The organism is Streptomyces sp. NPDC093261 (assembly GCF_044753645.1).
Lineage (GTDB): Bacteria > Actinomycetota > Actinomycetes > Streptomycetales > Streptomycetaceae > Streptomyces.
In genome coordinates, this window is the sequence record NZ_JBIVNO010000018.1 from 1 (window position 1) to 56,561 (window position 56,561).

Below are 56,561 nucleotides of genomic sequence, written 5' to 3' on the forward strand. Positions count from 1 at the left end.
CAGTGGGCCCGCGCCGTGCGGCCCATGGTCATGGTCTTCACCCTGATCGCCTTCCTCGTCACCTGGATCTTCGACGCCAACGTCGACGCCCAGGGTGGCGCCTACGCCACCGGTGTGCTGGTGCTGATCAGCTCCGCCGCGATCGCCGTGACCATCGCCGCCCGCAAGGCCGGCCAGCGCAACTGGACCATCGCGTTCGCGGTGATATCGGCGGTGTTCCTCTACACCACCGTCGTCAACGTCATCGAGCGGCCCGACGGTGTGAAGATCGGTGCCTGCTTCATCGCCGGGATCATCCTCGTCTCGCTGCTGTCGCGCCTCGCCCGGGCCTTCGAGCTGCGGGTGACCAGCATGACCCTGGACGACCTGGCGGAACGATTCGTCCGGGACATCGCCAGCCGGAAGATCCGGTTCATCGCCAATGAGCCCGACAACCGCGATGCCGCGGAGTACCGCGACAAGATCGAGCAGATGCGCGCCGACAACGACATCACCCCCCAGGACGACTTCGTCTTCGTGGAGGTGACGGTCGGCGATCCTTCGGAGTTCGAGGCCGGCCTGACGGTACGCGGCGAGGTCCTGCACGGCCGCTACCGCGTGCTCACTCTGGAGTCGTCCTCCATCCCCAACGCCCTCGCCGCGCTGATGCTCCACGTCCGCGACACCACCGGCTGCATCCCGCACATCTACTTCGAGTGGACCGAGGGCAATCCGTTCGCCAACTTCCTGCGCTTCTTCCTCTTCGGCCAGGGAGAGGTCGCCCCCGTCACCCGGGAGGTGCTGCGCGAGGCGGAACCCGACCGCAGGCGGCGACCGCGGGTTCACGTCGGCTGAACCGGGCGCGGCGGGGAGGCGGCGTACGTGTCCGGCAGCTGAGGCGGCGAGAGCCGGGAATCACCCGTCTCCCCCGGTGTTGAAGCCCTTGTGAGCCCCGTGATCGCAGAAGCCCGTTTCTCCGTACTCGACCGTTCGCGCACCCGCGAGGGGCACGACGGCACCGAGGCCCTGCGGGACACCGTGCGACTGGCCCAGGAGGTCGAGGGGCTCGGGTACCACCGGTTCTGGGTCTCGGAGCACCATGGTGTGCCCGGCGTCGCCGGATCCGCGCCGACCGTGCTGGCCGCGGCCGTCGCGGCGGCCACCCGGACCATCCGGGTGGGGACGGGCGGCGTGATGCTGCCCAACCACCGGCCGCTGGTCGTGGCCGAGCAGTTCGGCGTGCTGGAGGCCCTCTTCCCCGGCCGGATCGACATGGGTCTCGGCCGTTCCGTCGGCTTCACCGACGGGGTGCGCAGGGCACTGGGTCGCGACAAGGACGACGCCGACGACTTCGCCGGCCAACTCGCCGAACTCCTGGGGTGGTTCCGCGGCACCTCCCCCACCGGCGTCCATGCGCGCCCCTCCCAGGGTCTGACCGTGCCGCCGTTTGTGCTGGCCCTGGGCGAGGGCGCGGCGATCGCCGCACAGGCCGGGCTGCCCATGGTCATCGGGGACCTGCGGAACCGGGAGAAGATGCTCCGGGGAATCGAGCGCTACCGGGAGACGTTCCGGCCCTCCCCCTGGGCAAGCGAGCCGTATGTCGTGGTCTCGGGCACGGTGGCGGTCGCCGCCACACCCGAGGACGCCCGCCGCATCCTGCTCCCGGAGGCGTGGTCGATGGCGTATGCGCGGACCCGCGGCACATTTCCGCCCCTGCCACCCGCGGAGCACGTGGAGTCCCTCACGATGAACGCCAAGGAGCGCGGCTTCTACGAGGCCGGGCTCGCCGGTCACATCGCCGGCACCGAGGAACAGGTCGCCCGGGAGCTGGAGAACCTGATCAAGGAGACCGGGGCGCGGGAGGTGCTCGTCACGACGAGCACCTACGACCGCACGGCGCTCGTGGACTCCTACCGGAGACTGGCCCGAATCGCCGGACTGGGTGCCTAGGCCGTCGCCTCTCCCAACGGCCCCGGGGCGGCGGCAGCCGGCCGTGCGGGCGGTCAGAGTCCCAGGTCGCCGAGGCCCGGGTGGTCGTCGGGCCGGCGTCCGAGCGGCCAGTGGTACAGACGCTCCGACTCCTTGATGGGCAGGTCGTTGATGCAGGCGTAGCGCTTGCGCATCAGGCCGTTGTCGTCGAACTCCCAGTTCTCGTTGCCGTAGGAGCGGAACCAGTTGTCCGAGTCGTCATGGCATTCGTAGGCGAAGCGCACGGCGATGCGGTTGCCGTCGAAGGCCCACAGCTCCTTGATGAGGCGGTACTCCAGTTCCCGCCCCCACTTGCGGGTGAGGAAGGCGATGATCTCGTCGCGGCCGTCGACGAACTCCGCGCGGTTTCGCCAGCGGGAGTCGACCGTGTAGGCGAGGGCGACCTTCTCGGGGTCGCGGGAGTTCCAGCCGTCCTCCGCCTGCCGCACCTTCTCCACGGCGGTCTCCCGTGTGAAGGGCGGGAACGGAGGGCGTGCCGCGTCTGCCATGTCGTCTCCATCGAATGAGGGCGTCCCGGCGACGCCGGCCGGAGAACGCTCGTTCTCCCCTGACATCCACCGTATGAGAACGTCCATTCTCCCGCAAGGGCGGGGGCCGGGCGCGCCCCCGGTCCGAAGCAGCAGTCATGACGCGGTTCACCCGCCGTTCCAAGCTCTACGGCGCCGCCCTGGCCCCCGTCGCCGGTCTGGCCCACGGTGACCCTCGCGGCCACCGCCGGTGCCGCTCCCGCGACCGCCTCGGCCGGCAGCACCGCGCACAGGAGGCCGACCGTGGCGCTCGTCCACGGCGCCTTCGCCGATGCCTCGAGCCGGAACGGCGTCGTCAAGCTCCTGGGGCACGACGGCTGTCCGGTGACCGCTCCCGCCAACCCACCGCGCGGACTGAACAGCGACTCCGCCTGCCTCTTCCCGTCGGCGGGGTGTCACACCAGAGGGATGGTCACCTCGTCCTCGACCGGCGGGTCCAGTTCCTGGCGCAGATTGCCGGTCGCCGCGAAGCAGCGCAGCCGGACCGCCTGGGGGGTGACGTCCAGGCGCAGGAAGTTCTTGAAGAACGGCGGGCTGTAGGTGGCCGAACTCGGGGAGAAGAGCCGGGTGTAGACCTTGCGCACCGGCAGCCGGAACCGTGAGGTGCGATCGGGGCGGCCCCCGGCCCCCAGCAGCGAGGCCACGAGCCGGATGCGCAGGGTGACCCGGACGGGTGTGCCCGGGGTGCGGGTCGGGGCGATGCCGAGGCGCCGGGCCATGACGGCGGTCGCCTCCGCCTCGGTGAGGGTGAAGAAGCGCCGCAGCCGGAGCCTGCGCCCGTAGAGCCGGCTGTAGAAGGCGAGGGAGTCGCCGCGCAGCGGGTAGCAGCGGAACTCCCGCTCGGTGACGTTCGCCACCGACACCCGTGGGATGGTGTGGGTGGCGTGCATGAAGGCGCCGCCGCCGCCGGAGACCACGTACTGGATGGTGCGGCCGTCCACATCCACCGGATAGCGCTGGTAGTTGTGGATGTCACCGCCGATCGCGGCGACATAGTGGTGGTCCGGGTCGCGGACCACGTCGTCGACCGTGCCGCCGCCCTCGATGGGACAGGGATGGTGTTCGCCGTCCACGTACAGCGGGGAGCCGGTGACGAGGATCTTGGGCCGGGGACCGCGCGAGACCTCGCGCAGCCATCCGCCCTGTTCGGCGTCGAGGGTGCCCAGCAGGCCGGTGTCGATGCCGACGATGCGGACGGGACCGGCGTCGATCGCCCAGTACGGCCCGGGCTGGCGGGCCTGCTGAGGGGGAGCCGGACGCAGCGCCCGCGCCTCCGCCAGGCGTTGTTCGTCGGGGGAGCCCGGCCGGTGCCACAGCAGGGAGCGCAACCAGGCCCGGCTCGGCGGGCGGGGCGCGGGCTCCGGGGCGGGCGGCTGCGCGTCGCAGAAGACGCGCATGAACCCGTGCAGGTCCTCGTACCAGTCGTGGTTGCCGGGTATCGCGTAGATCGGCGCCTGGTAGTCCCGGTAGGGACGGAAGAACTTGGTGCCGTAGTCGGCGGTGGCCCCGACCGGATAGATGACATCGCTGGCCACCACGGTGAAGCGGGTTTCCTGACTCATTCTCAGGAAACCGGGCACCACCGCGTACTGTGGGTCGTCGCCCTCGCCGGTGTCTCCGATGACCATGAAGGAGAAGCGGTCCGGATCGTCGCGCCGGATCACCTTGTCGGCGGGCGCGCCCGCCGCCTGCTGCTGCTCGGCCCAGCGAGCGCGGGTGTGTCCCGTGGGGTCGCCGAACCAGGAGGCGAGCACCCCGTTGCGGGCCGCCCAGAGGGTCTTCGGGTCGAGCCAGGAGAGTTTCTCGACCTGACGGGGCATCAATTCGTGGTAGCTGCCGCGTTCCGCGGCTCCCCAGCCGGCACCCTCGGCCGTATCGCGTGAAGATTCGGACACCCCAGCACCGTAGCAATGATCTCCATGGCGGAGAGAGGGGAGGCCCGGGAGGTCACGGGTGGTACCGGAGCGGTCCCGGCGGTCCGGCCGCCGTCGAACGGGACGACGGCCGGACCCGCTGGACTTGGGTGACCGCGTGTCAGCTCCGGGTGGAAGGAGCGGTGTGCCCGTCCCCCGGGAGGTCCAAGGCCCGTTCGGCGTCCAGGGCGAGGGCGCGCCGGTCGGTCCCGGGACCCGGTGCCAGCACCGGCACGACCCGGACCTCCGCGACAAGCCGGCGCGCCGATACCACCCGCCACAGCGACGACAGCAGGGAGTCGCTGCCCACGAACGCCGGCGCGGTGCTCGCCGGACCGCCGTCGTGCCGGTAGTGGAGCCGCACCGGCTGAACGGGGACGCCCGCGTCCAGTGCGGCCTGGAAGGCCGCCCGCCGGAAGTACCCCTGCGATCGGCCGCACCAGGTGCTGCCCTCGGGGAAGACCACGACCGCCGACCCGGCACGCAGGCCGTCCGCGATCCGGGCGACCGTGCCGGGCAGCGCCCGCAGCCGGTCGCGGTCGATGAAGAGCGCGCCGCTGCGCGCGGTCAGCGCACCGGCCACCGGCCACTGCCCGACCTCGACCTTGGCGAGCATCCGGCCGGGGCGGACGGCGGCGAGCAGCGGGATGTCCAGCCAGGAGATGTGGTTGGCGACCATCAGCAGACCGCCGTGGGACGGGGCGGCGCCGGTGATCCGCACCCGGACGCCGGCCGCGCGCACCACCGTCCGGCACCAGGCCCTGATGATCCGCTCACGGCCCTGGACGGGAAGCCGGCACACGAGCGGGGAGAGGACGGTCCCGGCGACCACCAGGGTCAGCAGGGCCGCGAGCCGCAGGACTGCGCGCGGTGCCGCGGCAGCCGACGCCCTGTCGTCCACGCACGAGCGCGGGGTGCAGGGGGCGCTGGGCAGCCACGCGCTCACGGGAGCGGCGGCCGGGGGGTTCGCCTCGGAGTGCCGCGGCCCGGGCACCGCCGTGCGCGCGCCGGGGCTCGCGGGCGCCGGAGTCCCGCGCCGTGGACGCAGACCCGGCCAGGGACGGGAGACGGCCTGCGCACCGGTCCTGGACACGGTCGTCACGCCGGCACAAGGGAGAGGAAGTGCCGCAGATAGCGCGGGTTGACCCGGCGCATCGACAGCAGGACACAGAGGTCGGCAACGCCGAAGTCGGGGTCGTGCGCGGGCTCCCCGCAGACCCAGGCGCCGAGCCGGAGGTAGCCGCGCAGCAGCGGGGGCAGCTCGGCGTGCCCGCCCGGGGCCGGGGTGTCCGGCCGCCAGGGCAGCAGCGGACGTACGCGGTACTCCTCGGGGGCCATGTGCTTGGCCTTGACCCGCTCCCAGGTGCCCGCGGCCAGCGCACCGCCGTCGGCGAGCGGCAGGGAGCAGCAGCCGGCAAGCCACTCGTGACCACCGTCGATCATGTAGCGGGCTATCCCCGCCCAGATCAGTCCGATGACCGTGCCGTCGCGGTGGTCGGGGTGGACGCAGGAGCGGCCGACCTCGACGAGCCCGGAGCGGATCCCGGCCAGCGGGTCGAGGTCGAACTCGCCCTCCGAGTACAGCCGCCCGGCGATCGCGGCCCGCTCGGGCGGCAGCAGCCGGTAGGTGCCGACGGCCTGGCCGGTCACCGTATCCCGGACGATCAGGTGGTCGCAGTAGGCGTCGAAGGCGTCGACGTCGAGGCCGGGCTGCGGGGTGGACAGGAGGGCGCCCATCTCCCCGGCGAAGACGTCGTGGCGCAGCCGCTGGGCGTCCCGGACATCAGCCTCGTCACGGGCGAGGGAGACGGTGTAGCGGGTCGGTGCCACGGGCGGTGGGGGGCTGGCGAGGGCGGTAACGCCGGTCATGGCTCACTCCTGGTCACGGGCCGATTCGGCGGGGCGGCTGCAGACCGGGCTGTGCGGTCTGTGCGCTCCTGTTCTTCCGATGCCGGTTGGCCTGTGCGTGACCGCTGCCAGGAGGGCGGATGTGGGAATGTTGAATGCCAGGGGCGGCCGATGGCGCCGGGCGGCGGACCGGCGGGCTCGGGAAGCGCACCGAGCTGCCGGCGGGACCGGGGTTGAGCACCACGCCCGGTCCCGCCCGTCCGCACCCTGCCGGCGAACGTGATACGGCCGGCGACGCCCGTCCCAAGCGGCGCCGGCCCGTCCTCGTGGCGGCGAGCCGCCGTCGTACCTCGTAGCGGCGAGCCGCCCTCGTAGCGCCGGCCCGTCCCCGTAACGTCGGCCCGTCCCCGTGAGCCGGCCCGTCCTGGCCGCGTCCTAGCGGCGGCCCGCCTTGCGGGTGGCCCGCAGCCACTCCTTGTTCATGCTCGTGATGGAGACCAGCGGAATGCCCTTGGGGCAGGCGGTGGCGCACTCGCCGGTGAGGGTGCAGCCGCCGAAGCCCTCCTCGTCCATCTGCGCCACCATGTCCAGCACCCGGGTCTCGCGCTCTGGCGCGCCCTGCGGCAGCACATTGAGGTGGTTGATCTTCGCCGAGGTGAACAGCATCGCCGCGCCGTTCGGGCAGGCCGCCACGCAGGCCCCGCAGCCGATGCACTCGGCGTGCTCGAACGCGAAGTCGGCGTCCGCCTTGGGGACGGGTGTGGCGTGGGCCTCGGGCGCGGAGCCCGTCGGGGCCGTGATGTAGCCGCCGGCCTGGATGATCCGGTCGAAGGCCGAGCGGTCGACCACCAGGTCCTTGATCACCGGGAAGGCCGAGGCCCGCCACGGCTCGATGTCGATCGTGTCGCCGTCCTTGAAGGACCGCATGTGGAGCTGGCAGGTGGTGGTGCGCTCCGGGCCGTGCGCGTCGCCGTTGATGACGAGCGAGCACGCCCCGCAGATGCCCTCGCGGCAGTCGTGGTCGAAGGCGACCGGGTCCTCGCCCTTGAGGATGAGTTCCTCGTTGAGGGTGTCCAGCATCTCCAGGAAGGACATGTCGGACGAGACGCCGTCCACCTCGTAGGTGGACATGGCTCCTTCTGCGTCGGCGTTCTTCTGCCGCCAGACGCGCAGGGTGAGCTTCATGCGTAGCTCCGCTGGGTGGGATGGACGTACTCGAAGACCAGGTCTTCCTTGTGCAGGGTGGGTGCCGTGCCGGTGCCGGTGAACTCCCAGGCGGCCGCGTAGGCGAACTCCTCGTCCTTGCGTGCCGCCTCGCCGTCCGGGGTCTGGGACTCCTCGCGGAAGTGCCCGCCGCAGGACTCGGCGCGGTGCAGCGCGTCGAGGCACATCAGCTCGGCGAGCTCCAGGTAGTCGACGATGCGGTTGGCCTTCTCCAGCGACTGGTTGAACTCCTCACCGGTGCCCGGGACCTTGAGGCGCCGCCAGAACTCCTCCCGGATCTGAGGGATGCGCTCCAGGGCCTTGCGCAGGCCCGCGTCCGTACGCGCCATGCCGCAGAACTCCCACATCAGTTCGCCGAGTTCGCGGTGGAAGGAGTCCGGGGTGCGGTCGCCGTCGACGGACAGCAGCAGGTTCAGCCGGTCCCCGGTCTCGGCCAGCACCTCCTGGACCGCGGGGTGGTCGGGCGTGACCTCGTCGTGGTGCGGATTGCGAGCGAGGTAGTCGTTGATCGTGGACGGCAGGACGAAATAGCCGTCCGCGAGGCCCTGCATCAGCGCGGACGCGCCGAGACGGTTCGCGCCGTGGTCGGAGAAGTTCGCCTCGCCGACCGCGAACAGGCCCGGGATCGTCGTCTGCAGGTCGTAGTCGACCCACAGGCCGCCCATCGTGTAGTGCACGGCGGGATAGATCCGCATCGGCACCTCGTACGGGTTCTCCGCGGTGATCCGCTCGTACATGTCGAAGAGGTTGCCGTACTTCTCCTCGACCTTCCGGCGGCCCATGCGCTTGATCGCGTCCGCGAAGTCGAGGTACACGCCCTGGCCGCCGGGGCCGACCCCGCGGCCCTCGTCGCAGACGTTCTTGGCGGCGCGGGAGGCGATGTCGCGGGGGACCAGATTGCCGAAGGAGGGGTAGATGCGCTCCAGGTAGTAGTCGCGCTCACCCTCGGGGATCTCGTTCGGCGGCCGATTGTCGCCCTTGGCCTTCGGCACCCAGATCCGCCCGTCGTTGCGCAGTGACTCGCTCATCAGGGTGAGCTTGGACTGGTGGTCGCCGGTGCGCGGGATGCAGGTCGGGTGGATCTGTGTGAAGCAGGGGTTGGCGAAGTAGGCGCCGCGCCGGTGCGCCCGCCAGATGGCGGTCGCGTTGGAGTTCATGGCGTTGGTCGACAGATAGAAGACGTTGCCGTAGCCACCGGAGGCGAGGACGACGGCGTCCGCGAAGTATGTGTCGATCTTGCCGGTGACCAGGTCCCGGGCGACGATGCCGCGTGCCCGCCCGTCGACGACGATCAGGTCGAGCATCTCGGTACGCGGATGCAGCTCCACATTGCCGGCGGCGATCTGCCGGGAGAGCGCCTGGTAGGCGCCGAGGAGAAGCTGCTGGCCCGTCTGGCCACGGGCGTAGAAGGTGCGGGAGACCTGGACGCCGCCGAAGGAGCGGGTGTCGAGCAGGCCGCCGTACTCGCGGGCGAACGGCACGCCCTGCGCCACGCACTGGTCGATGATCTCGACGGAGATCTGGGCGAGGCGGTGGACGTTGGACTCACGGGCCCGGAAGTCGCCGCCCTTGACGGTGTCGTAGAAGAGGCGGTGGATCGAGTCGCCGTCGTTGCGGTAGTTCTTCGCGGCGTTGATGCCGCCCTGCGCGGCGATGGAGTGGGCGCGGCGCGGGGAGTCCTGGTAGCAGAACTGGACGACGTGGTAGCCCTGTTCGGCGAGGGTGGCGCCCGCGGAGCCACCTGCGAGGCCGGTGCCGACGACGATGATCGTGTGCTTGCGCCGGTTGGCCGGGTTGACCAGCTTGGCCTCGAAACGGCGGGTGTCCCAGCGCTCGTTGATCGGGCCCTTCGGCGCCTTGGTGTCGGTGACCGGTTCGCCGGTCGCGTAGTCGGTGTATTCGGCGGAAGCAGTCATGTCAGCTCACCACTCCGGTCATGACGCCCACGGGTACGGCGATGAAACCCGCCGTGAGCAGCAGCGCAAGGACATTGGCGATGGTCTTCAGGGCACGGTCGCGGGTGCGGCTGCCGATGCCGAGGGTCTGGGCGGCGCTCCAGAAGCCGTGCCGGATGTGCAGGCCGAGAGCGAGCATCGCGACGATGTAGATGATGTCGCCGTACCAGGTGGAGAAGGTGTCCACGACGTTCTGGTACGGGTGGCCCTCCTGGAAGCCGCCGGAGTGCACGGTGCCGGTCGTCAGGTCGAGCAGGTGCCAGACGAGGAACAGACCGAGGATGATGCCGCCCCAGCGCATGGTGCGGGTGGCATAGCCGGCCCGCGGCCTGCGGTGCACGTACTTGCTCGGGCGCGCCCTGATGTCCCGGCGGCTGAGCTGGTAGGCGGAGACGGCGTGGGCGACGACGGCGATGATCAGCACGACGCGGATCAGCCAGAGCGTCCACTCGTAGTGCATGAAGGGTTCGCCGACGGTACGCAGCCAGTGGGCGTAGTGGTCGAACTCGCCCGCCCCGAAGAAGATCTTCAGGTTCCCGATCACGTGGGCGATCAGGTACAGCAGCATGATCAGGCCGCTGACCGCCATGACTGTCTTCTTGCCGACGGTCGAGTCCCACACGGTGCGGGCCATGGACGGCCGTCGGTCCGTCCGCGTTGCCAGAGCCATGGCAAGAACGCTAGGGCCGAAGATACCCATCGGTCCAAGAGATGGTCCGGCTTGTTTCGATAGGCTAGGCCTATCCTTGCCGCATGCAGTTCCAGCAACTCCAGTACTTCGTGGCGGTCGCCGAGACCCGGCACTTCACCCGGGCCGCCGATCTGGTCCATGTCGCCCAGCCGTCGCTGTCGCAGCAGATCAAGGCGCTGGAACGGGAGCTGGGGGCGGATCTGTTCCTGCGGGCACGGGGCAACATCACGCTCACGGACGCGGGCGAGGCGCTGCTGCCGCTGGCCCGCCGGATCCTCGCCGACGCGGACACGGCCCGGCATGAGGTGCAGGAGCTGGCGCAGCTGCGCCGGGGCCGGGTACGCCTCGGCGCGACGCCGAGTCTGTGCACGGGCCTGCTGCCGGATGTGCTGCGCGCCTTCCACGACCGCTATCCCGGCATCCGGCTGCTGATCGAGGAGGGCGGCTCGCACGATCTCGTACGGGAACTGGCGCGCGGCGCCCTCGACCTGGCTCTGGTCGTGCTCCCGCTGCCCTCCACGGGGCCCGCGCTGACCACGGTGGAGCTGCTGCGCGAGGACCTGGTGGTGGTGTCCTCGCCGGACGCCCCGAGGCCCGGCGGCGGCCGCCGCACGGTCCGCGTCCCGGACCTGGAGGGCGAGCGCCTGGTCATGTTCCGCCACGGCTACGACCTGCGGGAGCTGACCGTGGCCGCCTGCCGCGCCGCGGGCTTCGAGCCGGACTTCGCGGTGGAGGGCGGCGAGATGGACGCGGTGCTCGGCTTCGTACGGGCCGGGCTCGGGGTGGCGGTCGTACCGCGCATGGTCGCCACGCGCTCCGGGCGCGGCCTGCGGGTCACCCCGCTGGCCCGCCCGGGGCTCCACCGTACGATCGCGCTGGCCCACCGCAGCGATGTGGCGCCGCCGCGGGCGGCGAGGGAGCTTCAGCGGATGCTGCTGGAGCGGTGAGGAAGCCGCCCGCCGGCCGTGCGCTCGGGCCACGACCCCGGCCATGCGCTCGGGCCAGGGACCGCCGGCCTGAGCACGTCCTCGCACCACTGCCGGAAGCCGGTGGGCGCGGTCCGCGAGCCGTTCGACCGCACCGGCCTCGACAGCCAGACGCCGGCCGTCGAGCCGCGCGTCGCCGTGCTCGCCGCCGGCCACCCGCCGGCCGCCCGGGAGCGCGTCCTGCTCGCCGACCTCGGCCTGGGCGCCGGCGACGTGCACCGGTTCCTCGACGAGATCGCGAGCGTGGTCCGCGACCTCGCCCAGAGATGCTCACCCTTGTGGCGCTGGGCGACCTGGTCAGCCTGCTGCCCGCCTCGGTCGCCGCCCGTTACCTGCGCCCGGGTGTCGTCGACCGCCCCGTCCCGGACGCACCCCCCGCGGTGCTGGTGATCGCCTGGCCGCGGCAGTCCCGTTCGACGGCCATGGCGGCGCTCGTCCGTACGGCCGCCCACGTGGCCGAGGTCGTACGCGAACGGACCGAGCCCGAGTCGTGCGCACCGCCCGCGCAGTCCCTGCGACCGTGGGGGGTCAGCCCCTCGCGTCCACCAGGGCCAGTTCGTGCAGCCGCTCCGGCGGGCCCGGGCGGGCGTAGTACCAGCCCTGGGCCGTGTCGCAGCCCAGGATGCGCAACTGCTCGGCCTGGGCCCCGGTTTCCACGCCCTCGACCGTGACCGCGAGGTCCAGGCTGTGGGCGAGGGAGACGATCCCCTCGACGATCTTCAGATCGACGGGGTCCGCCGGGCACTGCTGCATGCTCTGGGTGAAGGAACGGTCCAGTTTCAGGATCCGCACCGGAAGCCGGCGCAGATTGGCGAGGTTGGAGTACCCCGTGCCGAAGTCGTCGAGGGCGATGTCCACCCCCATCTCGGCCAGGCACCGCAGGGGTTTGAGCAGGTCGTCGTCCGCACCGATGAGTGCCGACTCCGTGACCTCCAGGCAGAGCGCGTCGGGTTCCAGACCCGCCTGCTGCAGGATGTCCACCGTGTCGGAGACCAGCCCGGGATGGGTGAGCTGGCACGGCGACAGATTGACGTTGATCCGCAGCGGGCCCTTCTGGTCGTGCTTCTTCTGCCACGCCCGGGCCTGCCGCACCGCCTCCTGAAGGACCCACCGGCCCAGGGGCACGATCAGCCCGGTCCGCTCGGCGAGCGGGATGAACCGGTCGGGGCCGAGCACGCCGTGCTGCGGATGCAGCCAGCGCACCAGGGCCTCGGCGCCGTGCACGGTGCCGTCGCCGAGATGGACCAGCGGCTGGTACTCGATGAAGAACTCGCCCCGGTCCAGCGCGGTGGGCAGCGCCGTGGTCAGCCCGTGCCGGGTGATGGCGCGGGCGTCGGCCTCGGGGTCGGCGAGCTCGAAGCGGTTGCCGCCCGCCGACTTGGCCCGGTACATGGTGATGTCCGCGCTGCGCAGCACCTCCGCGGGGCCACGCTCCTCCACGGGTCCCTCGACGATGCCGATGCTGCCGCGCACGGTCAGCTCCCGCCCGTCGATGCTGATCGGAGTGACCAGCGCGTTCATGATCCGCCCGACGAGTTCATCGACCCCGCGTTCGGTGTCCGGTCCGGTGGTGAGCGCCACGAACTCGTCGCCGCCGAGCCGCGCCACCATCTCACCGGGCGCGGTGGCGCACGCCTGGAGCCGGTCGGCGACCTCGACGAGCAGCCGGTCGCCGGCCGCGTGCCCGAGGCTGTCGTTGATGGCCTTGAAGCCGTCGAGGTCGAGGTAGCAGAGGCCGAACCGCTGCCCCTCGCCCGCGGCGAGCGCCTTCTCCAGGCGCTCGAAGAACAGGGTGCGGTTGGGCAGGCCGGTGAGCGCGTCGTGGGTGGCCTCGTAGCGCAGCCGCAGGTTCAGCAGGCGCCGCTCGGTGGTGTCCTCCATCAGCGCGAGCTGGTACTGCGGGTTGCCGTCCGCGTCCCGCAGCAGGGACACTGTCAGATTGGTCCACAGAACCGTGCCATCGGGCCGGCAGAAGGCCTTTTCGACGTGGTAGTGGTCGCGCTCGCCCCGGACCAGTTCGTCGTACAGGCGCCAGACCTGCGGCGCGTCGTCCGGGTGGGTCCACTCGGAGACGTTGCGCCCGCGCACCAGGTGCTCGGAGCCGCCGAACATGCGCAGCAGCGCGCCGTTGACCTCCAGGACGTTGCCGTCCAGGTCGGCGATCCCGATGCCTATGGCCGCGCCCTCGAACACCGCGCGGAAGCGGGCCTCACTGGAGTGGAGCGCCTGCGCCACCACGCCCTGGGCGGTGAGCGCGGCCTGCGCGATGACCTCCTGCTCGGCGAGCGTGCGCTCCTTCAGGGCCGCCGCGAAGCCGGCGGCGATCGCGTGCTGCAACCGCGAGGAGCGGGTCCGCAGCGCCTCCTGCACCTCCGGGGAAGCGTCCGGATCGCCGCAGTAGAGCACCAGATAGGCGTCGACGCAGTCGAGCGTGCGGCTGAGGGCCTCCGGGTCCGTGCAGTGCGCCTCCGTGAGCGCCGCACCGATCGCCCTGGCCGTAGGCGCGTCGAACGACCGGGCCCGCAGCGCGTCACGCAGCCGCCGGGCCAGCGGCAGCAGTTGCTCCTCGAACTCCGGCCGGGTCAGCGAGGTCGAGGTCACCGGGAAGACGGCCCGGCTCCAGATCGTCGCGAACCTGCGCAGTCTGTCCTCCGGCCCGCCCGGCTCCCCGCTCACGCGACGCGCCCCACGCCGCCGAATCCGGAGAAGGCGTAAGGATCCTCGTCCTCGGGTGCCGTGTCGGGCCGCCACTTCGGCATCGGCACCAGTCCGGGTTCCACCATGTCGTACCCCTCGAAGAACCGCGCGATCTCCTCGCGCGAGCGCATGATCAGCGGATTGCGGATGTTCTTGTACACATCGACCGCGCCCTCGGCGCGTTCCTGCGGCAGCGGGATCCCCTCGTACGAGGCATGCGTGAGGATGAGCAGGCTGCCCGGCGCGAGGGCGTCGCGCAGCTCGGCCACCGCACTGTACGGGTCGTCCGTGTCCTCCACGAAGTGCAGTATGGCAACGAGAAGCAGGGCGACCGGCCGGTTCCGGTCGATCAGTCGCTCCGTTTGAGGGTTCGACAGGATCTCCCGGGGCTTTCGGAGATCGGCCGCTACGACGTCCGCGTCGTCGTTCCCCTCGAGTACCGCCTGGCTGTGCGCCACGGCGACCGGGTCGTGGTCGACGTACACCACACGCGCGCCCGGGTGTGCCGCCTGGGCCACTTCGTGGACGCTGCCGAAGGTCGGGATGCCGGAACCGATGTCGAGGAACTGGGTGATGCCCTCGTCGACGGCGAACCGCACCGCGCGGCGCATGAATGCCCGGTTGGCCTGCATGATCTTGGGCAGTCCCGGCATGAACTCCAGCGCCCTGCGCGCCGCCTCGCGGTCGACCTCGAAGTTGTGCGACCCGCCCAGGTAGAAGTCGTACATGCGGGACACACTCGGCACGGAGATGTCGATGCTCCGTGGCGCCCAGGCAGGACGCTCCATGTGGTTCTCCAAGGCGTAGGCGACGGCGGAGGCGATCCGGTGTTCGAGCAGAGGCTACTGATCGTCTGCCAACGGAGCGAGCGGAAACGGAAATTGACCATCCGTTCCCGGTCACTGCCGGTGGCACGTGCCGTCGATGCCGAACGATGCCGTCGCGGGCGGAGGGTTCGTCCGCCACGAGACGCGCCCACGCCGAGGGACCCACACATAGGCACCCAGGCAAGGGGACCCATACAAAAGCGCCCGCACAAACGCGGCCCCGAAAAGAGGCCGTACAAAGGGATCCGCCCCCTCCGTGCGGTGGAGAGGGGGCGGATCCGGTCGCGCGCGTCTGTGTCCCGTTCGTCCGGCTTCTGTGTCTCACTCCCTTCCGCGATCTGGCTGACTGGGGCGAGGCGATCGATCGACCCTGGGGAGGTGATCTCTACTTGGACGCGCCGACCGGCTTTCCGTCGGGCGAGACGGCGTACCACGTGCCGCCCACGCCCTGACCGTTGGTCTCTCCGGGCGCCTTGTCACCGGAGAAGGTGTAGATCGGCCAGCAGTTGATGGTCATCTGCTTGGCGCCGTCGGGGCGGGTGAAGCCCATGAGGCCCTTCTTCTTGACGCCCTTGGTGTCCTCCGCCGAGACCGGCGCGACGACGGGCCACTTCTCCAGGCAGGCGCCCGTGCAGTTGGACACCGGCTCGGGCCAGGCCTTGTCCTTCAGGAAGCGGTAGACCGTCATGCCGTTCTTGTCGACGACGATCGGGCCGAGCTTGGCGTCGTTGCGGACCGACAGGCCGGGCAGGTCGGAGACGGCGGCCTTCTTGCCGGTGGGCGCGGTCGCGAACCAGGCGCCCTTCACGCCCTCGCCGTTGACGTCACCGGCCTTGGTGTCCTTGGCGAAGCGGTACATCGGCCAGCCGGCGATCGTCAGCTGCTTGGTGCCGTCGGACCGGGTGACCTCGCCGAGCAGGGACTTGTCGATGCCGGAGGCGACCGAGGCGCCCTCGGCGGGAACCGGCGGCCACGTCTTCGCGCAGTCGCCGTCACAGGAGGACTTCGGCGGTTCGGCCGTGTCCTGGTCGAAGCGGTAGAGGGTGAAGCCCGCGCTGTCGGTGACGATCTTGCCGAGCTTCGCGTTCTCGGCGACGGCCAGCGCACCTGCGGACTGGCCGTTCGCGGAGGCGCTCGGGGCGGTCGTGGAGTCGGCGCCGTAGCCGTTCCCGGGGGTGGTCGCGACGGAACCGAACGCGCCCGGGGCGGCGGTGGATCCGACATTCTGGCTGCCCGCCGACTGGGCGCCGTTTTCCTGACCGCACGCCGTCGTGAGCGCCAGCACGGCCGTAGCTGTCGCCACGAGGGAGGCGCTCCGCCAGGATGTCTTCATTTCCAACTCCCGCTGTCCGCTTGGGTGTTGCAGCGCTCTCTGAGCGCCGCGTATGGCCCTAGGTACGGATGGCGGCGTCCGGTGCGTTCAAGCGGGCCGCAAAATTCTTTCCGGAGGCTGTGACGCTTCTCGGCCACTCGCCGGCAGGCGCGGTACACCCTCGTACAAAGGTGCTGAACTCCCGCCGGACCCGGCACTGTTGACGAAACCGCCCGAAGCCGGATCTCCCCCCTTCGAGCCAATTCGCCCTCGCTGGGGCGTGTGCGGGGGCGGACCGGCCCATGATCTCCGTCGTGCATCGACCCGAACGGACCCGGTCCGCCCTCGTCAGGGGGGCATTGGCCGTGGTGACGGTGGCGTGGGCCCTGGTGGGCACGTCTGTCCATACGGCCTCGGCCGACGCGTGCGCGTACGCCTCGACGGGCCCGGACGGCACGGAAGCGGTGGCGGTCGCGGGCGGCGGCCACCGGCCCTTCCCCTCGCTCTTCGCGCAGGGGACGCTCCCACCGCTGCCGTGCCTGCCCCCGAGTCCGAGCCCCACGCCCACGCCCACTCCTACGCCCACGCCCGAGCCCCCACCGCCTCCCGAACCGCCGCCCCCGCCGCCACCCAAGCCCACCCCGCCTCCACGGCCGCGCCCCGTGCCGCCGTCCCCGCCACCGCACACGGTGGCGCCGCGCCCCCGTCCGGCACCGGTCCTCGCTCCCCCACCCCTGCCCAAGCCGGCCCCGCCCCCGCACCGGCCGACCCCGCGCCCCTCGGCGCCGCCGGTGCGCTACCCGGCGTACCACGCGGTGTCCCACCCGCGACCGCCGCACGACGGACCGTCGCCGCTCGTGTTCACCCTGCTCATCGCCGCGCCCGCGGTGTTCGCCATCGCCGCGCTGCGTCCGCGCTGACCCCCTGGAGGGACCCCTTGTCGGAATGGCTTGTTCTCACCCTCGCGATGGCGGCCGCCTGTGCCGTCGTGATCGTGGTGACCCTGGTACGGCAGCGCACGGCCGCCGCGGACGAGGATCCGTCCGAGACGCCCGATGTGATCGAGTACATGACGATGTGGATCGGCGTGGTGTACGCCATCGTGCTGGGTCTGGCCATCGCCGGCGTCTGGGAGGCCCGCAGTGCCGCCCAGGACCATGTCCAGGCCGAGGCCCAGGCACTGCACGAGATCTCGGAGCGGGTCCGCGTCTATCCGCCCGATGTCCGCGACCGCATCCGCGCGGACGTCAACGCCTATGTCGGCCAGGTCGTCGGCCCCGAGTGGAAGGCCATGACCGACCACGCCAAGCTGACGGCGCACGGCGGGGAACTGATCCAGCGGATCCGCCAGGACGTCACCGACTACAAGCCGGGGTCGGACTTCGAGGCGCAGGCCTACCAGCCGCTCCTCGACCAGGTGACCGCGGCCGACACGGCACGGACCGCCCGTGCCGACTCCACCGGCTCCACCATGCCGCCGGTGGTGTGGTTCGGGCTGATCTCCGGCGCGGTGATCACGATCGGAATGGTGTTCGCGCTGCAGATCCGGCGCACGCCCCGGGAACTGGTCCTCGCCGGGCTCTTCTCCGCGCTGATCGCCTTTCTGCTCTTCCTGATCTGGGACTTCGACGCGCCCTACAGCCGGGGCATCACGGCCTCCCCGGAACCGTTCCTGGCCCTGTTCCCTCATCTGCACGGGTGACGTGATCGCATCGGCACCGGCCGGGGTGGCGGGGACGGAATCACGCGCGTCCGTTCCGCCGCCCCGGCCGCGGTCGTCCGGTGTGCGAGGCCGTCACCCGGCCTACGGGTGTGCCCCATTCGCACGACTCCAATCGCGCCCCGACCTCATCTTTCCTAGCGTTTCGATCACCGGGGTGCATTTCTGGCGCAAGCGGAAAAGGTCCGCAGCACGGCTCCTCGGGGACCTGGAGGCTCACCATGCGCGCGATACGCGTCGCTTCGGTCGCACTGCTCGGCGTCACCGCCCTGGCCTGCACCGCACCGGGGTCGGCCATCGGAGGGGGTGGCAACGTCTCGTCGTTCGGCTACGACCTGCAGCCGACGAGAATCGGCCCCGGCGAGCGGGTCAATCTGCCCATACGGGGCTGTGAGGACAACGCCACCGTGTTCTCCGACGCCTTCGACACCGTCACCATTCCCAAGGGCCGGTCCAATGCCACGGCCACGGTCAACAGAAACGCCCGGCCCGGTGCCGACTACGACGTCACCTTCCAGTGCGGCCGCCGGTCCGGGCACAAGCGGCTCGCCATCGCGGCCGGAAGCAAGAACGCCGGTGGAGGCGGAGGGGGCGGAGGCGGCAACTCGTACGGCGGGGGCGGAGGCGGGGGCGGCAACTCTTACGGCGGGGGCGGGGGCGGGGGCGGCGGGGGCGGGGGCGGGGGCGGCGACTACGGGGGTGGCAGAGGCGGCGGTGGGGGCGAGGGCGGCGGGGGCTCCTACGGCCAGCACGGGGTGCGCGCCGGGGTCGGGGGCAGTATCGGCGGCTTCGACCTGAAGGAGATCGGGCTCGGCGCGGCGCTCATCACCGGGTCGCTCGGCACCGCCTGGCATCTGTCCCGTCGTCGTACCGCCCATGACCAGTAAGGCGCGGTGACGGCCGCGTCGAGAGGTGAGGGAGCATGTCCGGGTCCGAGCAGGCCCAGGAGGGGCGGCGCACCAAGCGCGCCCCCTGGGGAGTGATCGCGCTCGCCCTCGTGACGGGCCTCGCCTTCGTCCGGCACGGTTCGGGAGAGTTCGCCGTGGGCCCGCCCCAGCCCGCTTCGGCGGTGGCCCCCGACTCCTCCGGCGGTGCGAGCCCCGACTACACCGGTCCCGACGCCCTGCCCTACTCCGCGGCGGTCCGCATCGGCATCCCGGCGCTGCATGTCGACGCCCCCGTCATCCCGGTCGCCCTGGACGCCACCGGCTGGGTGGACGCGCCGCCGCCCGACGACCCGAACCTCGCGGGCTGGTTCACCGGCGCGCCCACGCCCGGCGAGAAGGGCACCGCCGTGGTCGTGGGCCATGTCGACAACGACCAGGGGCCGGCCGTCTTCTACGGACTGGGCACGCTGAAGAAGGGCGACCGCGTCGAGGTCCGGCGCGAGGACGGCAGGACCGCCGTGTTCGAGGTCTACGGCGTCGAGGTCTTCAGCAAGGCGAACTTCCCCGGGGACCGGGTCTACGGCAGCAAGGGTGTCCCGGAGTTGCGCGTCATCACCTGCGGAGGGGCCTTCTCCGAGGGGAACGGGTACGCGGGCAACGTGGTGGTCTTCGCCCGGCTGGCCGCGGTGCGCTGACCGCCGCGCCGCGGGCGGGCGCTCAGGTGGACGGCCGTCGGGGCACCGTGAGGTGGTAGCCGGAGTCCAGCAGGTGCGGCAGATACTCCCGCAGCGCGGCCACGCTCTGCGAGCGGTCGCCGCCCGCGTCGTGGGAGAGCACGATGACCCCCGGGGCGGCGGCGGCCTCCACCCGCCGGACGATGGTGGGGGTGCCCGGGGTCGTCCAGTCCAGCGAGTCCACCGTCCAGGCGAACGGCTCCATGCCCAGCTCGGCGCCGAGCTGGAAGGCGGCCCCGTTCCAGGCCCCGTACGGCGCGCGGAACCACAGCGGCGCCTCGCCGTACGCGTCCGCGATGACCTCACAGGTGCGTTCCATCTCGGAGCGGATCTCCGGCCGGGACAGCCGGGTGAGCAGGGGGTGCGTCCAGGTGTGGTTGCCGACGACATGGCCGTCGTCGGCCATCTCGCGCAGCAGGTCCTTGTGGTCGGCTGCCGTCTGCCCGCAGACGAAGAACACCGCGCGCACGTCGTACGCCCGCAGTGTCCGCAGGATGTGGGGGGTGTAGCGGGGGTCGGGGCCGTCGTCGAAGGTCAGCACCATCCGGGTGCCGCGTCCCCGCATCCGCAGGATCGGCTCGCGGCGGACGGGGGTCCGCGCCGGCCGGCCGCGCGGCGGTCCGTAGCCGGTCATGGGCCGCGCGCGGAGGGCGGAGGGCTTCAGGGGGGTGCGCGCCTGTGGGCTCCCGGCCGCGGGGGCGGTCCGGACCGGGTGCGCCGGGTCGTCCTCGGTGAGCCACCGGGCCGTACCGGCCGCCCCCGCCGCGCCCAGGAGGGCGGCGCCGGTGAGCAACGCCCGGCGCCGGGTGAGCAGCTGATCCTTTTTCATGGCTTATCAGTCGCGCGAAGGGGGCCGGGGGGCGGCGGCGCAACACCGGCACGGACAGGGAAAGCACTCGATGGGATCAGCCTATTTACCGACCTTCGGTCTTCCGGCCGTCCCGCGCCCCCGGCCGGTTTACGCCGACGTACATTCGTCCGATGGCCGGGCGGTTCCGGACCAGCGGATTCCGATAGCCTCGCCGTGTGACGGAACAGCACTCGCACCAGTTCGAGCGGGGCACGGACGGGCCCAAGGTCATCCTCGTCGGGGTGGACGGCTCCGACTCCTCGCTCCGGGCGGCGGCGTACGCCGGAGGTCTGGCGCGGCGGCAGCACGCGCTGCTCGCGGTCGTGTACGTGCAGCCCGTGATGGCGGCGGGCGCGGCGCTCGGAGTGCCGGTGGCCGAGACCACGGACGAGATCGCGGAAGACCTCGTCACCTACATCCGTGAGGCCACCGACCGCCTCAAGGGCATATTCGAGGTGCGCTGGGAGTTCCACACCTTCCGCGGCGACCCCTACAACGGCCTGGTGAAGGCGGCCGACGAACTCAAGGCGGACGCGGTCGTGGTCGGCGCGTCCGAGCAGGCCGGCCACCGGATCATCGGCTCGGTGGCGATCCGGCTGGTGAAGGCGGGGCGCTGGCCGGTCACCGTCGTACCGTAGGGGAACCGTTCCCGCCCGCCGCACGGGCCGCCGCCCCGGGTGGGCGTGCGGCAAGGGAGCGCGGGTCACCGCGACGCCGTGCGCGTGGTCTTCCCTCCCCGTCGGCCCTGCGCCATCATGATCCGCGGTCAGCCGATTGCCGCCCGCGAAGAGGTGAGGCCCATGGCCAGGCTCCGTATGGGCGAGGGGATTCTCCGCCGCAAACCCATCGAACACATCGAGGAGACGGAGACCGGCGCGGGCACCGGGCTGGAGCGCTCGCTCGGCCTGGGGCAGCTCACCGCGATCGGCGTCGGCGGAATCATCGGCGCCGGCATCTTCACCCTCGCCGGGACCGTCGCGAACGGCACGGCCGGGCCCGCGGTCCTCATGTCCTTCCTGATCGCGGGCGTGGCGAGCGCGGCCGCCGCGCTGTCATACGCCGAGTTCGCGGGGCTCATCCCGAAGGCGGGCTCGGCGTACACCTACGGCTACGCCGTGCTCGGCGAGTACGCCGGCTGGTTCATCGGCTGGGACCTGCTGCTGGAGTACACGGCGATCGTGGCCGTGGTCGCCATCGGCATCTCCGGCTACTTCGGCTTTCTGGTCGGCGAGACGGGAGCCCATCTGCCGGCGTGGATGCTGGGCGCGCCCGGCACGGGGGCCGGCCACCGCGTCGACCTGTTCGCCGTCGTGCTGTGTCTGCTGATCGCGTATCTGCTGAACCTCGGCATCCGCAACGCGGCCCGCTTCGAGACGTTCGTGGTGGCCCTGAAGGTCCTCGTCGTCCTGCTGGTGATCGGCGTCGGCGTGTTCCACATCGACAGCGCCCACTACAGCCCGTTCTTCCCGTACGGCGTCGGCGGCGCCTTCACCGGTGCCGCCACCGTCTTCTTCGCGGTGTTCGGCTACGACGCCATGTCGACCGCGGCCGAGGAGTCCAAGGACGCGCAGCGCCATATGCCGAGGGCGATCATCTACTCGCTGGCGATCTCCATGGTCCTGTACGTCGCGGCCTGCCTGGTCCTCACGGGCATGCAGAGCTACCGGGACATCGACAAGGAGAGCGGCTTCGCCACCGCGTTCAAGGCGGTCGGCCTGAGCGGTCTCGCCGATGTGATCGCGGTCGGCGCGATCATCGGCATCCTCACCGTGATGTTCACGTTCATGCTCGGGGTCACCCGGGTGTGGTTCTCGATGTCCCGGGACGGACTGCTGCCGCGGTGGTTCGCGAAGACGCATCCGACCCGCCATGTCCCGACCCGCGTGACCTGGATCGTCGGGGCCGCGTCGGCCGCCATCGCCGGATTCCTGCCGATCGGCGAGGCGGCCGAACTCACCAACATCGGGATCCTGTTGGCGTTCGTGGTCGTGTGCACGGCGGTGATCGTGCTGCGCTACCGGCGACCGGATCTGCCGCGCACCTTCCGCACCCCGTGGATGCCGTTCGTGCCGGCCCTCGGGGTGGTCTTCTCCGTCTGGCTGATCACGTTCCTGCAATGGCAGACCTGGGTGCGGTTCGCAGTGTGGTTCGCGGTCGGCCAGGCCGTCTACTTCGGGTACGCGTACAAACGCTCGGCGCTGGCCGGGCCGCGCAACACCTCCTGACCGCTCGCCGCACCGTTCAGCTCGCGGTGCGGGAGGCTGTGAAGACACTCACTCCCGAGCACAGGGATGTCCTGGTGCAGGTGTACTTCCGCGGGGCGAGTGTGGCGGAGGCCGCCCGGGCCCTGGGGATTGCGCCCGGTACGGTGAAGTCCCGCGCATACTACGCGCCACGCGCTCTGCGCCGAGTTCTTCCGGGATACGCGACCGACCTGCGGTGAAACCGGGGGCCGGGTCAAACCTCCGTAAAGCGCCTTGCTGCGGACCATGGTTGAGCAATCAGCTTGCCTCATCCGTGTTCCGGACCGGGGCCCGGGATCGGGCGACGCGCACGTACCGGAGGAAGGCAGGAAGGGATGCTGCACAGAGGCCAAGAGAGCACGGACGGCACCGGCGGCGGTGACCTGGCCGTCCCCATGGCGTGGCTGTACGCCGAGTACATCGCGGACGAGCTGCTGCGGACCGGCGACCTCATGCCGCCCACGTCCTTCGAGTTCCGCGCCGGGCGCGACGCCCTGGCACTGACCATCTTCCTGTCCGACACGGGCGGCGAGCTGCCCGGCATCCGGGTCGTCTCCCAGCTGGAGACCTGGCTTTCGCTGACGGCGTACGACCAGCCGTGGGAGGACTGGGTGCGCGAGCGGATGGCGCAGCTGGCCGCCGAGGCCGCCCGGTCGCGGGGCCCGGCACCGGACCTGGACCTCGCCTCGGCGGCCTGGCGCTGGCTGGAGGAGACCGAGCTGCTGGCCCCTGACCTGGACGCGGTGCCCGGCGCCATGGCGACCGGTGAGGACGACGGCCCCCAGGTCTGGACGCCCGCCTGGCAGCTCGGACTCCCCCTGGGACATCTGGCCATCCATCTTTTTTGAGGAAGGGACCAATCCGCGCGGCCGATGGCTCCGAATGTCCTGGCCGCGATTCGGTAACGGCCTTGAGTGATTCGGGCGCCTGGTCCGTACCGGTGGGCAACAGCAGCAACACTCCCCGCACCGCTCACCGGCATGAGGATTTGGTATGAGGTCCCTGGAAAGCCATCGCGACGTCGGCGCCTACGCGCTCGGCGTGCTGGACGAGGCGGAAGCCTTCCGCTTCGAGGACCACCTCATGGAATGCCCGAGTTGTACGGCGCATGTGACCGAGTTCCGTCCCGCCGCACGGCAGTTGATGCTGTACCGACGGGCGACCCCGCGGTCGGTGCACCCTTCGGCGGCCCCCGGGCCGCGGCTGCTCGAGCGGCTGCTGGAGGAGGTGACGACCAAGCACCGCAGCCGGCGCAGGCGGTGGCTGTACGCGCTCGCGGCGTCCGTGGTGTTCGCGGTCGGCGGGTCCTCCGTGGGGATGGTCGCCGGCCGGCACAACGCGCCCACGGCCGCCACGGCCATGACCGCGACCGATCCGAGCACGGGGGTATGGGCGCAGCTCGACGCGCAGGACCGGGTCTGGGGCAGCCAGATCGCGGTGACGGTCAAGGACAAGTCCGGGCCGCACCCCTGCCGGCTCGTCGCGGTGGCCAAGGACGGCTCGGAGCAGACGGTGACGAGCTGGATGGTGCCCTCGGGCGACGGCGCGGCGACTCAGGTGGAGGGGGGCGCGGCCCTCACCTCGGGGCAGATCGACCACTACGAGGTGCGGACCAGGGACGGGCAGCACCTGGTCACGCTGAAGGCCCGCTGACGCGCCGGTCCGCCCGCGCCTACTGCCGGTCCGCCCGTGCCTACTTCAGCAGCCGTGACATCCTGCGGTCCGCGAGCGGCTTTCCGCCGGTCTGGCACGTCGGGCAGTACTGGAGCGAGGAGTCGCTGAAGGACACCTCGCGGATGGTGTCGCCGCACACCGGGCAGGGCTCTCCCACGCGGCCGTGAACCCTGAGCCCGCTCTTCTTCTCCGCCTTCAGACGCCCGGCGGCCAGACCGCGTGAGCGCTCGACCGCCTCCGTGAGCGTGGTGCGCAGGGCCTCGTACAGGCGTCGGGTCTCCTCGGGCGACAGCGACGACGCCAGCTTGAACGGGGACATCCGGGCCGCGTGCAGGATCTCGTCGCTGTAGGCGTTTCCGACGCCCGCGATCAGGCTCTGGTCGCGCAGCGCGCCCTTGATCTGCCGGCGCTCGCCCTGGAGGAGCCCCGCGAGGCGCTGCTCGTCGAAGTCGTCGGCCAGCGGATCCGGTCCCAGGCGAGCCACCCCGGGGACCTCCTGAGGATCCCGGACCACGTACACCGCGAGCCGCTTCTGGGTGCCGGCCTCCGTCAGGTCGAAGCCCGCGCCCGTCTCCAGCGCGACCCGCAGGGCGAGCGGGCCCTTGCCGGGGCGGGGCGGGCCGTCGGGCAGGCGGTCCCGCCACTGGAGCCAGCCCGCGCGGGCCAGATGGGTGACGAAGTGCAGGCCGTCGGCCTGAAGGTCCAGGAACTTGCCGTACCGGCGCACGGACGTGATCTCGTGGCCCTCGACGGCGGTGACCGGCGGGTCGTAGGTCTTGAGGACACTGATCGCGACGGGCAGCACCCGGACGACCGCGTGGCCGACGACATGGTCGGTCAGGAAGTCCTTGAGGGCCTCGACCTCGGGCAGTTCCGGCATGTGTCCAGGGTGCCACCTGGCGCCCGCAACACCCCTCGCCCGGGTCAGCGGCGCGGCGCGACCCTGAACTCGGCCCAGACCACCTTGCCGCCGCCGCGCGACTCCACACCCCACCCGTCCGTGAGCCGGTCGACGAGCAGCAGGCCCCGGCCGGAGGTGTCCAAGGGGCCGGAGTCGCGGCGGCGGGGCAGGGCGCTGGAGGGGTCCTCGACCTCCACCCGGAGCCTGCGGTCGTGGCCGGTGATGATCCGCAGGGTGACGATCGCCGAGCCGTCGGTGTGGATGAGGACGTTGGTGATCAGTTCGTCGGCGACGAGTTCGATCTCGTCGGACCGCTCACCGGCGCCCCAGGACCGGACGGTGGCGCGGATCATGCGGCGGGCCCCGGCGAGGGCCTCCGGGTCGCCCGGCGCGACATGCTGCCGGCGCCGGCCCCCGGAGCGCTGGGTGAGGCCCCCGCGCCGCAGCAGCAACAGGGCCATGTCGTCCTCTCCGTTGCGTTCCGCGGCCGCGTCGATGAGCAGGTCGGCGAGGTCCTGCACGTCGTCCGGCCCGGCGCAGACCAGGTTTTGCAGGGTCTGTACGCCCTCGGAGAGGTCGGTGCCCGGTTTTTCGACCAGACCGTCGGTGCACAGCAACAGGGTCTCGCCCGGTTCCAGCTCGATGGTGGTGACGGGGTAGGCGAGCCGGCCGAACTCCGCGGAGAGCCCGAGGGGCAGCCCGCCCTCGACGGGCAGCGGCCGGCAGGATCCCCGGGCCGCTCGCAGCATCGGGTCGATATGGCCGGCGCGGACCAGCTGCACCACCCCGGTGGACAGATCGGCCTCGGCATAGAGGCAGGTCGCGAAGCGGTGGGTGTCGAGTTCCTCGAGGAAGACCGAGGCGCGCGCCATCACGGTGGCCGGGGTGTGGCCCTCGGCGGCGTAGGCGCGCAGCACGATCCGCAGCTGGCCCATGACGGCGGCCGCGTGTGTGTCATGGCCCTGGACGTCGCCGATGACGGCGCCGACCCGGCCGCCCGGCAACCCGATCAGGTCGTACCAGTCACCGCCGATGTCCCGGCCGAGCGAGGCCGAACGGTAGCGGACGGCCACGTCGGCGCCGGGCACGCTGGGGATGGAGCGCGGCAGCATCGCCTGCTGGAGGCCCTGCGCGAGGTCCTTCTCCTGCTCGTAGAACATGGCGCGCTGGAGGCTCTGCGCGATGCTGCTGCCGAGCGCGAGGAGGATGTTGCGCTCCTCCGGGGTGAAGCCGCGCCGGTCGTCGTAGAGCAGTCCCATGGCGCCGATGGGGCGGGCATGCACGATCAGCGGCAGATAGGCGGCCGAGGTGATGCGCAGGCCCGTGAGGTGCGGCCACAGGATCGGGTAGTGCTCGGCGAACTCCTGCGGTGACTCGATGAACCGGGGGCTGAGGGTGCGGACCACCTCGCTCATCGGGTACGGCTCGTCGATGCGGGTGACCCCGGTGCCCGGTACGGAGGCGCTCACGGGGCCCTCGGCGACCAGCCGGATGCGGCCGGCCTCCACGAGGCCCACGACCAGACTGGTGGCGCCCAGGTGAAGGAGTCCGTGGCAGTCCTTGAGGATGTCGATGACGTCCTGGACGGTGCGGGCGTGGGCGAGCGCCGCGGTGGTGGTCTGGACGACGTTCGTCTGCTGGCGCAGGGCCTCGTCCTGCAGGGCCTGGTCGGCGCGCGCCCGGCCGTCGCGCAGCTCCTGGGTGGCGTCGCGGACGATGCCGACGATACGGCGCGGCCGTCCCGTCCCGTCCCGCCGTATGTACCCCTGGGTGTGGGTCCAGCGCAGGGTGCCGTCGCGGCGGCGGAGGCGGAAGTAGGCGCCGTAGTTCGCGCTGCCGTCCTTGATGGCCTGGGCGATCAGGGCGTCGAGGCGCCGGCTCTCATGGCGCGGGACCCGTTGCGTCAGGGTGGTGACACGGCCGTCGAACTCCTCCGGGCGCGTCTCGAAGATCTCGTGGGCCTGGGCGTCCATGTGGATGAGTCCGGCGTCGAGGTCCCAGTCGAAGCTGCCCATGCGATTGAGCGCCAGGATCGGGTCCGGGTGGACCGGCCAGTTCTCCGGGAGTGCCAGGGCGCTCGCTCCCCGCTCAGCCATGGGGCCACCATGCCAGGCTTTGCCCGATTCTTCGAGTTCTGTCCGGTTCCGTAGGCGGGTCGGGCGAGGGATGCGCCGGGGCCGCCCGCGCGCCGTGCGGGTCCCACCGGCCCGGGCGGGGTACCGGGGTCACACTGGAGAGAGAGGACGGTCGCCGTGGACTGGTTCGTCGCACCGGAGTACTGGCTGAGCCGGCTGGTCTTCCAGCGGGCTCTGGCGGTCGTGTACCTGACGGCGTTCCTGACCGCGGCCCTCCAGTTCCGTGCGCTGATCGGGGAGCGCGGGATGCTGCCGGTGCCGCGTTTTCTCGCCCGGGTCTCCTTCCGGCAGGCGCCCAGCGTCTTCCACTTCCACTACTCGGACCGCTTCTTCGCCGCGTGGTCGTGGGCGGGGTGCGCGGTGTCGGCGGCGCTGGTCGCCGGGCTGGACTCCCTGGTGCCGCTCTGGGCCGCGATGGTGCTGTGGCTGATCCCCTGGGCGCTGTATCTGTCGATCGTCAACGTCGGCCAGACGTGGTACTCGTTCGGCTGGGAGTCACTGCTGCTGGAGGTGGGCTTCCTGGCGGTCTTCCTGGGCAACGACAAGATCGCCCCGCCGGTCGTCGTGCTGTTCCTGCTGCGCTGGATCCTGTTCAGGGTGGAGTTCGGCGCCGGGCTCATCAAGATCCGTGGAGACGCCTGCTGGCGGCGGCTGACCTGCCTGGACTATCACCACGAGACCCAGCCCATGCCGGGCCCGCTGAGCTGGTTCTTCCACCATCTGCCGAAGCCGCTGCACCGGGCGGAGGTGGCGGCCAACCATGTCACCCAGCTGATCGTCCCGGTGCTGCTGTTCACCCCGCAGCCGATCGCGACGGCCGCCGCGTCCCTGATGATCGTGACCCAGCTGTGGCTGGTGCTGTCCGGCAACTTCGCCTGGCTGAACTGGATCACGATCGTGCTGGCCCTGTCGGCGGTCCGGTACCCCGGCAGCGCCCCGGCGGTGTCCGGGCCGCCACTGTGGTACGCGGTCCTGGTGCTGGTGGTGGCCGCGGGCCTGGTCTGCCTCAGCTACCACCCCGTACGCAACATGATCTCCCGCGCCCAGATCATGAACCGCTCCTTCGACCCGCTGCACCTCGTCAACACCTACGGAGCGTTCGGCAGCGTGAGCCGGACACGCTACGAGGTGGTGGTCGAGGGCACGGCGGACGATGTGCCGCGCGAGGACTCCGACTGGCGGGAGTACGAGTTCAAGGGCAAGCCGGGCGATCCGCGTCGCTGGCCGCGCCAGTACGCCCCCTACCATCTGCGGCTCGACTGGCTGATGTGGTTCGCCGCGCTCTCCCCCGCGTACGCGGGGTCCTGGTTCGGCGGCCTGGTCGAACGTCTCCTGGAGAACGACCGGGACACACTGCGACTGCTGCGCCGCTCTCCGTTCCCCCCGGACGCGCCGCCGCGCTATGTACGGGCGAGTCTGTACCGCTACCGGTACACCACCTGGCGCGAACTGCGCGAGACGGGGGCGTGCTGGCACCGGACGTACGTGCGTGAGTATCTGCCGCCGACACGGCTGGCCGCCCCGGTGGCTCAGAGGCGGTAGACGCGCCGGGCGGTGCTCTCGAAGACCTGGGTGCGCCGGCGCCCAGGTCCGAGGTGAGGCGCTCGGCGGTGCGGAGCACCTCCTCGTGGGAGGCGGCCAGGGTGCACACCGGCCAGTCGGAGCCGAACATGATCCGTTCAGGGCCGAAGGCGTCCAGCACGGTGCCGGCGTAGGGCCACAGGTCGGCCGGTGTCCATGTGCTCCAGCCGGCCTCCGTGACCATCCCGGAGAGCTTGCACACCATGTTGGGCAGGGCGGCGAGGGCCCGCACCCGCGACGCCCAGGGTTCGAGGGCCCCGGAGGCGATCGGCGGCCTGCCCAGATGATCGAGGACGAAGGTCAGCCCGGGATGGGCGGCGGCCGCCCGGGCGCAGGCCGGCAACTGATGGGGCAGGACCACCAGGTCGTAGACCAGTCCCGCGTCGGCGACGGCGGCCAGGCCCCGTCGTACGTCGGCGCGCAGCAGCCACTCGGGGTCCGGCTCCCCCTGGACCTGATGGCGGATCCCGCGCAGATACGCGCCGCCCGGCAGTTCGCGCAGCCGGGCCAGCGTCTCGGCCACCCCGGGCTCCGTCAGGTCCGTCCAGCCGACGACCCCGGCGACGAGTGCCGACGGCGACGGCCCTCGCGGCCGCCCGGATCACGGACGACCGACTCGCCGAGGTGGAGAGGCACCTGACGGCGATGAACGCGACGGACGACCCGGAGGAGATCCTCGCCCACGACCTCGCCTTCCACCGGGAGATCGCGGCCGCCGCGGGCAACGAGACGATGGCGGCCATGCTGGAGGGCCTGTCCTCCCGAACCTTCCGCGCCCGCGTCTGGCGCGGCTACCAGGAGGAGGGGGCCTTCGCCCGCACCCGCCGCGAGCACGCGGCGATCCACCGCGCCCTGGTCGCCCACGACCCGGAGGCGGCCCGGGCGGCGGCGGCCGCGCACGTGGGCGAGGTGGAGGAGTGGCTGCGGAGCCGGCTGCGCGCCTAGCCGGGGAGCCGGCAGAGGGTCCGAGGTCAGATCCGGACCCAAGGCACGGAGCCGTCCATGCCGGGGAGGATCCTTCTGCGCCGGCACCACCTCTGTCCCGCCGGCAGCCGTGACGCCCGCGCAGCTCCGGACCCCGCCGGCCGGCCGGGCGTTCTCGGCCGGGGGCTCCACGGGCTGAGCCCCTGGCGCCCCCGCGCGCGATCAGGCCCGCTTCAGCCGCAGGGTCACCAGCTCGAACGGGCGCAGCCGCAGCATGACCCGGTTCCCCTCACGGTCCGGTGCGGGCGCCCCGGCCAGCGGGCGTTCCAGCAGGTCCGTCGCGGTCACCGCCGCCATGTCGAAGTCCGCCGTGAGCGTGGCGCGCGTACGTCCGCCGCGGGATTCGTGGAAGCGTACGACGATGTCACCGCTGCCGTCATCGGCCAGCTTGACCGCCGTCAGCACCACCGCGTCCTCCGCCACACGCACCAGCGGCGCCACCGCGCGCCCACCGCTCAGCCGCCGTTCCGGCAGATTGATCCGCCAGCCCTCGCGGACCGCGTCACCGATCGTCGCGCCCGGTACCAGGGCGTGCCGGAAGCGGTGGACGCCCTGGTCGGTCTCCGGATCCGGGAAGCGCGGCGCGCGCAGCAGGGACACCCGGACGGTGGTGGTCGTGCCGGAATCCGTCTCCCGCACCGTGCGCGTCACATCGTGGCCGTAGGTCGAGTCGTTCACCACGGCCACCCCCCAGCCGGGCTCCTCCAGATGGACGAAGCGGTGGTTGCACGCCTCGAACTTCGCCGCCTCCCACGAGGTGTTGGTGTGCGTCGGCCGGAAGAAGTGCCCGAACTGGGTCTCGGACGCATACCGTTCGGCGTGCACGTCCAGCGGGAACGCCAGCTTCAGGAACTTCTCCGTCTCGTGCCAGTCCACCTCCGTGTCGATCTCCAGCCGCCGCTCCCCCGGCGCCAGCGACAGCACCTGGGTGACACGCGACGCGCCGAAGGACCGTGCGATCCGGACCGACCGTCCGTCCTCGCCGGGCCCGACCTCCTCGGCGTCCAGCAGGTCGGTGACCGTGTTCCGGTAGAACGCGTCCACGTCCCAGGCGTCCCACATGGTGGGGAAGTCGGGGTGGAGCTGGAGGAGATTCGCGGCGCTCCCCGGCGCGACGCTCTCGCGGCCGGTTTCGATGTCGTACGCGGACACCACCAGCCCCCGGCCGTCGATCTCCACCCGCAGCAGCCCGTTGTCGAGGACGAAGCCACCGCCCGGCCGCGGCTCGGACAACACCTCGCCCGCGTCGGTGGCGGTGTCCGCGCCGCCCGCGGGGATCCCGGAACGGACGTGCGGCGCCGCGTTGAAGGTGAGCGGCACGGTCCCCTCACCCGCCAGCGCCCGCTGCGCCTCCTCGATGATCCCGGTCAGCTCCACGGCGATCCGCTCGTACGTCGCCCGTGCCTCCCGGTGCACCCAGGCGATCGACGAGCCCGGCAGGATGTCGTGGAACTGGTGGAGCAGGACCGTCTTCCAGACGCGGTCCAGTTCCTCGTACGGGTAGGGGAACCCGGTGCGCACGGCGGCCGTGGCGGCCCACAGCTCGGCCTCCCGCAGCAGATGCTCGCTGCGCCTGTTGCCCTGCTTGGTCTTGGCCTGGCTGGTCAGCGTGGCACGGTGCAGCTCCAGGTACAGCTCGCCCACCCAGACCGGCGGGTGGGGATACTCCGCCTCGGCCTTGGTGAAGAACTGCTCCGGCGTCTCCCACACCACCCTTGCGGAGCCCTCCAGATCGCGCAGCCGGGCCGCCTTCGCCACCATCTCCCGTGTGGTGCCGCCGCCCCCGTCGCCCCAGCCGGTCGGCGCGAGCGAGTGCCGGGCCACCCCCTTGTCCTTGAAGTTCCGTGCCGCGTGGGCCAGTTCGCTGCCCTTCATGGAGCAGTTGTAGGTGTCGACGGGCGGGAAGTGGGTGAAGATCCGTGTGCCGTCGATGCCCTCCCAGAGGAAGGTGTGATGCGGGAACCTGTTCGTCCGGCTCCAGGAGATCTTCTGCGTCAGCAACCACTTGGAGCCCGCCGCCTTGATGATCTGCGGCAGCCCGGCCGCGAAGCCGAAGGTGTCGGGCAGCCAGGCCTCGTCGTTCTCGATCCCGAACTCGTCGAGGAAGAACCGCTTGCCGTGCACGAACTGACGGGCCATCGCCTCCGAGCCCGGCATATTGGTGTCCGACTCCACCCACATACCGCCCGCCGGTACGAACCGGCCCTCCGCCACCGCCTTCTTCACCCGCGCCCACACCTCGGGCCGGTGCTCCTTCACCCACGCCCACTGCTGCGCCTGCGACATGGCGAAGACGAACTCCGGCTCGTCCTCGATGAGCGCCGTCATGTTGGACGTCGTACGGGCCACCTTGCGCACCGTCTCACGCAGCGGCCACAGCCACGCCGAGTCGATGTGCGCGTGGCCGACGGCGCTGATGCGGTGGGCGGAAGGGGCGGCGGGCGCGGCGAGCACGCCGGCCAGGTGCGCCCGGGCCGCTCCCGCCGAACCGCTCACGTCCTGGAGGTCGATCGCGTCCAGCGCCCGCTCGACCGCGCGCAGGATCTCCCACCGCCGATCCGAGTCCACCGGCAGCTCCGCCATCAGCTCGCCGAGCACCTCCAGGTCGAGGACGAGCTGCCACACGGTCTCGTCGAAGACCGCGAGGTCCATGCGCTCGAGCCGGTACTGGGGATCGCTGCCCGCGGTCTCCTTGTCGCCGAGCCGTGTGGGCAGGAACGGGTGGTAGCCCAGGACGACCGGATTGGACGCCGCCTCGATCCGCAGGTCGACCTGCTCGCCGCCCTCGACGGGGGAGCCGATGCGTACCCACTGGTTGCGCGGGTTGAGGCCCTTCACCGGGGCGCCGTCGGGCCGGTAGACCAGGCCCTCGCACTGGAATCCGGGCATGTTCTCGTCGAAGCCGAGGTCCAGCAGCGCTTCGACGGTCTTCCCGGCCCAGGCCTCGGGGACGGTCCCGGTCACCCGGAACCAGCTGGTGCCCCACGGGGCACCCCAACGCGCGCCCACCGCGATCGGCTCGGCCGGGGCGGCCAGGCCCTCGGCGACCGGAACGGGCTCGCCGGGCGCGTGCCACACGGCCACCTGAAGCGGTATGGACTCGGGGTATACGGCGGGGCGGACGCGCTCGTCGAGGACGCGCCTCAGACGGGCTTCGACCAGGGTGCGGTCGTCATGCATGGGGTGCTCCGTGGGGTGAGGGTGCGGGGTGCCGGTGTCACCGGCGGAGGGGTGGTCGTGCTACCGGCGCGGTGGGTGGTCGTGGTGGGCGTCCAGACGTTGTAGAGCTCCCCGACCGCGCGCAGTTCGAACCGCGCGACGCTCTCGTCCCGCTCCGGGGCGAGTCCGCCGGCGTAGCAGGCGCGCCGGCAGGTGCCGCCGAGGAAGCGAAGCGTGCCGTCAGCCGGGACGCGGTGCAGCTCGTAGTGGCGGGGCGGAGGCGGCCGCCCGGTGCGCCGCGCCGGGTGCGGGCCGCCGGGCGAAGCGCGGGTCGCCGCCGTCGGCGTCGGTGTTGCGCGGGTCGACGGGGGTGGCCGGGGTGGTCGCCGCATCCCGGACCGCGAGTCCCCCGAGCCGCCGGCGCACCTGGCTGCCGCCGCCGGTGAGCCGTACGGCCAGCGTACTCAGGGTGCCGGACAGGCCGGTCAGCGGCACGGTCGTGGGCTGCCAGCCGTCACCGCCCGCGACCGGGAAGCAGGCCCCCTCCGGCATGAACGGGTCGGTGACGATGTCGCGCCGGTGCCAGGTCTGTGCCCAGGCGGGCAGGAAGTCGAAGCTCGGCAGATGCCCTTGCGGACCGTCCGATGCCCCTGGTCGGCACGGACGGGCGTCGTCGGCGCCGATGCCCGTGGCGGGCGTGACCTCAGTGACGCCGGTGACGTGGTGCCGTCAGGCCCTCGACGCCGGGCCGCGGACCGTGCACAGTGCTCCTCGTACTCGTCAGTACGTCCCCGTCTCCACCCCGCCGAGCACCGACAGGAGCGCCCGTGAGCAGCTGGGCCGGCCGGACCGCCGCCGAGATCGCCGCCGCCGTACACGAGAGGAGGGCCACCCCGCACGAGGTCGTCGCGGAGCACCTCGCCCGGATCACACGGCTGGACGGCCGTGTCGGCGCCTTCCGCCGGATACGGGCGCAGGCCGCGCTCACCGAGGCCGAGGCGCTCGCGGACCGTCCCGATCTGGCCGAACTCCCCCTGGCCGGCGTGCCGGTGGCGGTCAAGGACAATCTGGCCGTGCGTGGCGAGTCCACCCGCAACGGGTCGGCGGCGACCCCGGACACCCCCGCCGAGCACGACCATGTCACCGTGTCCCGGCTCCGCGCGGCGGGAGCGGTCGTCGTGGGCCTCACGAACGTGCCGGAACTGTGCGTGTTCGGCACCACGGAGGGGGTGCACGGGACGGCCCGCAACCCGTGGGACACCACCCGCACGGCGGGCGGCTCCTCGGGCGGCAGCGCGGCGGCGGTGGCCGCGGGCATGGTGCCGATCGCGCTCGGCAACGACGGGATGGGCTCGTTGCGCATCCCGGCGGCCAACTGCGGGCTCGTCACCCTCAAGCCGGGCCATGGCACGGTCCCGGCGGGCATCGGCAACGGCGACTGGTTCGGCATGTCCGAGAACGGCCCGCTCGCGACGACGGTGGAGGACACCCGGCTGATGTTCGACGTCCTCGCGGACCGGCACGCGAAGTCCGGGACGCCCGAGCCGCGGTCGGCCGCGCGGACCGTCGCCCTTTCCCTGCGCAGTCCGCTGCCCGGGGTGACCGTGAGCCGGCCCTACGCGGAGGCGGCCCGCGCGGCGGCCGCCCTGCTCGCGCGGGCGGGCCACGATGTGCGTCCGGCCGAACCGCCCTATCCCTGGTGGCTGGGCACGACATCGCTCGCCCACTGGACGGCGGGTACGGCGGTCGACGCCGAGGGCCTCGACCCACGACGGCTCGCCCGGCGCACCCGGCTCCATGCGGCGGTGGGCCGCCGTTTTGTACGCGGCGTGCGCACGGGCGACCAGCGCGAGCGGTTGCGGCGGCGCCTGGAGCCGTTCTTCGCCGAACACGACATCCTGCTCACTCCCGCGCTGGCGCGCCGCGGCCCGGCCGCCGCTCCCTGGCACGAACGCGGCTGGCTGCGCAACCTCCTGGCCAACACCAACTACTCCCCTATGACCCCGCCCTGGAACCTCACCGGATGGCCGGCCATGTCGGTCCCCTTCGGGACGCTCGCGAGCGGCGCGCCCTGCGCGGTCCAGCTGGTCGGCCGGCCGGGTTCGGAGACGGCACTGCTGGAGATGGCGGGGCAGCTCGAGGCCCTGCGGCCGTGGCAGCGTACGGCGCCTCTGGACTGAGGGGGGCCGGGGAAGCCGGGGCTCAGGGCGGCCGCCTCCGCGGGCGGTCGCGGCGGGCGGTGGTGCGTCGCGGACGGGCGGCCACCGGCCCGGTGGCCGCCCGTCGGGGACCTTCGCCCGTGATCGGCGCGCCTAGGCGTTCGGGCTGGCGGCGCTGATGTCGCCGAGCGCCGACTCCGGGTCGCGTTCGATGGCCAGGTCGCCCAGGGAGACGATCCCCACCGGGTGTCCGCCTTCGACGACCGGGATACGGCGGATGTGGTAGTCGCGCATCAGCTGCACCGCCTGGTGCAGGTCCTCGTCGGGGGTAATGGTGACGAGGTCCTCGCTGCATGCGCGGGCCACCGTGGTCTCCCCCGGATCCGCGCCTTCCGCGAGCGTGCGCACCACGAGGTCGCGGTCGCTGACCAGGCCGCGCAGTTCGTCGCCCTCCGTCACGAGGACGGCCCCGATGTTCTGGTCGCGCATCATCCGAGCCACCCTGCTGACCGGGGTCTGCGGTTCCACCGTCACGGGTTCCGCGGTCATGATGTCGCGTACGTGCCGGGCCATCACGGGTCCCTTCTCCCGGGCGGCGGTGCCGTTCACCGCCGCTTCAGCCGCCGGGTACCCGACCAACCGGATGCTGCACGCGTTCCAACGTCTGTCCGACCGCTCCCGCCCCGCCGGACCGCGTGCCCCGGACCGCCGGGTGTCGAACCCGGGCCTCAGGGGACTCGGAGGGCCCTGGGCCGAACCGTGAGACCGGAGGAACGTTCATGCGAGCACTGACCTGGCAGGGTCGACGGGACGTCCGCGTGGAGACCGTCCCCGACCCGCGGATCGAGAAACACGATGACGTCATCGTGCGCATCACGTCCACCGGGATCTGCGGTTCCGATCTCCATCTGTACGAAATCCTCGGCCCCTACCTCGAAGCGGGCGACATCCTCGGTCACGAGCCCATGGGCGTCGTCGAGGAGGTGGGACCCGAGGTGCGTACGCTCAAGCCGGGCGACCGTGTGGTCATTCCGTTCAACGTCTGCTGCCGTGACTGTTTCATGTGCGACCAGGGCCTGCACTCCCAGTGCGAGACGACCCAGGGCAGGGAGCGGGGCACGGGCGCCGCGCTGTTCGGCTACACCAAGCTCTACGGCCAGGTGCCGGGCGGTCAGGCCGAGTTCATGCGGGTGCCGTTCGGCGACAGGCTGCCCATCAAGGTGCCCGACGGCCCGCCGGACGACCGTTACGTCTACCTCTCCGACGTCTTGCCCACCGCATGGCAGGCGGTGGAGTACGCCGCGATACCCGACGGCGGCAGCGTGACCGTCCTGGGCCTCGGACCCATCGGCGACATGGCGGCCAGGATCGCCCGGCACCGCGGCGCCGGCCTGGTGATCGGCGTGGACCTGGTGGACGAGCGGCTGGAGCGCGCCACGGCCCGCGGGGTCACCTGCCTCGACCTCCGCCGCCACGGCAGGGATCTGACCGAGGCCGTACGCGAACTCACCGACGGGCGCGGCACGGACGCCGTGATCGACGCCGTCGGCATGGAGGCGCACGGCGCACCGTTCGCCAAGGCGGCGCAGTGGGTCACCGGGCCGCTGCCGGACGCCGTCGCCCAGCCCTTGATGGAACACGCCGGGGTGGACCGGCTCAGCGCTCTCCACGCGGCCGTGGACCTGGTGCGCCGGGGCGGCACCGTCTCTGTGTCCGGGGTGTACGGCGGGGCCACGAGTCCGATGCCGTTGCTGACGATGTTCGACAAGCAGATCCAGGTGCGCATGGGACAGGCGAACGTATGGAACTGGGTGGAGAGGATTCTCCCGCTGCTGACGGACGAGGATCCGCTCGGCGTGGACGGCTTCAAGACCCACGCCATGCCGCTCGAGGACGCCCCCAAGGCGTACGCGATGTTCCAGGCCAAGGAGGACGGGATGGTCAAGGCCCTTCTCAAGCCCTGAGCGCGCCCTTGTCCCGATGGACCCGACGGAGGTGGAGGCCCCATGCCCACGAAGTTGTCGCCCGACGATCTGCGGGAGATCACCGTCCGGCTCACCGAGGAGGCGGAGGCACTGCGCGGGGAGCTGTCGGCCGCCGAATCGAGGATGCCCGTCCTCTTCGCCGACTGCGATCTCGACGCGGCCGACGCAGGCGCCAAGGTGATCGCGCTGGAGGCCCTGCGCGCGGACGCGGAGCGGGCCCGGACCCTGCTGGACCGGGTCCTGGCCACCCTTCCGAAGGTGGGGACCCCCGGGTATGGGCGGTGCGGGGTGTGCGGGGACGTCATCGGCCGGGACCGCCTGCTCGCGGTCCCGCACACGGAGGTGTGCATCGACTGCGCCCGGGCGGGTGCCGGGGCCTGAGACGGGACGCCGGGGACCGCCGCCCGGGCCCCCGGTGGTTCCCGGGCGTGCCTTACACGTCGCGCCTCTCCAGCGGCCGGGTGGCCGGGCCCTGGAGGACCCTTCCGTCGAGACCGAAGCGTGAGCCGTGGCAGGGGCATTCCCAGGCCTGCTCGGCGCGGTTGAAGGCGACCAGGCAGCCCAGGTGGGTGCAGCGGGCCGACAGGGCCCGCAACTGTCCCTCCTCGTCACGGGCCACGGCACACACATGAGTGCCGACGCGGAGCACCGCGCCCTCGCCGGGAGCGATGTCGTCGACCGACCCCCCGGCCAGCGGCGCCAGCCGGTCTCCCACGAAGTGCCGGGCTACCTGGGCCTGGTGCTTGACGAAGGCGGGTGCCTCCCGTACGACGGAGGCCAGACGGCGCGGGTCGTACAGGCCGGCCCACGGGGGCTTCCGCCCGTCGATCAGCGCGGAGAGCAGGAGCCCGGCCATGATGCCCCCGCTGAGGCCCCATCCGCCGAAGCCGGACGCGACATAGCTGTGGCGGCTCGCCGGGTGCAGGGGCCCGACGAGCGGCACCGTGTCGGTGGAGTCGTTGTCCTGGGTGGCCCAGCGGTAGGTGAAGTCGAGGGGCCCGAAGTGCCCGGTGGCCCAGTCGGCCAGGCGGGTGAAGCGTTCCTCGACGTCCGCCGTGCCCGGGGTGAAGTGCTCTCCGGTGACGATCAGCAGCCGGGTGCCGTCCCCCAGGGGGGCGGTTCGCAGCGAACGGGTGTTCTCTTCCGGTGTGATGTACATGCCCCGGGGCGCGCGGCTCGCGTCGATCGGAGCCGCGAGGACGAGTTCGCGCCGCGGGGAGAGCCGGGCGAAGAGCATCGCGCGGTCGAAGATCGGGTAGTGGGTGGCCACCACCACGTCCCGCGCCGTCACCGTGTGCCCCGTCTCGGTGCGCAGGCGGCAGGGGTCCGACTCGTCCAGCCCGACGACGCGGGTGTGCTCGTGGATCCGGCCGCCCCGCCGCTCGAGCGCGTCGGCCAGCGCGAGGAGGTACTTGCGCGGATGGAACTGCACCTGGTCGGCGACCCTGACCGCCCCCGCCACGGGGTAGGGCAGCTCCGTGTCGGTGACGAACTCGGCGGGCAGCCCCGCCTCCCGGGCGGCCTCCGCCTCGGCACGCACCTCGGGAACCCGGTCGCGGTCCGTCGCGTACGTGAACGCCGGGGCGGCCTCCCAGTCGCAGTCGATGCCGAGCTGCTCGACCAGCTCGGCCGCCCTGCGCAGGGCCTCGGTCTGCGAACGGGCGTAGAGCCTCGCGCCCTCGGCGCCGCGGGTGCGGCGCAGGCGCTGATAGACGAGCGTGTGGAGCGCGGTGAGTTTGGCTGTCGTGTGCCCGGTGACGGCGCCGGCCAGACGGCCGGCCTCCAGCACGGCGACGCTGCGGCCGCTCTGCGCCACCTCCCAGGCGGTGCTGAGCCCAGCCATTCCGGCCCCGACCACGGCCACGTCGACCGTGAGGTCCTCGGTGAGGGCCGGGCGGGGAAGCCCTGGCGCCGTCTCGATCCAGTACGACGTCTGCGCGCCGGTGTGCTCGGTCATGCGGCCCGGGTTCCCCGAACCGGATCTTCCAAGCGCGTCCCGGAGCGGGCGGCGGACCGCCGGCGCGGGACGGCACCCGGCGCCGTACCGGTCAGGGCAGCGGCGTACCACCCGTGGCGTTGACGATCTCGGCGGTGATGTAACTGGCCCGCTGCGAGGCCAGGAACACATACGCGGGGGCCATCTCGGCCGGCTGGGCGGGCCTGCCCAGCGGAGTCTGCTTGCCGAACTCGGTGGTGTCCGGCAGCGTCGCGGGGATGAGCGGCGTCCAGACCGGACCGGGAGCCACCGCGTTGACCCGGATACCGTCGGGGGCGACCATCTGCGCCAGGCCCTGGGTGAACGTCACGATGGCGCCCTTGCTCGTCGCGTAGTCGAGCAGATGCGGGCTGGGCTTGTACGCCTGCACGGAGGCGCTGTTGATGATCGACCCGCCGGGGGGCATATGGGGCAGCGCCTTCTTGCAGAGCCAGAACATCCCGTAGAGGTTGGTGCGCATCACCCGGTCGAACTGCTCGGTGGTGATGGCCTGGATGCCGTCCGGCTGGGACATCTGGTACGCGGCGTTGTTGACCAGGATGTCGATGCGCCCGAACTCGGCGAGCGCCCGTTCGACGAGCCTGCCGCACTGCTCCTCCTCGCGGATGTCGCAGGCCACGGGCACGGCCTTGCGGCCCGCCTCCTCGACGAGGCGCGCCGTCTCGCGCGCCTCGTCGCCCTCCTCGGGCAGGTGGGTGAACAGCACGTCCGCCCCCTCCCGGGCGAAGGCCAGCGACACCGCCCGGCCGATCCCGGAGTCACCCCCGGTCACGACGGTCTTGCGGTCGGTGAGAAGTCCGCTTCCCTGGTAGGAATCCTCGCCGTGGTCGGGCGGCGGGTCCATCGGGCCGGTCCAGCCGGGGTGCGGCTGGTCCTGCCGGGGGAAGTCCGGCCGCGGGTGCTGCTCTCCGGGGTGCTGCGGTCCGCTGTCCTTCACGTTCGCGTCCTCCTGCCTTCCTGCCGGTGCGGCGGTCCTGCGGAGCGGCTCGCCCCGGGCCCCGCCGCGAGGAAGGGCGGTGAGCGTCCGGGATCCGCGCCCGCGCCCCGTCGGGTCCCCCTTCGCGCGTGATCGACACGTGCGTCTTCGCGCAGGTCACGAGCAGGGGCTCTCAGAGGGCCCGGTACATGACATGGAGCCCGACCATGCCGTGGCGGGGGTGCTCGAAGGCGCCCGGAACGGTGCCCAGGATGGTGAAGCCGAGCGACAGCCACAGCGTCACCGCGGGATTGGTCTCGACCACCGCGTTGAAGACCATGCCGCGGTAGCCCTGGGCCCGCGCCTCGGCCAGGATGTGGTCGGCGAGCGCCCGGCCGACACCCCGTCCCGCGCGGTCCGGATCGACCAATGACATGGAGCCCGACCATGCCGTGGCGGGGGTGCTCGAAGGCGCCCGGAACGGTGCCCAGGATGGTGAAGCCGAGCGACAGCCACAGCGTCACCGCGGGATTGGTCTCGACCACCGCGTTGAAGACCATGCCGCGGTAGCCCTGGGCCCGCGCCTCGGCCAGGATGTGGTCGGCGAGCGCCCGGCCGACACCCCGTCCCGCGCGGTCCGGATCGACCATGAAGGCCGCGTTCGCGATGTGCGCCGCGGGGCCGCCGTAGTTCGGGGTGACATAGGCCGAGCCGACGACGGCACCGGTCTCGTCCTCGGCGACGTACACGCGCTTGCCCGGCGCCATCCACAGGGCGCGGGCCGCGTCCTCGGAGGTGTCCGGATCCCAGGTGTAGGTCTCGGCGGCGGCGACGATCCGGTGCCAGAAGGGCCAGATGCGCGGCCAGTCGTCGGCCGCGGCTTGTCTGATCAGCATGGGCGCGACTCCGGCACGCCCATGCCGTCAGCGATCATGACGATGCCGTGAGGTCAGTCGACGCTGGGCAGGATGTGGGGCTCGGCGAGGTCGTCCTCGTAGCCCGCCAGCCGGATGGGGGCGGACCTGGCCCACACGTCGAGACTGCCGAGCTTCTGCTCCGTCCGGCGGCCCCCACGCTCCGCACGTTCCTTGGGGCGCTGATCGCTGTTCGTCTTCTCCGGTGTCACCGCGCACTCCTTATGTGTCGGGTAACCCTCGGGACGTTCCGGTCCAGTCTGCCGCTGTACCCTCGACGTCCGCTCGGGTCTGAGTCGAAAACAGGTCGGACGCGGTGGCGCCGGCAACTCGTACGAGAGCAGGCCGTGGTGACCGGCTTGTCCCGGGACGGACCGTGGGTTGGGTGGACCCAAAGGCTGTCCGTACAGTCCAGGTTAACCAAATGAGCGGGCCCCCGCTCGATGGGGCTGAAACAACCAGGTAACCGTCTTGAGTCGTTCGACACTCATCCGGTCAGATTATTAACCCTATTGACATGAAACACCCGTTTTGCCGTCACCCGCTCGACCCAGTCCTCGAACTGCTCACCGGCACCGCCGGTGGCCGGCCCGGCGCGTACGGTGCTCAGTTCAGGTCCTGTTGGCTGAGTCGCAAGCTCGCCATGATCTGCTGACCGTCGGCAACGGCTTTTCTCGCGGGAGGACTGACGCATGGAGCTGCGCAGCGTCGAGGAGCTGATGGATCTGCTGCACGCCTGCCGGGGCGCGCGGCGCACCCCGGACCGTGACGGCGACCCGGTCGACGTGCACGAACACGCCCTGCAGACCGCCGCTCTGCTGCGCCGAAGTCACCCCGCGGACAAGGAACTTCAGGTGGCCGGCCTGGTCCACGACATCGGGTTGCTGCTGCCGCCGGACGACGACACCGGACCCGCGGACCGGGCGGCCGACGCGGTACGGCCGCTGCTCGGCGAACGGGTCTCCCGTCTCGTACGCCTGCACGCCGTCGCGGAGCGCTATCTGACCGCGGTCTCCCGGGCCCACGGTCCGTCCGCGTGGAGCGCGTCCGCCCCGGCCCGGCGGGGCGGGCCGATGACGCCCCAGGAGGCGGCCGCGTTCGCCGGCGATCCGCTGGCCGACGACGCCCTCACCCTGCGTCAGGCGGACGAGGCGGCGAAGGTGCGGGGCCTGGACGCCGGAGTGCTGGAGGACTGGCGGACGGTGCTCGAACTGGTGGCGGCCGGCCATGCCCGGCTGGGGGCCGTGGACTGAGCCCCGGGGTCCGCTGCCACGCGGGCGCACGGCGTGCGCGAGGGCGAGCCCGCGACAGGCGACGTGCTGCCGGTCGGAGCAATGACCTGGCCGGCCGTCCGGCCGTGCCACACTCAGCGGGATGCGCCCCCGCCACGCAACCGCTCCGGGCCGGGGCCGGGTCGTCGGCTCATGGATGACCCGGCATGCCGGGTGGTGTCTGGCCGCCTCCCTGGCTCTTCATCTGCTGGCCGCCGTCGTCTCCCCTCCCACCCCCCTGGATCTGCGCGTCTACCGCGAGGCGTCCCCGCTGGTCCTCACCGGTGGCCTCTACGACTACCAACTGCACACCGCTCCGCCGATCCCCGTGCTGCCGTTCACCTATCCGCCGTTCGCTGCCCTGGTGTTCCTGCCGCTCGCGCGGCTGCCCTGGCCGGCCGTGATCGTCCTGTGGCAGGCGGTCTCCGTGGCGGCCCTCGCGGTGATCGCCTGCTGCGCGGCCCGGCTGCTGTGCGCCGCCCGCGACCGGCCCGCACGGTCCCGTGTCCGGCTCTGGACGGCCGCCGGTCTGTGGCTGGAACCGGTGCGCCACACCCTGGACCAGGGGCAGGTCAACCTGCTGCTGTGCGCCCTGGCCCTGGCGGCGCTCGCGGTGCCGCTCACGCCGGTGGCCCGGGGAGCGGCCCTCGGTCTGGCGGCCGCGGTCAAACTGACCCCGGCCTTCGGGGGGCCCTATCTGCTGGCGACCCGGCAGTGGCGGGCCGCGGCATGGGCCCTCGCCGCCGGTGTCGGGGCCACGGCCCTGGCCTGGCTGATCGCCCCGAGGGAGTCGGCGCGTTACTGGTTCTCCCTGGTGACGGACACTCAGCGGATCGGCCCCGCCTGGTCGGTGCGCAACCAGTCCCTGCGCGGAGCGCTCGACCGGCTCCTCGGCCCGGACGCCCTCGCCTCCGTGGCCTGGTGGACGGGCCTGGTCCTGGTCACGGGGCTGGCGGCCGGCGCCCTGTGGAGCGCGGTGCGGCGCCACGACCTGCTCGGCGTCCTCGTGACCGCCGAGCTGTACGGACTGCTGGTCTGTCCCATCTCATGGAGCCATCACTGGGTCTGGTGCCTGCCGACGATGATGTGGCTGGCGCACGGACCGGGCCGGCGGCGGATGCTCCACCGGGTCGCGCTGGCCGCCTGGGCCCTCGCCACGGTCGGCCGCCTGATCCCGCTGCTCATCCGCGCGGAGGACCGGCTGCCGCGTCCGAGCCCGTACCCGGCGCTGCTGGCCTGGCCCGGCACGGCCTACGCCGTCTGCGCCGTCCTGACCCTTCTCGCGATCGCCGCGACCCGGGTCCGGGCACCCGGCCGGATGCCCGCGAACCTCTCCCCCGCCCGGCTGTAGGGCGCGGTCAGCGCCGTTGGCCGGGAACGCCCGTGGAAGGGCCCGCGGGGACCGTGGCCCCGGTTGCGTAGAAGTGGGCGCGGACGCGGCGCAGCCATGCCTCGGCCGGTGCCTCGTCCGGCCGTTCCGGCAGCACACCGGGCGTCTCGTCGAAGGCGCTCTCGTAGAACCGGAGCAGAGGCAGCGCGACCGACGGGTCCGCTGCCACCCGCTCGCCGAAGTCGTGGTACTCCTCCGGGCTCTCCACGCGGATCGTCAACCGCCCGGTCGTATACAGCTCCAGGCCCTGGTGGCACAGGCGCTTGAGGTGGCGGGCGTGTTTGGCGACGCGTGCGTGGAGGTCCGCCGGGAGAGGGCCCCCGCCGCGGGCGTCGAGCCGCCTGAACTGCTGGGTCGCGTACCCGAGATAGGCGTCGCGGACGCGCTTCGCGCACAGGAACGAGCCGCGGATGCCGATCAGCTCCTCCCCCAGTGGCGTGCGCACCTCGTACAGCTCGGCGGGCAGCCAGACGAGCTCCATGGCGGTGGGATTGCCGCCGAGGGCGAGGCGGCACCACTTGGCCGCCTCGTGCAGGGTGCGGTCCGGGGCCGTGGTGACATGGGATTCCTTCGGCAGGTGCAGCCCGTGCAACCGCTCGGTGGGCGCCGCGAACACACCGAGCCGGTCCACGTCGGAGCCCTCGCGGGCGAGCCCGTAGGCGGTCGAGCCGACGATGCCGGAGAGAAGGACATGGCGCACGGTCATGGCCGGTCGCCCTTGCCTGCCGGGGTGGTGCCGGGGGACGCGGAGTCCGCCGTGCCGGCGTCGTCGAACAGGGCGTGGTGGGAGGACTTGTGTTCCGCCGTCCCCCGCTCATGACGCGGCAGGTCCTCCCGGTCCTGCTCGTGTGTCATGGCGGTCGGCGGCGGGCCCCATGCCTCGCCGTAAAGCGACCGCAGCCGCTCCCGTGAGCCCATGACGGCCGAACAGTCGAGGCCGCTGTCGGCGGGCGTGATCGGGCGCAGACGGTATTCGCCCGGGAGGGTCACTCGGGCGGGGTGGACGAAGTCAGCGGAGAGCCGGGGCATGCCGGGGACGCTAACCGGCGACGCGTGCTCCCGACCAACGGTTTTTCCTGCGCGAGGGCTCAGGGCCGCGTACGCCCCGGAGTCCTCCGCCTCCGGGGCGTACGCCGTTCACGCGTGGAACGGCGGCCTTCGATCGCTCACGGGAACAACGCGATCCCGGCGGCGATCACCAGGATGATGCAGGCGATCAGCGCGACCGTGCCCCACGTTCCACGGTGCTTCAAGGGGGCCGGCGGCCGGCCGCCGCGTGGCCGGTCCTCCGGCAGGACGGAGTCCGCCGCGCGGTCGGAGCGGTAGAACTGTTCGTCGCTCACGTATCGGTTGCGGGGATCGCTGACGGCACGCGGGTCGATCTCGTGTGGTTGGGCCATGAGAACTCCTAGCGGTCTCACCAGGGCGAGTTCCCGTCCGCCGCCGGCCTACGCACCCGAGGCGGATCATCACCGCCTGCCGGATCGCGACCGGTTCACCACTTGCCGGGCGCGTAGTCCTTCAGAAAGACGCCGTACAGGTCCTCACCCTGCTCGCCGCGCACAATCGGATCGTATACCCGGGCAGCGCCGTCCACGAGATCAAGCGGGGCGTGGAAGCCGGCGTCCGCCAGACGCACCTTGTCCGGGTGCGGGCGCTCGTCGGTGATCCAGCCGGTGTCGACCGCGGTCATCAGGATGCGGTCCTTTTCGAACATCTCCTCGGCACTGGTGCGGGTGAGCATGTTGAGGGCGGCCTTGGCCATGTTGGTGTGCGGGTGCCCCGCGCCCTTGTACCCGCGGCTGAAGACGCCCTCCATCGCCGAGACGTTCACGATGTACGTGCGCCGGGCCGACGCGGCCGCCATCGCCGGGCGCAGGCGGCTGATCAGGATGAAGGGGGCCGTGGAGTTGCAGAGCTGGACCTCCAGCAGCTCGATCGGCGTGACCTCCTCGACGGTCTGCACCCAGCTGTTGGTCTCGTGGAGATCGGGTACGAGTCCGCCCGCGTCGATCGCCGTGCCGGCCGCGATCCGCTCCAGCGAGGCCGAGCCGGAGACCAGTGCCAGGTCGGTGACGTCCTGCGCGCGCAGGGCGCCGCCGCCGGCCACGGGCAGCGCGGCCACGGCGCCGGAGCCGAAGGTGCCGATGACCACGGCGGACGGCAGCTCGCCCGCGGGCAGCGGTGCGGACTCGGCGGCGACCAGCTCGCTGTAGGCCTGCGGGGAACGGCGCACCGTCTGGGCGGCGTTGTTGATCAGGATGTCGAGGGGGCCCTCGGCGGCCACCGAGTCGGCGAGCGCCACCACCTGGGCCGGGTCGCGCAGGTCGATACCGACGATCTTCAGCCGGTGGATCCAGTCGTCGCTGTCGGGCTGGGCCTTGAAGCGGCGGATCGCGTCGTTGGGGAAGCGGGTGGTGATGGTGGTGTGGGCGCCGTCCCGCAGCAGCCGCAGCGCGATGTACATGCCGATCTTGGCGCGGCCGCCGGTGAGCAGGGCCCGCTTGCCCGTGAGGTCGGTGCGGGCGTCGCGCCGGGCCCGGTTCTCGGCGGCGCAGGCCGGGCAGAGCTGGTGGTAGAAGTAGTCGACCTCGACATAGCGGCTCTTGCAGACGTAGCAGGAGCGGGGGCGCTGGAGTATCCCCGCGACCTGGCCGGCCTCGGTGACGGAGGAGGGCAGGATGCCCTCGGTCTCATCGTCGATGCGCTGTGCGGAGCCGGTCGCCGTCGCCTCGGTGACCGCCTTGTCGTGGGCGGTCTTGGCGGCCCGGCGCTCCTGGCGGCGGCGCTGCTTGACCATGCGGTAGATGTGCGCGGTGGCCCGGCGCACCTTGACCGCGTCAGGGTGGTCGACCCCGAGGCCGTCGAGCTCCTCCAGGACGCTGAGGCAGACGGCCAGGCGCTCCGGATCGATGCCGGGCCCGTACGGCACCTCGTCAGCCACCGCCGAGCCGCCGCCCACCAGGACGTCCTCTGTCACCGTCATCGCGCTGCCGTTCCTCACTCACCCGCGCAGCGCTCCGACCGCGCTCGCCTTCGAACGCGGAATTTTACGGAGCGCCCGGCCGGGTCACCAAACCCGCGCTGATCACGACGACGGCAGGTGACCGGCCGGCAGCACACGGCACAGGGGCGGCCGCGCGCCGGAGGGGTCCCTAGTTGCCGCAGGCGTCCAGCAGCGTCTCCACCTCCTCCGTCACCGCGCGGGCCAGCAGCTCCAGGTCCGGGACCGCCCGGCCGTCGGCGACGAGCCCGTAGTGGACCCGTCCCCGGTAGGTCGAGACCGCCACCGCCAGGGACTGACCGCTGGCCAGCGGGGCGAGCGGGTAGATCTCGGTGAGCGGGTTGCCGCCGAGCTTCAGACCGAGACTGGGCAGCGGCACGCTGGTGACCAGGATGTCGAACCAGAGCCGTGCGGCCTGGCTGACCAGCGGTCCGCCCAGCCGGTGGCCCAGCGCCGGCACATGGTCGGCGAGCAGCGCGACGGCTCCCGCGCCGCGGTTGGGTCCGGCGTCCTTGTTGCGGTCCATGGCGGTCCGCACCGTCCGCAGCCGTTCCAGTGGGTCCGGGTCGGCGACCGGAAGCCGTATCAGGTAGCCGGAGAGCCGGTTGCCCTGTGGGTGGGAGGTGCGGGGGCGGCGGTTGGAGACGGGGATCAGGGCGCGGGGCTCGACGCCCTCACTGCCGTCGCCGCGTTCGTCGAGCCAGCGGCGCAGGGCGCCCGCCACGACCGCGATGAGCACGTCGTTGACCGTGCCGCCCGCCGACTTGCGCACCCGGTGCACATCGTCGAGGTCGAGGACGACCCCGGCGGTTCGGCGAGTGCCGCTGGGCTCGGAGACCAGCGCGGAGGAGGTCCGCATGCCGAGGGCGGAGAGGGCGACTGAGGCCCCGATGTCGAGGGCGCGGCCCACGTCGGAGAGCGTGCCGCGCAGCAGACCGGGGAGTTTGCGCACGTCGGGCAGGAGGCCACGGGCGGGCTCCGGGGGACGCGGGCGGGGCTCGGGGAGGTCCATCGGGTCCATGACGGCCGCCGCGAGCGTCAGGGCGCGCAGTCCGTCGGCGAGCGCGTGGTGGAACTTGAAGAGGATGGCGAAGGTGGTGCCGGACTCCCCCGGCAGCACATGCGCCTCCCACGGCGGCCGGCCCCGCTCCAGCGGGCGCTCCATGAGCCGGCCCGCGGCGGCGTGGAAGTCGGTGGTGGGCGCGTGCAGCCGCACATGGTCGAGCGGGTCGAAGTCGGGGGCGGGTTCGCGGGCCGCGCCGCCGAGCGCGAGCGGGAGGCGCACGTCGGCGAGGTGGCGCGGCAGACGCACGTCCGGCAGCCAGACGTCGCGGATCCTCATGCGCAGCCCCGGCACCGCGGCGGCGCGCGCCGCGAGGAGATCGGCGGCGTGGGCGCCCGCGGTCGGCGAATGGCAGGAGAAGACGCCGAGGGCCCCGAGATGCATCGGGTGCCGGGCGGACTCGATGTTCCAGAACGCCAGGTCGAGTGGTGCGAGCAGGTCGGAAGTCAATGGCTTGCCTCGCGTCGACGGTGGATGAAGCAAGAAGTCAACCCCTGAAGGATGATTACGGTCAAGTACGATCGTGCTACGTACAGTTAATGTCACGTGAAGTCCCGCCCCGCCGGTGACCGGCGGGCTCAGCGGGATTCATGGGACGCACGAGGTGACGTACAAGGTGTCCGAGGTCACTTCAGCGGCGGCGGCGCGGCGGCCGGTGCCGTGCCCCACCCGGATGGGCGCGCGCCGACCGTGTACTCCAGTGTGCCCAGACGGCGCAGCGTGTCGGTCGTCACGTAGGTCCGGTCGTAGTCCGCCCCGTCGATGCCGACGCTCTGCACATACCGGTCCCGGTCCGAGGTGCCCGGCGCGGTGATGGTCAGCCCTCCGCGCGGGTAGTACGCCGGGTCCAGGACCAGGTCGACCCGGTCGAAGACGGGCGTGCTCAGGCCCCAGGTGCCGTAGCCGGGCTGCACCGGGAAGAGGCCGATCGACGAGAACACGTTCCAGGCGGACATCGTGCCGAGGTCGTCGTTGCCGGTCATGCCCGTCGGCCCGTCCGTGAAGAGGGTCAGCGCCGCGTGCACCACGTCCGTCGTCTTCCACGGCTGGCCGGTCGAGAGATACGTGTACGGGGCGATGAGGTCGGGCTCGTTCTGCGGGTTGTACTTGTCCGCGTTGTAGTACGCGTACGGGCCGTTCACCCAGACCCTGCGCGCGGTCCCGGCCGGGTCCTTCAGCAGCCGGTCGTAGGCGAAGAAGGCGTCGAGGCGGTCGTTGGCGGCCTTCTCGCCGCCGAGGAGGCCGATCAGGCCGCGCAGGTCCTGCGGCACGAGCCACTGGTACTGCCAGGCGGTGCCCTCGTGGAAACCCTCGCTCCGGGCCGGGTCGGCCTGCCCGGTGAAGGCCCCGGAGGCGTCCCGGGCGCGGAAGAAGCCGGTCGAGGCGTCGAAGATGTTGCGGTAGTTACGGGACCGGGCCGCATAGCGCGCCGCGTCCGCATGGTGGCCGAGGTCGCGCGCCATCTGGGCGAGCATCGCGTCGGACAGCGCGTACTCCAGCGTCACGGAGGCGCCGTGGTGGTAGTCGGAGTCGCCCGGCTTGGCATACGGGCGGCCCTTGATGTATGGCGCGAAGCCGTGCGCGATGTACTCATGGTTCGCCTCCCGGCCCACATACATGGTGTCGGCGGGCGGTACGCCGTCGGCGTTCTTCCTGAGCGCGCGGTAGGCCCGCTCCTCGTAGCCCTTGAGCAGCCCCTGCTGATGGGCGTTGGTGAGGTACGGGGTCACCGGGTCACCGCTCATGATGTTCGTCTCGACCGTGCCGTAGCCCCACTTGGGCAGCCAGCCGCCCTCCTCGTCGATCCTGAGCACGGAGATCGCCATGTCGCGCGCCTCGCGCGGTGCGAGCAGGCCGAGGAGCTGGCACTGGGTGCGGTAGGTGTCCCACAGCGACCAGTTCTGGTAGTACGTGAACCCCCTCGCCCGGTGGATCCGCTGGTCCCAGCCGGTATACCGGCCGTCGGCGTCGCTGCCGATGTTCGGCGCGAGGAAGGACCGGTACAGGGACGAGTAGAACGTGGTGCGCAGGGTGTCGCCGCCGCCCTGCACCCGGACGCCGTCCAGGCGGTCCTCCCAGGCCCGGCGGGCGTCCTCCCGCAGTCCGTCGAACGAACGCCCTTGCGTGGTAGCGAGGTTGACGTCGGCGCCGTGCGCGTCGACGTACGACAGCGCGGTGGTGGCCTCGACGGTGCGGTCCCCGGTCGTGTCGAACGTGACGTACGCGCCGTTGCGCCCCGGGCCCGACGACTTCGTCGCGCCCGGGGTGATCGAGTCCTGGTACCAGGTTCCGTGCCTGGTGAAGGGCCGGTTGAAGCGGGTGACCGTGTAGAGGGTGTACGGGCGGGTGGAACGGCAGAAGCCGCTGCCCGTGATCTGGGTGCGCACCGTGCGGTCGTCGAGGATCTCGACGCTGGACGAAACGTTCTTGTGCAGCGCCTGACCCGCGTTGAGCAACACGTTCGCCGTGTGGGTGGCCGGGAACGTGTACCGCTGCACCCCGGTGCGCGCGGTCGCGGTCAGCTCGGCCTCGACACCGCTGTCCAGCCGGACCCGGTAGTAGCCGGGGCTCGCCTGCTCGTCGGCGTGGCGGAACGTCGCCGCGTACTTGGCGTAGTCCGTCTCGGTCACGTCCCCCGTCGTCGGCAGCACGGGCAGGTCCCCCCCGATGGCGCAGCCGACACCGGAGAGGTGGACCAGGGAGAAGCCGCGGATCCGGTGCTGGGTGTAGTCGTAGCCGGTGCTGTGTCCCGTGTCCGGCGAGAGCTGCACCATGCCGAACGGAACGGCGGCGCCCGGGAAGGTGTTGCCCTCGTTCTGTGTGCCGATGAAGGGGTTGACCAGGTCCGTGAGCCTGCCGCCGTTCGACTCGGCGGCATCGCCGGCCGACGGCGAGAACAGCGCCGAGACCGCCACCGCTCCCACGGCGCACACCCGCAGGCACCGGGTCCATCTCATCTGGGAAGACCTCCGGAGGATCGACATCGTTGGTGCACATGGTGGTGGCGCGATGTCGGATTCCAGGGCAATGAGTGGATTTGACCTGCGGCGCGTCGCGGCTCGGTGCCTGCTCGCGCGCCCCCGGCGGTGCCGGGGGCGGCGCCCGTTCACAGCACGCGTTGGCCCTTGCCCAGGGCGATCACACCGCCCTTCGAGACCGTGTACAGCTCCGAGTCCCGGTCCGGGTTGACGCCGATCGTCGCGCCCGGCGGGACCTCGACGTTCTTGTCCAGGACGGCTCCGCGCACGATCGCGCCCCGCCCGACGTGCACATTGTCGTGGAGGACCGACCCCTGGACGACGGCACCGGGGTCCACCACCACTCCCGGCGAGAGCACCGAGCGGGTCACCTGCCCCCGGACCAGGCAGCCGGCGCTGATGATCGACTCGCTGGCGATGCCACCCGCGTTGAAGCGGGCCGGGGACAGCTGGCCGGAGTGGGTGTAGATGGGCCAGCTACGGTTGTAGAGGTTGAAGGCGGGACGCTCGGCGATCAGATCCATGTGCGCCTCGTAGTAGGCGTCCAGGGTGCCGACGTCCCGCCAGTATCCCTGGTCTCGGCTGGTCTCGCCGGGCACGTGATTGGCGCTGAAGTCGTACAGCCCGGCCTCGCCCCGGTCGGTGAGCGCGGGCAGGATCGAACCGCCCATGTCGTGCACGGAGTCGGGGTCCTCGGCGTCGCGCTGGAGCGCCTCGATCAGCACCTTGGTGGTGAAGATGTAGTTGCCCATCGAGGCGAACACGCACTCGGGGTCGTCCGGCAGGCCCGGAGGATCGGAGGGCTTCTCCAGGAAACGCCTCACGGTCTGGCCGTCGGTGCCGGGAGTGATCACCCCGAAGGAGGACGACTCGGCGCGCGGGACGCGTATCCCCGCGACGGTCACCCCCGCGCCGCTGTCGATGTGCTGGGCCAGCATCTGCCGCGGGTCCATGCGGTAGACGTGGTCCGCCCCGAACACCGCCACATACTCGGGCCGTTCGTCGTAGATCAGATTCAGCGACTGCAGGATCGCGTCCGCGCTGCCCAGGTACCAGCGCGGCCCGAGCCGCTGCTGGGCCGGCACGGGTGTGACGTAGTTGCCGAGCAGGCTGGACATCCGCCAGGTGGTGGTGATGTGCCGGTCCAGCGAGTGCGACTTGTACTGCGTGAGCACGCAGATCCGCAGGATGTCGGCGTTGACGAGATTGGACAGGACGAAGTCGACGAGGCGGTAGGTTCCGCCGAAGGTCACGGCCGGTTTCGCTCGGTCCGCGGTCAGCGGCATCAACCGCTTCCCCTCGCCACCGGCCAATACGATTCCCAGCACCGAAGGTCCACCGCGCATGCCGCCGCCCCTCTACGCCCGGTTGTGCCGCTCTCCGCTCAATGACTACCCCTGTGCGAGGACTTTCTCGTACAGGTGGACCGTGCGGCGGGCCACCGTGGCCCAGCCGAACTCCCGCACCGCGCGCTGCCGTCCCGCCTCACCCATGCGCCCCGCGGCGACCGGGTCGGCGAGAACGGAGTCGAGGGCGCGTGCGAGGTGCTCCTCGAAGTCGTCGTCCACATCCACCAGAAGGCCGGTGCGGCCGTCCTCCACGACCTCCGGGATGCCGCCCGTGCGCGAGGCCACCACGGCCGTGCCGCACGCCATGGCCTCCAGGTTGACGATGCCGAGCGGCTCGTACACCGACGGGCAGACGAACACGGCGGCGTGCGTGAGGAGCTGGATCACCTCCGGACGCGGCAGCATTCTCGGGATCCAGTGGAGGCCCTGGCGGCTCCGGCTCAACTCCTTGTACAGATCGCGGAACTCGCGGTCTATCCGGGGTGTGTCGGGGGCGCCCGCGCACAGCACGACCTGCGCCTCGGGGTCGATGTGCCGCACGGCGCGCAGCAGATGCGGCACGCCCTTCTGACGGGTGATGCGGCCGACGAACAGGACATAGGGGCGGCTCGGATCGAGGCCGAGGCGGGTGAGCACCTCGGTGCCGTGGTCCGGCCGGTAGAGCGAGGTGTCGATGCCGTTGTGCACGACATGGACCCGCGCCGGGTCGAGGGCCGGGTAGCAGAGCAGGATGTCCTCACGCATGGCGCCGGAGACGGCGATCACCGCGTCCGCCGCCTCGACCGCGGTGCGCTCCGCCCAGCCGGACAGGGCGTAACCGCCGCCCAGTTGCTCGGCCTTCCATGGGCGCAGCGGCTCCAGCGAGTGGGCGGTCACCACATGCGGGATGCCGTACAGCAGCTTGCCGAGGTGGCCGGCGAGATTGGCGTACCAGGTGTGCGAGTGGACCAGTTCACGGTCCTGGAGGGCGGCGGCGATGGACAGGTCCACGGAGAAGGTGCGCAGGGCGTCGTTGGCGGTGTCGAGGGCGGACCACGGCCGGTGGCGTACGACGCCGGCCGCGCCGCCCTCCCCCCAGCAGTGCACGTCCAGGTCCGTCAGCGAGCGCAACTCCCGGGCGAGGAACTCGACATGGACGCCCGCACCGCCGTACACATCCGGCGGGTACTCCCGGGTCAGCAGTCCCACACGCACCCGGAACCCCCTGTCTCAGCGGCTGGTTCCCACATGGTCACCCAGATACGGCCGTTGCGGAAGACCACGTGTGGTCACCGGCGGCCCGGCGGGCGGTCGAAGCAGCAGTCGCCGCACAGGCCACCGCCGGGCAGCCGGTAGTACAGACAGCAGGTGCGGCGCCGGCCGGTGGCCGGCTCGACGGTGCGGACCAGGTCGGGATGCGCGAACAGCCCGGCGGCCAGGGTGCGGGCCCGCTCCGCCACGTCCGTGCGACCGGCCGTACGCGCCCAGCGGTCGATCATGCGGACGCTGCTCGCGAGCGCGGCGCCCGCGTTGCCCCACAGCAGTCGAGCGGAGACCCCGTGGCGGCCGCTCAGTGCCGTCGCGAGCGGGACGAGGTGCCCCTCGCGCACGACCGCGTCGAGCGAGTCGCCCGGCAGCGCCCGGACCTCGCCGAGCCACAGGTCGTCCGGCGCGCTGCCGTCCGGGTCCCAGCGCAGCAGCCGCGGGTCGAGGTCCGGCACCCGCCCGTACAGGGCGGCCGCGCCGAGGGCGACGGACCACAGCCGGGCCGCGAGCCCTTGGTGGGCGAGGGAGGCGGCGATCCGGTCCTCCGGCGCGCCCAGCGCACGGACGACCTTGCGGAGGCGGAAGGCCAGCGGATCCGCGGACGCGTCCAAAGGGGCGGGGCGCACCGGCGGTACGTACGCCCGTTCGAGAGTCGGCAGCCCGGCCCGGGGCGGCACTCCGGTGCGCAGGACGAAGAAGCCGCCGAGGGGGCGCAGCGCGGCGAGTTCGGGGTCGAGGTCCACGAACCCCAGTAGTACCAAGGACCCGTCGAGGCTCCCACCTGGGGGACGCGTGCGCCGCCGCCCCTTGAGGGGAGGAGGGGACCGCGGCCGTACTCCGTCGGCAGTATGACCCAATGCGTGCTTGGGGACGACGACAGGAACAGTCCCGGGCGGCATCGTGTTGACCATGCAAGCCGACCGTTCGCCGCACCGGGCCCCCCGTCCCGGTCCCGCGCGAAGGAGCCGCCCATGAGCGCCCTCGCGCTGTCCGTCCTCCTGTCGCTCGTCTCCGCCGTCGCCTACGCGGGTGGGGCGATCGTGCAGGAGCAGGTCGCCGTGTCCACGCCCGGCCGGTCGTACGCGCCCCTTCGCCGGCCGGTCTGGTGGGCCGCCGTCGTGCTGAACGGCCTCGGCGGGCTGCTGCATGTGATGGCCCTCGCCGACGGTCCCCTCAGCCTGGTCCAGCCGCTGGGCGCGCTGACCATCGTGTTCGCCCTGCCGATGGCCGCGCTGCTCGTGAGCCGGAGGGCAGGGGCGGCCGCCTGGCGGGGCGCCGCCATGTCGACGGTCGGCCTCGCGGGCCTGCTGACCCTGATCGGCGCCTCCGACGCGCGGTCGCTGAGCGGTCCCCAGCGGGTGACGGTCGCGGTCGTGACCGCCGGCGCGATCGTGGCGCTGATGGTCGCGGCCCGCGCGACACACCGGCATCCGGTTGTCCGCAGTGTGCTGCTGGCGGTGGCGTCCGGGGTCGCGTTCGGCATGTCCTCCGTGTTCACGAAGACCGTCGCGGTGGACTGGACGAGCGGCATCGCGCTCACGGACCTGCCGAGCCTCGCGGTGATAGGCGTCCTCGCCACCGCCGGCATGCTGTTGTCACAGGCCTCCTACCGGGGCGGCGGCCTCGCGGCACCGCTGTCCGCGTTGACGGTGGTGAACCCGGTGGTGGCGGCCGTGGCGGGCATCACCCTGTTCGGAGAGACCTTCCGTCACGGCACGGCGGGCGCCGCGGGGGCGCTCGGCTGCGCGGCCGTCGCCGCGGGCGGCCTGGTCCTGCTGACCTCGGAGCGGATCAGCGCGGAGGAGGGGGCCCGGGTGCCGGCGCCGCTTGGGCCGGGTCCGTCCGGGGACCGGGAGCCGGCGGCCCGGGTCGAGCCGTCGGGGCCGCACGGCCCCGTCCACGGCGGACAGCTCGTTTCCGTACCCGGCCCTGCCCGGCCCCAGGGCCGCGCAGAGGTCAGATCCTGAGCCCGCCCGCGCGCAGATAGGCGACCGGGTCGATGTCACTGCCGAACTCGGGCCCCGTCCGCACCTCGAAGTGCAGATGCGGGCCCGTGCTGTTCCCGGTGGACCCGGAGCGGCCGATCCGCTGGCCGGCCGCCACACCCTGCCCGTCCCTCACGGAGATCGCGGACAGGTGGGCGTACTGCGTGTAGTGGCCGTCGGCGTGCCGGATGACGACCTGGTAGCCGAAGGAGCCGCCCCAGCCCGCGCTGACCACATGCCCCGCCGCCACCGCCTTCACGGAGGTTCCGGTGGGCACGGGGAAGTCGACGCCCGTGTGGTAGCCCTTCGACCAGGTGGAACCCGCGGCATGGTAGGGCGTGCCGGTCGCGGCGTTCACCGGGGCGATCAGCGTGGGGGTGACGGTGGCCGCCCGGCCGGAAGTGGCCTTTCCCGTGGACGACTTATGGGAGGGGTGACCGGACCGCTGGTGGGGCTGCTGGTGAGACGGCTCGTGGGGCGGCTTGTGGGACTGCTGGTGAGACGGCTTGTGGGTGCGGGCGGAGGGCGATTCCGGGGGCGCTGGGGCCTTGGCCCGCAGACTCAGCCGCTGACCGGGCAGGATGAGGTCCGGGTCCGCGCCGACGGTCGCGCGGTTGGCCTGGTACAGACGCTGCCAACCGCCTTGGACGCGGTGGGAGTCGGCGATACCGGAGAGGGTGTCACCGTGCACCACCGTGTACATCTCGGCGGTGCCCGCCTGCGACTGCGGCGTGGTCTGCGGCTTCACATCGCGCACGGAGCGCTTGGCGGTCCGCGTGCTCGCACGCGAGGTGTCGTGGTCGGCACCGCCGGAGGTCATCCCGCTCGCGGGATGCGAGGAGTGGGAGGCGGTGAGTCCGGCGCGCAGGGAGCAGACCGGCCAGGCGCCGGGGCCCTGACCGGCCAGGACCTTCTCGGCCACGGCGATCTGCTGGTCCTCGGTGGCGAGATCCGCCCGCCGGGCATAGGCCGTGCCCCCGTACGCCTCCCAGGTGGACTGGGTGAACTGAAGCCCGCCGTAGTAGCCGTTGCCGGTGTTGATGCTCCAGTTGCCGCTCGACTCACAGGCGGCCACCTTGGTCCAGGTGTCCACGTCGGCCGCGTGCGCCGCTCCGGCCCCGATGAGCGGGATCGCCATGCCGGCGCCACCGGCCGTGACGGTGAGCGACGCGCGGTTGATCCTTGTCGGCTGATACCGGCGGTGCCGACCGCGTACGGCCATGGTGAGCCCCCTCGGCATGCGTCAGGAGGGCCAAAAGTATGTGCCCCGAACAGGCCATGGCAAGACGGCAATCAGCCGCTCGCAGAGGCCAACTGACCGGTAAACGTCCCTGGTTGAGGGAATCGGCCGGAAACGCTGGGGCAGAAGGGAGCGGTGGGGAGGGTGCGGCGTCCGCCCGGCACGTCCGGATGTGCGGGGGCCGTACCGGCACGTCAGGATGGTCACCGGGGCAATACTGACGTGCACGACCGGCAGCACCCATCGAGGA

47 protein-coding genes and 6 pseudogenes are annotated in these 56,561 nt (G+C 72.0%); 21 read left to right on the forward strand and 32 right to left on the reverse strand.

Features of this window, described 5'->3' with window-relative positions:
- Positions 1–834 (forward strand): annotated as a pseudogene (locus tag ACIP94_RS29540) (amino acid transporter); the annotation flags it as partial.
- A 90-nt stretch (positions 835–924) separates the two neighbouring features.
- Entirely contained in the window at positions 925–1,929 is a 1,005-nt protein-coding gene (locus tag ACIP94_RS29545) for an LLM class flavin-dependent oxidoreductase (RefSeq protein ID WP_402432223.1), read from the forward strand.
- A gap of 53 nt (positions 1,930–1,982) precedes the next feature.
- On the opposite strand, the gene ACIP94_RS29550 is transcribed toward ACIP94_RS29545, so the two are convergent.
- The 7 genes from ACIP94_RS29550 to ACIP94_RS29580 form a co-directional block, all read right to left on the reverse strand.
- A complete protein-coding gene (locus ACIP94_RS29550) occupies positions 1,983–2,456 on the reverse strand; it encodes a DUF1348 family protein (RefSeq protein ID WP_402432226.1) in 474 nt (157 codons plus the stop codon).
- Positions 2,457–2,890: 434 nt separating this feature from the next.
- Entirely contained in the window at positions 2,891–4,390 is a 1,500-nt protein-coding gene (locus ACIP94_RS29555) for a metallophosphoesterase family protein (protein WP_402432229.1), read from the reverse strand.
- A 139-nt stretch (positions 4,391–4,529) separates the two neighbouring features.
- Positions 4,530–5,354 carry a lysophospholipid acyltransferase family protein gene (locus ACIP94_RS29560; RefSeq protein ID WP_402432232.1) on the reverse strand — a complete coding sequence of 275 codons (825 nt, stop codon included), beginning with the start codon at positions 5,352–5,354 and terminating at the stop codon, positions 4,530–4,532.
- Positions 5,355–5,506: 152 nt separating this feature from the next.
- Positions 5,507–6,277, reverse strand: a complete 771-nt coding sequence (locus tag ACIP94_RS29565) for a GNAT family N-acetyltransferase (RefSeq protein WP_402432235.1) — start codon at positions 6,275–6,277, stop codon at positions 5,507–5,509.
- Positions 6,278–6,691: 414 nt separating this feature from the next.
- Positions 6,692–7,441 carry a succinate dehydrogenase/fumarate reductase iron-sulfur subunit gene (locus ACIP94_RS29570; RefSeq protein ID WP_402432237.1) on the reverse strand — a complete coding sequence of 250 codons (750 nt, stop codon included), beginning with the start codon at positions 7,439–7,441 and terminating at the stop codon, positions 6,692–6,694.
- Positions 7,438–9,396 carry a fumarate reductase/succinate dehydrogenase flavoprotein subunit gene (locus ACIP94_RS29575; RefSeq protein WP_402432240.1) on the reverse strand — a complete coding sequence of 653 codons (1,959 nt, stop codon included), beginning with the start codon at positions 9,394–9,396 and terminating at the stop codon, positions 7,438–7,440. The genes ACIP94_RS29570 and ACIP94_RS29575 overlap by 4 nt, the downstream gene beginning before the upstream one ends.
- A gap of 1 nt (position 9,397) precedes the next feature.
- Positions 9,398–10,069 (reverse strand): succinate dehydrogenase, encoded by a 672-nt coding sequence (locus tag ACIP94_RS29580; protein ID WP_402432632.1) that lies wholly within the window; start codon positions 10,067–10,069, stop codon positions 9,398–9,400.
- A 119-nt stretch (positions 10,070–10,188) separates the two neighbouring features.
- On the opposite strand from ACIP94_RS29580, the gene ACIP94_RS29585 reads away from it, so the two are divergent.
- Entirely contained in the window at positions 10,189–11,073 is an 885-nt protein-coding gene (locus ACIP94_RS29585) for a LysR family transcriptional regulator (protein ID WP_402432243.1), read from the forward strand.
- Between the two features lie 18 nt (positions 11,074–11,091).
- Entirely contained in the window at positions 11,092–11,502 is a 411-nt protein-coding gene (locus ACIP94_RS29590) for a hypothetical protein (RefSeq protein WP_402432246.1), read from the forward strand.
- A 138-nt stretch (positions 11,503–11,640) separates the two neighbouring features.
- On the opposite strand, the gene ACIP94_RS29595 is transcribed toward ACIP94_RS29590, so the two are convergent.
- The 3 genes from ACIP94_RS29595 to ACIP94_RS29605 form a co-directional block, all read right to left on the reverse strand.
- Positions 11,641–13,788: a putative bifunctional diguanylate cyclase/phosphodiesterase gene (locus ACIP94_RS29595; protein WP_402432249.1), complete on the reverse strand. Its 2,148-nt coding sequence runs from the start codon at positions 13,786–13,788 to the stop codon at positions 11,641–11,643.
- Positions 13,785–14,597, reverse strand: coding sequence for an SAM-dependent methyltransferase (locus ACIP94_RS29600; RefSeq protein WP_402432252.1), 813 nt, complete (start codon positions 14,595–14,597; stop codon positions 13,785–13,787). Before ACIP94_RS29600 ends, ACIP94_RS29595 begins: the two co-directional genes overlap by 4 nt.
- Positions 14,598–15,021: 424 nt before the next feature.
- Complete coding sequence (locus tag ACIP94_RS29605; RefSeq protein ID WP_402432254.1) at positions 15,022–15,969, reverse strand: SCO0930 family lipoprotein; 948 nt, start codon at positions 15,967–15,969, stop codon at positions 15,022–15,024.
- Positions 15,970–16,262: 293 nt separating this feature from the next.
- On the opposite strand from ACIP94_RS29605, the gene ACIP94_RS29610 reads away from it, so the two are divergent.
- From ACIP94_RS29610 to ACIP94_RS29625, 4 genes are all read left to right on the forward strand, one after another.
- Positions 16,263–16,868, forward strand: coding sequence for a hypothetical protein (locus ACIP94_RS29610; protein ID WP_402432257.1), 606 nt, complete (start codon positions 16,263–16,265; stop codon positions 16,866–16,868).
- Positions 16,869–16,885: 17 nt separating this feature from the next.
- Positions 16,886–17,650: a DUF4239 domain-containing protein gene (locus tag ACIP94_RS29615; protein ID WP_402432260.1), complete on the forward strand. Its 765-nt coding sequence runs from the start codon at positions 16,886–16,888 to the stop codon at positions 17,648–17,650.
- 239 nt (positions 17,651–17,889) lie between these two features.
- Positions 17,890–18,555: a hypothetical protein gene (locus ACIP94_RS29620; RefSeq protein WP_402432263.1), complete on the forward strand. Its 666-nt coding sequence runs from the start codon at positions 17,890–17,892 to the stop codon at positions 18,553–18,555.
- 35 nt (positions 18,556–18,590) lie between these two features.
- Complete coding sequence (locus ACIP94_RS29625) at positions 18,591–19,250, forward strand: class F sortase (RefSeq protein ID WP_402432266.1); 660 nt, start codon at positions 18,591–18,593, stop codon at positions 19,248–19,250.
- A gap of 22 nt (positions 19,251–19,272) precedes the next feature.
- Here ACIP94_RS29625 and ACIP94_RS29630 read toward each other — a convergent pair whose 3' ends face one another.
- Positions 19,273–20,118, reverse strand: coding sequence for a polysaccharide deacetylase family protein (locus ACIP94_RS29630; protein ID WP_402432269.1), 846 nt, complete (start codon positions 20,116–20,118; stop codon positions 19,273–19,275).
- A 197-nt stretch (positions 20,119–20,315) separates the two neighbouring features.
- On the opposite strand from ACIP94_RS29630, the gene ACIP94_RS29635 reads away from it, so the two are divergent.
- The 5 genes and pseudogenes from ACIP94_RS29635 (at position 20,316) to ACIP94_RS29655 (ending at position 24,035) form a co-directional block, all read left to right on the forward strand.
- Positions 20,316–20,777 carry a universal stress protein gene (locus tag ACIP94_RS29635; RefSeq protein WP_402432272.1) on the forward strand — a complete coding sequence of 154 codons (462 nt, stop codon included), beginning with the start codon at positions 20,316–20,318 and terminating at the stop codon, positions 20,775–20,777.
- Between the two features lie 162 nt (positions 20,778–20,939).
- Complete coding sequence (locus ACIP94_RS29640; protein WP_402432275.1) at positions 20,940–22,364, forward strand: amino acid permease; 1,425 nt, start codon at positions 20,940–20,942, stop codon at positions 22,362–22,364.
- Positions 22,365–22,384: 20 nt separating this feature from the next.
- Positions 22,385–22,582, forward strand: a pseudogene (locus tag ACIP94_RS29645) (sigma factor-like helix-turn-helix DNA-binding protein); the annotation flags it as partial.
- A 135-nt stretch (positions 22,583–22,717) separates the two neighbouring features.
- Positions 22,718–23,230, forward strand: a complete 513-nt coding sequence (locus ACIP94_RS29650) for a hypothetical protein (protein ID WP_402432277.1) — start codon at positions 22,718–22,720, stop codon at positions 23,228–23,230.
- A gap of 145 nt (positions 23,231–23,375) precedes the next feature.
- On the forward strand, positions 23,376–24,035 hold the full coding sequence (locus tag ACIP94_RS29655) for a zf-HC2 domain-containing protein (RefSeq protein WP_402432280.1): 660 nt from the start codon (positions 23,376–23,378) through the stop codon (positions 24,033–24,035).
- A 40-nt stretch (positions 24,036–24,075) separates the two neighbouring features.
- Here ACIP94_RS29655 and ACIP94_RS29660 read toward each other — a convergent pair whose 3' ends face one another.
- Both ACIP94_RS29660 and ACIP94_RS29665 read right to left on the reverse strand, forming a co-directional pair.
- Positions 24,076–24,936, reverse strand: a complete 861-nt coding sequence (locus tag ACIP94_RS29660) for an Fpg/Nei family DNA glycosylase (RefSeq protein WP_402432283.1) — start codon at positions 24,934–24,936, stop codon at positions 24,076–24,078.
- A 44-nt stretch (positions 24,937–24,980) separates the two neighbouring features.
- On the reverse strand, positions 24,981–27,053 hold the full coding sequence (locus tag ACIP94_RS29665) for a SpoIIE family protein phosphatase (protein ID WP_402432286.1): 2,073 nt from the start codon (positions 27,051–27,053) through the stop codon (positions 24,981–24,983).
- A 156-nt stretch (positions 27,054–27,209) separates the two neighbouring features.
- Between ACIP94_RS29665 and ACIP94_RS29670 the strand changes: the two genes are divergently transcribed.
- A complete protein-coding gene (locus ACIP94_RS29670; RefSeq protein WP_402432288.1) occupies positions 27,210–28,634 on the forward strand; it encodes a lipase maturation factor family protein in 1,425 nt (474 codons plus the stop codon).
- Here ACIP94_RS29670 and ACIP94_RS29675 read toward each other — a convergent pair.
- Positions 28,622–29,241 (reverse strand): annotated as a pseudogene (locus ACIP94_RS29675) (amidohydrolase family protein); the annotation flags it as partial. The gene ACIP94_RS29670 and the pseudogene ACIP94_RS29675 overlap by 13 nt on opposite strands.
- Before the next feature lie 5 nt (positions 29,242–29,246).
- Between ACIP94_RS29675 and ACIP94_RS29680 the strand changes: the two are divergent.
- Positions 29,247–29,618, forward strand: a pseudogene (locus ACIP94_RS29680) (FadR/GntR family transcriptional regulator); the annotation flags it as partial.
- A gap of 201 nt (positions 29,619–29,819) precedes the next feature.
- On the opposite strand, the gene ACIP94_RS29685 reads toward ACIP94_RS29680, so the two are convergent.
- A complete protein-coding gene (locus ACIP94_RS29685; RefSeq protein WP_402432291.1) occupies positions 29,820–32,837 on the reverse strand; it encodes an alpha-mannosidase in 3,018 nt (1,005 codons plus the stop codon).
- A 219-nt stretch (positions 32,838–33,056) separates the two neighbouring features.
- The gene (locus tag ACIP94_RS29690) at positions 33,057–33,368 is read right to left on the reverse strand and encodes a hypothetical protein (protein ID WP_402432294.1); all 312 of its coding nucleotides are present in this window, start codon (positions 33,366–33,368) and stop codon (positions 33,057–33,059) included.
- A 275-nt stretch (positions 33,369–33,643) separates the two neighbouring features.
- Between ACIP94_RS29690 and ACIP94_RS29695 the strand changes: the two genes are divergently transcribed.
- Positions 33,644–34,996 (forward strand): amidase, encoded by a 1,353-nt coding sequence (locus ACIP94_RS29695; protein ID WP_402432297.1) that lies wholly within the window; start codon positions 33,644–33,646, stop codon positions 34,994–34,996.
- Between the two features lie 132 nt (positions 34,997–35,128).
- Here ACIP94_RS29695 and ACIP94_RS29700 read toward each other — a convergent pair whose 3' ends face one another.
- Positions 35,129–35,548 carry a CBS domain-containing protein gene (locus ACIP94_RS29700; protein WP_402432634.1) on the reverse strand — a complete coding sequence of 140 codons (420 nt, stop codon included), beginning with the start codon at positions 35,546–35,548 and terminating at the stop codon, positions 35,129–35,131.
- A 206-nt stretch (positions 35,549–35,754) separates the two neighbouring features.
- On the opposite strand from ACIP94_RS29700, the gene ACIP94_RS29705 reads away from it, so the two are divergent.
- Both ACIP94_RS29705 and ACIP94_RS29710 read left to right on the forward strand, forming a co-directional pair.
- Entirely contained in the window at positions 35,755–36,939 is a 1,185-nt protein-coding gene (locus tag ACIP94_RS29705) for an alcohol dehydrogenase catalytic domain-containing protein (RefSeq protein WP_402432300.1), read from the forward strand.
- Between the two features lie 42 nt (positions 36,940–36,981).
- Positions 36,982–37,341 (forward strand): TraR/DksA family transcriptional regulator, encoded by a 360-nt coding sequence (locus tag ACIP94_RS29710; RefSeq protein ID WP_402432303.1) that lies wholly within the window; start codon positions 36,982–36,984, stop codon positions 37,339–37,341.
- Between the two features lie 52 nt (positions 37,342–37,393).
- Here ACIP94_RS29710 and ACIP94_RS29715 read toward each other — a convergent pair whose 3' ends face one another.
- The 5 genes and pseudogenes from ACIP94_RS29715 to ACIP94_RS29735 all read right to left on the reverse strand — a co-directional run bounded on the left by ACIP94_RS29715 (position 37,394) and on the right by ACIP94_RS29735 (position 40,998).
- A complete protein-coding gene (locus tag ACIP94_RS29715; protein WP_402432306.1) occupies positions 37,394–38,917 on the reverse strand; it encodes an FAD-dependent oxidoreductase in 1,524 nt (507 codons plus the stop codon).
- Between the two features lie 91 nt (positions 38,918–39,008).
- Positions 39,009–39,893, reverse strand: coding sequence for an SDR family oxidoreductase (locus ACIP94_RS29720; protein ID WP_402432308.1), 885 nt, complete (start codon positions 39,891–39,893; stop codon positions 39,009–39,011).
- Between the two features lie 172 nt (positions 39,894–40,065).
- Positions 40,066–40,299: pseudogene (locus ACIP94_RS29725) on the reverse strand (GNAT family N-acetyltransferase); the annotation flags it as partial.
- Positions 40,292–40,768 (reverse strand): annotated as a pseudogene (locus ACIP94_RS29730) (GNAT family N-acetyltransferase); the annotation flags it as partial. The pseudogenes ACIP94_RS29725 and ACIP94_RS29730, both read right to left, overlap by 8 nt.
- A 53-nt stretch (positions 40,769–40,821) precedes the next feature.
- Positions 40,822–40,998, reverse strand: coding sequence for a hypothetical protein (locus ACIP94_RS29735; protein ID WP_402432311.1), 177 nt, complete (start codon positions 40,996–40,998; stop codon positions 40,822–40,824).
- Positions 40,999–41,478: 480 nt separating this feature from the next.
- On the opposite strand from ACIP94_RS29735, the gene ACIP94_RS29740 reads away from it, so the two are divergent.
- On the forward strand, positions 41,479–42,039 hold the full coding sequence (locus ACIP94_RS29740; RefSeq protein WP_402432313.1) for an HD domain-containing protein: 561 nt from the start codon (positions 41,479–41,481) through the stop codon (positions 42,037–42,039).
- A 121-nt stretch (positions 42,040–42,160) separates the two neighbouring features.
- Positions 42,161–43,408, forward strand: a complete 1,248-nt coding sequence (locus ACIP94_RS29745; protein ID WP_402432315.1) for a glycosyltransferase 87 family protein — start codon at positions 42,161–42,163, stop codon at positions 43,406–43,408.
- Between the two features lie 7 nt (positions 43,409–43,415).
- On the opposite strand, the gene ACIP94_RS29750 is transcribed toward ACIP94_RS29745, so the two are convergent.
- From ACIP94_RS29750 to ACIP94_RS29790, 9 genes are all read right to left on the reverse strand, one after another.
- A complete protein-coding gene (locus tag ACIP94_RS29750; RefSeq protein WP_402432318.1) occupies positions 43,416–44,153 on the reverse strand; it encodes a DNA polymerase beta superfamily protein in 738 nt (245 codons plus the stop codon).
- Entirely contained in the window at positions 44,150–44,476 is a 327-nt protein-coding gene (locus ACIP94_RS29755) for a hypothetical protein (RefSeq protein WP_402432321.1), read from the reverse strand. The genes ACIP94_RS29750 and ACIP94_RS29755 overlap by 4 nt, the downstream gene beginning before the upstream one ends.
- A gap of 137 nt (positions 44,477–44,613) precedes the next feature.
- A complete protein-coding gene (locus ACIP94_RS29760) occupies positions 44,614–44,847 on the reverse strand; it encodes a hypothetical protein (RefSeq protein ID WP_402432324.1) in 234 nt (77 codons plus the stop codon).
- A gap of 95 nt (positions 44,848–44,942) precedes the next feature.
- Entirely contained in the window at positions 44,943–46,433 is a 1,491-nt protein-coding gene (locus tag ACIP94_RS29765) for an SDR family NAD(P)-dependent oxidoreductase (protein WP_402432327.1), read from the reverse strand.
- Positions 46,434–46,602: 169 nt separating this feature from the next.
- Positions 46,603–47,964 (reverse strand): wax ester/triacylglycerol synthase family O-acyltransferase, encoded by a 1,362-nt coding sequence (locus ACIP94_RS29770; RefSeq protein ID WP_402432330.1) that lies wholly within the window; start codon positions 47,962–47,964, stop codon positions 46,603–46,605.
- Between the two features lie 176 nt (positions 47,965–48,140).
- On the reverse strand, positions 48,141–50,471 hold the full coding sequence (locus ACIP94_RS29775; protein WP_402432333.1) for a GH92 family glycosyl hydrolase: 2,331 nt from the start codon (positions 50,469–50,471) through the stop codon (positions 48,141–48,143).
- A gap of 149 nt (positions 50,472–50,620) precedes the next feature.
- On the reverse strand, positions 50,621–51,838 hold the full coding sequence (glgC, locus tag ACIP94_RS29780; RefSeq protein WP_402432336.1) for a glucose-1-phosphate adenylyltransferase: 1,218 nt from the start codon (positions 51,836–51,838) through the stop codon (positions 50,621–50,623).
- Positions 51,839–51,883: 45 nt separating this feature from the next.
- Positions 51,884–53,035, reverse strand: coding sequence for a glycogen synthase (glgA, locus tag ACIP94_RS29785; protein WP_402432339.1), 1,152 nt, complete (start codon positions 53,033–53,035; stop codon positions 51,884–51,886).
- 74 nt (positions 53,036–53,109) lie between these two features.
- Positions 53,110–53,829 (reverse strand): (2Fe-2S)-binding protein, encoded by a 720-nt coding sequence (locus tag ACIP94_RS29790; RefSeq protein WP_402432342.1) that lies wholly within the window; start codon positions 53,827–53,829, stop codon positions 53,110–53,112.
- 228 nt (positions 53,830–54,057) lie between these two features.
- Between ACIP94_RS29790 and ACIP94_RS29795 the strand changes: the two genes are divergently transcribed.
- Positions 54,058–55,053: a DMT family transporter gene (locus ACIP94_RS29795; protein ID WP_402432345.1), complete on the forward strand. Its 996-nt coding sequence runs from the start codon at positions 54,058–54,060 to the stop codon at positions 55,051–55,053.
- On the opposite strand, the gene ACIP94_RS29800 is transcribed toward ACIP94_RS29795, so the two are convergent.
- Positions 55,043–56,293, reverse strand: coding sequence for a transglycosylase family protein (locus ACIP94_RS29800; RefSeq protein ID WP_402432348.1), 1,251 nt, complete (start codon positions 56,291–56,293; stop codon positions 55,043–55,045). The genes ACIP94_RS29795 and ACIP94_RS29800 overlap by 11 nt on opposite strands.
- Between the last annotated feature and the right edge of the window lie 268 nt (positions 56,294–56,561).

Bases quoted from the DNA above. Each gene is read 5' to 3' on its own strand.
- ACIP94_RS29795 (WP_402432345.1), top strand. From the start codon at position 54,058: ATGAGCGCCCTCGCGCTGTCCGTCCTCCTGTCGCTCGTCTCCGCCGTC.
- ACIP94_RS29640 (WP_402432275.1), top strand. From the start codon at position 20,940: ATGGCCAGGCTCCGTATGGGCGAGGGGATTCTCCGCCGCAAACCCATC.
- ACIP94_RS29715 (WP_402432306.1), bottom strand. From the start codon at position 38,917: ATGACCGAGCACACCGGCGCGCAGACGTCGTACTGGATCGAGACGGCG.
- ACIP94_RS29685 (WP_402432291.1), bottom strand. From the start codon at position 32,837: ATGCATGACGACCGCACCCTGGTCGAAGCCCGTCTGAGGCGCGTCCTC.
- ACIP94_RS29600 (WP_402432252.1), bottom strand. From the start codon at position 14,597: ATGGAGCGTCCTGCCTGGGCGCCACGGAGCATCGACATCTCCGTGCCG.
- ACIP94_RS29620 (WP_402432263.1), top strand. From the start codon at position 17,890: ATGCGCGCGATACGCGTCGCTTCGGTCGCACTGCTCGGCGTCACCGCC.
- ACIP94_RS29575 (WP_402432240.1), bottom strand. From the start codon at position 9,396: ATGACTGCTTCCGCCGAATACACCGACTACGCGACCGGCGAACCGGTC.
- ACIP94_RS29760 (WP_402432324.1), bottom strand. From the start codon at position 44,847: ATGGCCCAACCACACGAGATCGACCCGCGTGCCGTCAGCGATCCCCGC.
- ACIP94_RS29565 (WP_402432235.1), bottom strand. From the start codon at position 6,277: ATGACCGGCGTTACCGCCCTCGCCAGCCCCCCACCGCCCGTGGCACCG.
- ACIP94_RS29630 (WP_402432269.1), bottom strand. From the start codon at position 20,118: ATGAAAAAGGATCAGCTGCTCACCCGGCGCCGGGCGTTGCTCACCGGC.
- ACIP94_RS29705 (WP_402432300.1), top strand. From the start codon at position 35,755: ATGCGAGCACTGACCTGGCAGGGTCGACGGGACGTCCGCGTGGAGACC.
- ACIP94_RS29775 (WP_402432333.1), bottom strand. From the start codon at position 50,471: ATGAGATGGACCCGGTGCCTGCGGGTGTGCGCCGTGGGAGCGGTGGCG.
- ACIP94_RS29755 (WP_402432321.1), bottom strand. From the start codon at position 44,476: ATGCCCCGGCTCTCCGCTGACTTCGTCCACCCCGCCCGAGTGACCCTC.
- ACIP94_RS29605 (WP_402432254.1), bottom strand. From the start codon at position 15,969: ATGAAGACATCCTGGCGGAGCGCCTCCCTCGTGGCGACAGCTACGGCC.
- glgC (WP_402432336.1), bottom strand. From the start codon at position 51,838: ATGCGCGGTGGACCTTCGGTGCTGGGAATCGTATTGGCCGGTGGCGAG.
- ACIP94_RS29800 (WP_402432348.1), bottom strand. From the start codon at position 56,293: ATGGCCGTACGCGGTCGGCACCGCCGGTATCAGCCGACAAGGATCAAC.
- ACIP94_RS29655 (WP_402432280.1), top strand. From the start codon at position 23,376: ATGAGGTCCCTGGAAAGCCATCGCGACGTCGGCGCCTACGCGCTCGGC.
- ACIP94_RS29570 (WP_402432237.1), bottom strand. From the start codon at position 7,441: ATGAAGCTCACCCTGCGCGTCTGGCGGCAGAAGAACGCCGACGCAGAA.
- ACIP94_RS29750 (WP_402432318.1), bottom strand. From the start codon at position 44,153: ATGACCGTGCGCCATGTCCTTCTCTCCGGCATCGTCGGCTCGACCGCC.
- ACIP94_RS29665 (WP_402432286.1), bottom strand. From the start codon at position 27,053: ATGGCTGAGCGGGGAGCGAGCGCCCTGGCACTCCCGGAGAACTGGCCG.
- ACIP94_RS29690 (WP_402432294.1), bottom strand. From the start codon at position 33,368: ATGCCGGAGGGGGCCTGCTTCCCGGTCGCGGGCGGTGACGGCTGGCAG.
- ACIP94_RS29660 (WP_402432283.1), bottom strand. From the start codon at position 24,936: ATGCCGGAACTGCCCGAGGTCGAGGCCCTCAAGGACTTCCTGACCGAC.
- ACIP94_RS29740 (WP_402432313.1), top strand. From the start codon at position 41,479: ATGGAGCTGCGCAGCGTCGAGGAGCTGATGGATCTGCTGCACGCCTGC.
- ACIP94_RS29580 (WP_402432632.1), bottom strand. From the start codon at position 10,069: ATGGCCCGCACCGTGTGGGACTCGACCGTCGGCAAGAAGACAGTCATG.
- ACIP94_RS29710 (WP_402432303.1), top strand. From the start codon at position 36,982: ATGCCCACGAAGTTGTCGCCCGACGATCTGCGGGAGATCACCGTCCGG.
- ACIP94_RS29550 (WP_402432226.1), bottom strand. From the start codon at position 2,456: ATGGCAGACGCGGCACGCCCTCCGTTCCCGCCCTTCACACGGGAGACC.
- ACIP94_RS29650 (WP_402432277.1), top strand. From the start codon at position 22,718: ATGCTGCACAGAGGCCAAGAGAGCACGGACGGCACCGGCGGCGGTGAC.
- ACIP94_RS29700 (WP_402432634.1), bottom strand. From the start codon at position 35,548: ATGGCCCGGCACGTACGCGACATCATGACCGCGGAACCCGTGACGGTG.
- ACIP94_RS29625 (WP_402432266.1), top strand. From the start codon at position 18,591: ATGTCCGGGTCCGAGCAGGCCCAGGAGGGGCGGCGCACCAAGCGCGCC.
- ACIP94_RS29585 (WP_402432243.1), top strand. From the start codon at position 10,189: ATGCAGTTCCAGCAACTCCAGTACTTCGTGGCGGTCGCCGAGACCCGG.
- ACIP94_RS29765 (WP_402432327.1), bottom strand. From the start codon at position 46,433: ATGACGGTGACAGAGGACGTCCTGGTGGGCGGCGGCTCGGCGGTGGCT.
- ACIP94_RS29745 (WP_402432315.1), top strand. From the start codon at position 42,161: ATGCGCCCCCGCCACGCAACCGCTCCGGGCCGGGGCCGGGTCGTCGGC.